Genomic DNA, 56904 nt, shown 5'->3' with positions numbered 1-56904 from the left:
GCAGGTCCCGTTCGATGCGCCGCAGCCGCAGGGCGGCGTCCTCGACGGCGGTCGCGCGGCTCGCCTCGAGGTCCCGCACCCGCTCGGACAGCACGCGTTCGCCGAGCAGCCCGACGACCAGCAGCCGGTCGAGCGCGACGAAGGCGTGCGTCACCCACGGAATCGCGATGAGCACCAGCAGCCCGGACGCCGACCAGGCCAGCGCGCCCGCCCAGTGGTCGGCTCGGATGCCGAAGGTCGGCAGCTGCCGTTCGCCGAGCGGGAACCAGAAGAGGCCGAAGCTGGTGGCGGCGAGGCCGTAGAGGGTCGCGCTCACAACGGTGGACAACCCGGCGAAGGTGAGGGGGAGGCGGAGCACGAGGTACCCGGCGGCGCGCCAGCCGGCGGCATCACCGACACGCGCCTTCACCCAGCTCCACAACCCGGGCTTGAGCTCGGGCCGCCCGGGGGCGGGCACGCTGACGCCGAGCAGGGCTTTCGCGAGCTTGCGGTGGGCAGCGCCGAGCCCGCGGGCGTAGAAGACGGCGCCGGCGAGGACGAGGAAGCCGAGGAGGACGGGGGTCAGCCAGAGGCCGACGGCCAGCACGGCGAGAAAGCTGAGCAGCGAGAACAACGTGAGCGGGCCGGCGAGGCACAGCCAGAGGTATTCGGCCCAGAAGTCGCGCGCGGCCACGGGGCCGAGGATGCGGCGGAGGGGGTGGGGGCTGGTCACGGGTTCAGTTTCGCCCGGCTGGGGCGGGCGGCCCATCCGGTTTTCCCCCGACCCGGCCCCGGGGGCGCCCCCCGTCTTCCACGCTACCGGCGGGCACCGACACTCCCGGCACCCGGACCGGCCGCATCGAACGGGTCATCCACAACCCGCAAGGCCTGTGGATGACCCGTCCCAGCCACCCCTCAAGGCGTGTCCGGGTCGTCCTCCCGGGCTCGCTGGGCCGCTTCCCGCATCTCGATGACGTCGGTGAGCCAGTCGCCCGTCTCCCTGGCGACGTCGCGGATCGCGCCCGTGATGATCGAGACGATGTTGCCGACGTGCGTTGCCGCTGATTCGGTGATCACCTGCAGGGTGTCCTTCTCGCGTTCGAACTGGCCCACCATGTCACCCTCACGCTGCTCGGAGCTGCCGGTCGGGCTCCACGGTAGTCGGCGAGGGGGACGAAGGCAGGGCCAGCTTCACGATCTTCTTCGCCACCGACCACAGCTGCCTGCGCAGCGGCCCCGTGTGGTACGGCAGGCCGTACTTCTCGCAGATCGCCCGCACCTCGCCCGCGATCTGCGGGTACCGGCGCGCCGGGATGTCCGGGAACAGGTGGTGCTCGATCTGGTGCGACAGGTTGCCGCTCAGGATGTGGAACAGGGGGCCGCCGGTGATGTTCGCCGAGCCCAGGATCTGGCGCAGGTACCACTGCCCGCGCGATTCCGACTCGGTCTCCTCTTCGGTGAAGCTTTCGACGTCCGCCGGGAAGTGGCCGCAGAAGATGATCGCGAACGCCCACAGGTTGCGGGTCAGGTTCGCCGTCGCGTTGCCGAGGAACGTCAGCGGCGCCAGCGGGCCGGTCAGCAGCGGGAACAGGACGTAGTCCTTGCCGATCTGCCGGGACGCCTTCCGCACGATGCGCCGCAGCACCGGCACGTTGTCCGCCCACGACCGGGTGCCCTTGACGACGTTCTCGACCTCGAGGTCGTGCAGCATCACGCCCCACTGGAAGAAGATCGCCAGCAGCGTCGCGTACACCGGGTTGCCCAGGTAGTACGGGTGCCAGTTCTGGGCGGTGTCCATCCGCAGGATGCCGTAGCCGACGTCGCGGTCCTTGTCGACGATGTTCGTGTACGTGTGGTGGATGTAGTTGTGCGAGTGCCGCCAGTTCTCCGCCGGCGCCACCGTGTCCCACTCGAACCGCTGCGAGCTCAGCGCCGGGTCGCGCGTCCAGTCGTACTGGCCGTGCATCACGTTGTGGCCGATCTCCATGTTGTCCAGGATCTTGGCCAGCGACAGCGCGCCGACGCCGGCCAGCCACGCCGGCGGGAAGAAGCCGGCGAACAGCAGCGCCCGCCCGGCGACCTCCAGGCCGCGCTGGGTCTTGATGACGTTGTGGATGTAGTCGACGTCCTCCTGGCCCAGGTCGTCGACGATCCGCTGCCGCAGCGCGTCGAGCTCGCGGCCGAACTCCTCGACCTGTTCCGGGGTCAGGCGGTCCTGCAGACCGGTCATGACAATCTCCTCTAAGCGTCGATCTCGACGTCCCCGACCGGGACGGAGATGCAGAGCTGGATTTCTTCGTCTTCGTCGCCGGACACCTCGCCGGTGCGGGCGTTGCGGACGCGCCCGGCCGTCTTGAGCTGGGTGCACGAGAAGCAGATGCCCATCCGGCAGCCGTGCTCCGGCGACAGCCCGGCCTCCTCGGCCTGCTCCAGCAACGGCTTGCCCGAGTTGGCGCACTCGCGGCCGCTGCGGCGGAACCGCACCCGGCCTTCCGCGGCCGCCGTGTCGAAGGTCAACGCCGGCGGCGTGAACTCCTCGGTGTGCACGCGTTCACCCAGCTCCTCGCGGACGGCGTCCATGAGCGGCTTCGGGCCGCAGACGAACGTCTCCGCGTCGCGGTACCACGGCGCGACCTGCGCCAGGTGCTCCGGCGAGAAGAACCCGTTGAGGTCGCCACCCTGCGAATGGGTGTAGGCGTGCACCACCCGCAGCCCGGGGTGCCGGGCGGCGAGCTCGGCCAGTTCCGTGCGGTACAGCGCGTCGGCCGGGCCGTTCGAGTACTGCACGAACACGATCTCGCCGGGGTGGCGCTCGTCGGCCAGGGTGCGCGCCATCGCCAGCACCGGCGTGATCCCGCTGCCGCCCGCGATCAGCAGGACGCGGTCCGGCCGCTCGGCGGGCAAGGTGAAGGCGCCGTCCGGAGTGGACAGATTGACGACCGCGCCGACGCCGATCGCGCGGTTCAGGTGCCCGGACACCAGGCCCTGCTCCTTGACCGTGAACTCCAGCTCGCCGTCGTACTGCGAACCGCACGGCGAATAGCAGCGCGTGCGCCGGACGCCGTCGATCTCCACCTGCAGGCGGACGTACTGGCCGGCGGTGAAGCCGGGCCACGCGCGGCTGGGCCGCACGGTGAGCGTGACGCTGTCGGGCGTCTGCTTGCGCACCGCCGTGACCAGCCCGCGGATCTCGCGGCGGACCAGCATCGGGTCCACGAGCTCCAGGTACCGGTCCATCCCGTGCGGCGTCAGCAGCGCCTCGGCCAGTGAGGCGAGACCGCGCACCCGCCGGGGGATGAGCGCCGTCATCGGGAACCTCCTCGATTACAGTGAACGGCTGTACACTGAATAGTGCACTGCAGGAGTGGACGCCCTGTCAACGCGAGACCCCGAGGATGTGACGTGAGCAACGCGGTGGACACCCGTACGCTGGAAGACGTGTCCGAACCACTGACGCCGGTGAGCCGCCAGGAGCGCAAACTGCGCACCCGCCAGGCGTTGCTGGACACCGCCCTCGAGCTGCTGGCCGATCGGCCCTTCGCCACGCTCTCCCTGCGCGAGGTCGCGAAGGGCGCCGGCATCGTCCCGACGGCCTTCTACCGGCACTTCGCCTCGATGGACGACCTGGGCGTCGCGCTCGTCGAAGAGGCGACGCGCACGCTGCGCGGGATGATCCGCTCCGCCCGCACGGATCCCGACACCTACCAGGGGATGATCAGCGCGTCGGTGACGACACTGCATCAATTCGTCCGGGCGCACGAGGACCATTTCCGGTTCCTGACCCGCGAGCGGTACGCCGGCGGCTCGCTCGCCGAGGCGATCGGCGTCGAACTGCGCCTGTTCTCCGGCGACCTCGCGATCGATCTCGCCCGGTTCCCGAAGCTGCGCGAGTGGAGCACCGAAGACCTGCACATGCTCGCCGACTTGATCGTTTCCGTGATGCTGACGACCATTGTCGAACTGCTGGAAGCCCGCCCAGGTCAGGACGCGAAGATCACCGGAACGGCGGAAAAACGGCTGCGTCTGGTGCTCCTCGGCGTGCCGCACTGGAAATCGGCCTGAACGTTTCACCCACGACGTTCGTATTTCCCGGCACAACCGGGAGACTTGCGACCCACGTCACTGGGGAGTGTCGGTCCGGCGTGGTACAACCCTCGGATCGTGCCTCGCCGATGAGGAGGTCGTGTGACGGACAGCGAACAGAGTCAGCAGCTCACCGTGGGTGTGGTGGCCGAGTCACGCCCCGGGGAGCGGCGGGTGGCCCTGGTGCCCAAACTGGTCGGGCGGCTCGTGCAGCGCGGGCTGCGCGTCGTCGTCGAGCCGGGCGCCGGCGCCGGTGCCCACCTGAGTGACGACGCGTACACCCAAGCGGGCGCCGAACTCGGCGACGCCTGGGGCGCGCCGATCGTCGTGAAGGTCAACCCGCCTTCGCCCGGGGAAGTCGCGAAACTGAGCCGGGGCGCCGTGCTCGTCGGCTTCCTCGATCCGCGCGGCAACCCGGAGGGGCTCGCCAAGCTCGAAGAGGCGGGCCTGCGCGCGTTCGCGATGGAGGCGATCCCGCGGATTTCCCGGGCCCAGGCGATGGACGCGCTGTCCTCGCAGGCGAGCATCGGCGGCTACCGCGCCGTGCTGCTCGCGGCGCAGAAGCTCCCGCGGTTCTTCCCGATGCTCACCACCGCGGCCGGCACCGTCCCGCCGGCGAAGGTGCTGGTGCTCGGCGCCGGCGTCGCCGGGCTGCAGGCGCTGGCCACGGCGAAGCGGCTCGGCGCGCAGACCACCGGCTACGACGTGCGGCCCGAGGTCGCCGAGCAGGTGAAGTCGCTGGGCGCGCAGTTCCTCGACCTCGGCATCGAAGCGGTCGGCGAAGGCGGGTACGCCCGCGAGCTGACGCCGGAGGAGCGCGAAGAACAACAGCGCCGGCTCACCGAAGCCATCACGAAGTTCGACGTCGTGATCACCACCGCGCTGGTCCCGGGCCGCAAGGCGCCGACGCTGGTCACCGCGGACGCCGTCAAGGGCATGCCGGCCGGGTCGGTCGTGGTCGACCTCGCGGGCGAGACCGGCGGCAACTGCGAGCTGACCAAGCCGGGCGAGGACATCGTGGAGCACGACGTCACCATCTCGTCCCCGCTGAACCTGCCCGCCGAAATGCCTTCGCACGCCAGCGAGCTGTACGCGCGCAACGTCGTCGAGCTGCTGGAGCTGCTCGTGACGAAGGAAGGCGCGCTGGAGCTGAACTTCGAAGACGAGATCGTCGCCGGTGCCTGCGTGGCCGGGCGCGAAGGGAGCCCGTCGTGAGTCCCCTGGTGCAGAACCTCGCGGTGCTCGTGCTCGCCGGGTTCGTCGGCTTCGCCGTCATCTCGAAGGTGCCCAACACCCTGCACACCCCGCTGATGTCCGGCACCAACGCCATCCACGGCATCGTGCTGCTGGGCGGGCTGGTCGTGCTCGGCCTCGGCGTCGACGGCGTGTTCAACAAGATCCTGCTGGTGATCGCCATCGCCTTCGGCACGATCAACGTCGTCGGCGGGTTCCTGGTCACCGACCGGATGCTGTCGATGTTCAAGGCCAAGAAGCCCGCGCCGGCCGATGAGGAGGAGACGAAGTGACCGACTTCATCGCGATCCTCTACATCATCGCGTTCGCCCTCTTCATCTACGGCCTGATGGGCCTCACCGGCCCGCGCACCGCCGTCCGCGGCAACTGGATCGCCGCCGTCGGCATGGGCATCGCCGTCGTCGCCACCTTGCTCACCCCCGGGATGGGCAACTGGGTGCTGATCGCGCTCGGCGTCGGGATCGGCGTCGTCGTCGGCGTCCCGTCGGCGCGCAGGGTCAAGATGACCGCGATGCCGCAGATGGTGGCGCTGTTCAACGGCGTCGGCGGTGGCGCGGTCGCGCTCATCGCGTGGGTCGAGTTCAACTCCACCGGCGGTTACGCGCACGAACCGGCGTACATCGCGATCGCGTCGCTGTTCGCCGCGATCATCGGCTCGATCTCCTTCTGGGGCTCGAACGTCGCCTTCGGCAAGCTCCAGGAGCTGATCAGCGGCCGCCCGATCACCCTCGGCAAGCTGCAGCAACCGGTCAACCTGCTGCTCCTGGCGATCGCGGTGGTCTGCGCGGTGCTCATCATCACCGGCGACGACAGCGAACTGCTGATCATCGGGCTGCTGGTCGCGGCGGGCATCCTCGGGCTCACCGTGGTGCTGCCGATCGGCGGCGCGGACATGCCGGTGGTGATCTCCCTGCTCAACGCGTTCACCGGCCTTTCGGCCGCGGCGATGGGCCTGGCGCTGGACAACACCGCGCTGATCGTGGCCGGCATGATCGTCGGCGCGTCCGGCTCGATCCTGACCAACCTGATGGCCAAGGCGATGAACCGGTCCATCCCGGCGATCGTCGCGGGCGGCTTCGGCGGCGGCCCGGCAGTGAGCGCGGGCAGCGGGACGAAGGAAGCGCGCCCGGTGCGTTCGACCAGCGCGGCCGACACCGCGATCCAGATGGCCTACGCCAGCAAGGTCGTGGTGGTGCCGGGCTACGGCATGGCCGTGGCCCAGGCGCAGCACACCGTCCGCGAGATGGCGAAGCTGCTGGAAAAGAAGGGCATCCAGGTCGCCTACGCGATCCACCCGGTGGCCGGCCGGATGCCGGGGCACATGAACGTGCTGCTCGCCGAGGCCGACGTGCCCTACGAGCAGCTCAAGGAGATGGACGAGATCAACTCCGAGTTCGCCCAGACCGACGTCGCGCTGGTGATCGGCGCGAACGACGTGACGAACCCGGCCGCGCAGACCGACCCGAGCTCGCCGATCTACGGGATGCCGATCCTCAAGGTCAACGAGAGCCGGTCCGTGATCGTCTTGAAACGCGGGATGAGCTCGGGCTTCGCCGGCATCGACAACGACCTGTTCTACGATCCGAAGACCAGCATGCTCTTCGGGGACGCCAAGTCGTCGGTGGGCGAGATCGTGGAGGAACTCAAGGCGCTATGACGACCGGGTCGGATGTGCGTGCGGCGTTCACGGATCCGGCCGAAAACCTCGCTTTCGACGAAGCGCTCCTCCGGGTTGCGCCCGGGTCACCCGTGCTGTGGCTCTGGCGCAACCCGGTTTGCGTCGTGGTGGGGCGCGGGCAGCGGATCGCGCGCGAGGTGCGCGTCGAGGAGTGCGTCCGTGACGGCGTCCCGGTGCTGCGGCGGGCCAGCGGCGGCGGCACGGTGTTCCACGACCCGGGCAACCTGAACGTGACGCTGGTCCTGCCCGGCCCGGCGGACCGGCCGCTGGAGGCGCTGGGCCAGGTGATGAGCGCCGCCGTCGACCAGCTCGGGCTGGTGCCGCGGATCGGCGACCGCGGGCTGTTCGTCGGCGACGCGAAGCTGTGCGGCTTCGCCGTGTTCCGCACGAAGACCGGCCTGCTGGCCCACTCGACGCTGTTGGTCGAGACCTCGGCCGGGCTCGTCGGCCGCTACCTGACCGGCGCGCCGGCGGACCCTCGGCCGCTCGACTCGCACCGCAGCCCGGTGGCGTCGCTGGCCGAGCACGGCCTGCGGCCCGGGTTCCCGGCGGTCGAGGCGGCGGTCCGCGCGGCGGCGTCGCAGCTGCTGGGGACGTTCGTGCCCCGGCCGCCGTCCGCGGCCGAGCTGGCGCGGCAGCGGGCGTTGCTGCACACCCGCTACCGCTACCCCTCCTGGCACGCCGACGGCGCCCAGCGCGCGGCCTGAGCCGTCTACAGTGGACTTACTCGGCCGCCGAGAACGTGACGGTCGGCACCTTCCGCGCGGCCGCCCGCGAAGTGGTCTTCGGCTCCGCGGCCTTCTTCGTGCGCGTGGTCTTCGCCGGTTCGGCCTTCGCTCTCACCGGCGCGGCCTTGGCCTGCGCGGTCTTCGCGACCTTGGCGGTTGCGGCCTTGGGCTTCGCGGCGGGCGGCGTCTTCTCGGCGCCGGGGACGATCCGCGGGCGGTTCTTGCGGCCGCCGGTGCGGCGCCCGGCGTCGGCGTAGCGCTGCAGGAGTTCGCGCAGCGCTTCGGCGTTGGCGGAGGAGAGGTCGATGTCGTAGCCGATGCCGTCCAGCCCGAACCCGACGGTCTCCGCCGCGGGCTCGCCGGTCAGATCATCCAGCACCTGCACAGCCGTGTTCCTGGCCACGACAAACCTCCCGTGCTTCGAACGTGTGATGTGTTCGCGTGCACCGGGCCGACGGCATCCGGTGCCGCCGAAAACTTGCAGCTTCCTGACGGAGGATAGCCGCTGGCTTGCGTGATCCCGCGTGGTGGTGTGCGCTGAACCCCATGGCTGGAGAGACTTTTGACGTAGTGGTGATCGGCGCGGGTCCGGTGGGGGAGGTGGCTGCCGAACGAGCGGCGCGCGGAGGCCTGAAGGTCGCCCTCGTCGAGCACGAACGCTTCGGCGGCGAGTGCTCCTACTGGGCCTGCATCCCGAGCAAGGCGTTGCTGCGGCCGGGAAATCTCCTCGCCGCGGCGAAGCGGGTACCCGGTGTGCCGGTCGGCGACCGGATCGACCCGGCGGCGGTGTTCGCCCGCCGTGACTGGTTCACCGGCAAGGGTGACGACTCGGGGCAGGTCGACTGGGCGCGCGGCGCGGGCATCGAGCCCATCCGCGGGCACGGCGAGATCACCGGCGAACGGGAGGTGACGGTCGGCGGCGACCGCGTGCTGACCGCGCGGCACGCGGTGATCGTCTGCACCGGCAGCGTGCCCAGCACCCCGCCGATCCCGGGGCTCGACACGATCCGGCCGTGGGGTTCGCGGGAAGCGACGTCGGCGTCTTCGGTGCCCGCGCGTCTTGGTGTCCTGGGCGGTGGCGTGGTCGGCGTCGAGATGGCGCAGGCGTTCGCTTCGCTGGGGTCGGAGGTCCACCTGGTGATCAGCGGCCCGCGGCCGCTGCCGCGCAACGCGTCGTTCGCGGGCGACCTCGTGCTGCAGGGGCTGCGGGACGCCGGTGTCGAGGTGCACACGGACTCGGGGGTTTCCTCGGTGGCCGGCGGCGACTCCGGGACGACGTTGACGCTGAAGGACGGCTCGACGCTCGTCGTCGACGAGTTCCTGGTGGCGACCGGCCGCCGCCCGGCGACCGCCGGGCTCGAACGGTTCGGCATCGAGCCCGGGCGGCCCCTGGAGGTCGACGACACGGGCCGCGTGTCCGCAGTGGACGGTGGCTGGCTGTTCGCGGCGGGTGACGTCACGGGCCGGGCCCCGCTCACCCACCAGGGCAAGTACGGCGCCCGCGCGGCGGGGGACACGGTGGCGGCGCTGGCCGCGGGCAAACCGGTGTCTTCCGAGGCGTGGAGCCCGTTCACGGCCACGGCCGACCACCACGCGGTGCCGCAGGTGGTGTTCACCGACCCGGAGGTGGCGGCGGTCGGCCTGGCGGACGCGCGGCCGGGGTCTGCCGACCGGGTCGTCGACATCGACATCGCGGTGGCCGGCTCGTCGCTGCACGCGGACGGGTACACGGGCAAGGCCCGGATGGTCGTCGACACCGAGCGGAACGTGCTCCTGGGTGTGACGTTCGTCGGCCAGGACGTCTCGGAGCTGCTGCATTCGGCGACGATCGCGATCGTTGGCGAGGTGCCCCTGGACCGGCTGTGGCACGCGGTGCCGTCGTTCCCGACGATCAGCGAGGTGTGGCTGCGGCTGCTGGAGGCGTACGGGCTCTGAGGGTCACTGCGCGGGCAGGTCGAGGGCGGCTTTCGCGGCCCTGACCAGGCCGGGATCGTCCGCAGTGGACGGTCCCGGCGCCCACACGGCCTGCACGACCCGCACGGAGCTGCCGTCGAGCTTGCTGGCGTAGGCGGCGTTCTCGAACCGCGGGGCGGGGGTGGCGCCCCACTGGCCGGTCTCGGAGGCGAGGTCGAGGACGCCCCCGCCCCCGGGCGTGTCGGCCACGGCCTTGAAGGCGGCGGCCTGCGCGGCATCCGGGAAGGCGACGATCCCGACGGTGACGGCCCCGGAGCGCCCGTCGATGGTGGCGGCGTAGCTGGCGCGTTGCACGCCTGAGCAGCTGGTTTGCTGAAGGCTGGCTTGGGCGTCGCCGAAGGCGTGCGAGGCACAGCCCTGATCCTTGGCGGCGGCGCGGAGGGCGAACTGAAGGCTCTGCGGCGGCTTCGGGGCGGCGCTGCGCGCGGTGGAGGGCGGCGGAGCGGAGCTGACGGGCGCGGCGGCGGTGCGCTCCCCGGTGGTGGCGACGACGATCGCGGCGACGGCGAGCAGGACGAGCACGGCAATGGCGCCCAGGGGAACCCACCGGACGGTCCTCGAGCTCGCGGCGGCGGGGACGGGGGCGGGTCGCGACCGGGGGTAGGGGGAGGGTTTGGCAGAGCCGGCCGACGGCAACGGGGGCTGCTGCGCGGCTTTGCCGGCGGGGCCGGGATCCGGCTCGGGGAATGCTGCCGCGGCCGCGGCAGCCTCGGCGGGGCCAGGGTCGGGCTCGGGTTGCCCGAGAGGTTCGGCGGCGGTCTTGGCCGGCTCGGCCTCGGCGGGCGGCGCGGGAGGTTCGGGGGTGGCCGGGCCGGGTTCGGTCGGTGATGCGGTGGTTCGGGGTGTGGTGTCGGGCGCGGTCTCGGCGGCGGAGGCTGCTGGTTCTTCGGGCGCCGGGGTGGCTGGGCTGGGTTCGGTCGGTGATGCGGTGGCTTGGGGCGAGGTGCCGGGCGAGGCTGCCGGTGCTTCGGGCGCGGGGGAGCCGCCGGCAGGTTCGGCGCCAGCAGCCCGCGGTGCCGAGGCTTCCGCCGCGGCCTCAGTGGGCGGCGCGGGAGATTCGGGCGTGGCTGAGCTGGGTTCGGTCGGTGATGCGGTGGCTTGGGGCGAATTGCCCGGCGCGGCCTCGCCGGGCGAGGCTGCCGGTGCTTCGGGCGCGGGGGAGCCGCTGGCAGGTTCGGCTTCAGCTGCCCGCGGTGCCGGGGCTTCCGGCTCGGCCTCGGCGGGCGGCGCGGGAGGTTCGTGCGTGGCCGGGCTGGGTTCGGTCCGAGATGCCGTGCCTTGGGGCGAGGCGCCGGGCGCTGCTGCCGGTGCTTCGGCCGCGGCGGATCCGCTGGCCGGTTCCGTTTCAGCCTGCGGCGCCGCGGAGGGTAGGGGCGCCGTGTATCCAGGGCCGGGGAAGACCGGAAGCGGTTCGTCCTCGGCCGGGGCCAGGACTTCGCCCTCAACGGCCGCAGCAGGCTCGGGGCTCTCCTCGGCAACAGGCTCGACCGCCGGCGTCTCGGTCCGCCAGTCACTCACCCCGCCCGAACCACCAGAGCCCGAAGCCCCAGCGGTGACCACCCCCGGCTCATCGTCCCAAAGGGACTCCGGCGGCGAGTCGTCCGTCAACCGGCTGAAGCCCTCGCCCAGCAGGACCTCGTCCGAAAACTCCGGGGCCGACGGCGCCAACCCGCGGATCAACGCCCGGACCTGGTCCACCGACCGGGGCCGGTGGGCCGTGGCCAGGGACACCGTGGCCGCCAGCATCGTCGTCGGGGTCGGGTGCAGGACGCGGACCGGGCCCGCCAGGTCCGCCGCCGGCTGGTCGACCGTCTCCACGTACGGTCCCACCGCGATGATCGTCCCCACCGGGGCCGTTCCGGGAACCAGCGCCGCGATGCGCCGCTCGCACGCCTGGGACAGGTCCAGGGCCTCCGTGGCCGGGTTGATCGCCTCGTCGTCGGTGACCAGGGGCCAGCCGTCCGCCTTCCACGGGGCTCCCAGCGGGGCCTCCAGCCGCAGGGCCGGGTCCGGCAGGTCCACGCCGATGACGATGATCACGCCGTGGGGCAGCAGGACCACCGCCTCGATCGGGCGCTCCGTCACCGAGCCGACACCGATCAACGCGATGCCGCCGATCATGGTGCTGCCGCGGCCCAGGGACGCCAGTGCCGCCCGGACGTCGTCGGCGACCCGGGACTGCTGCCGCTCCAGCCGCACCAGTCGCACCGAAAGCCCCTTTCCGCTCGTCGTTCCGGGTCAACACGCTAGCGCGCCCAGCGCAACGAACCGCGCGACACGGGGACGGCACGGCGCGGTGCCCTCCGAAAGTGGGGCGGCGGGTGACTTGTGGTGTTCATGTGGCCAAACGGCACGGTTGGGGTGCAGAATGTGCTACAACGCATCGGAGGCGGCATTCGGGAGCCGCGCTGAAGCCGTACCGCAGCTCGAGTCAGGGCGTAGGGGAAGACGTCCCTCGTCGAGCAAGCGGAGGTAGCAGTGAGCACCCGTGGCAGCACCCGAGGTGTGGTGTACGTCCACTCGTCGCCGTCTGCGGTGTGTCCGCACGTCGAGTGGGCCATTTCGGGCACCCTGGGTGCCCGCGTTGACCTGAAGTGGACGGCGCAGCCGGCCAGTCCGGGTCAGCTTCGCGCCGAGTGCGGCTGGCGCGCGCCCGCGGGCACCGGCGCCAAACTGGCGGCCGCGCTCAAGGCGTGGCCGATGATTCGGTTCGAGGTGACCGAAGAGCCCAGCGCGGGCGTCGACGGCGAACGGTTCTGCTTCGCGCCCGGCCTCGGCCTGTGGCACGGCCGGACCAGCGCCAACGGCGACATCGTGGTGGGCGAAGACCAGCTGCGCGCCCTCGTCAGCATGACGCGCGGCGGCGAGTCGCTCGCGCACAAGCTCGACGAACTCCTCGCCGCGAGCTGGGACGAGGCGCTCGAGCCCTTCCGCCACGCCGGCGACGGCGCTCCGGTGACCTGGCTGCACCAGGTCGGCTGAGCCCGGGACGGGGGCCGGTACGCTCTCCGGGGTGACCACCCCCGCCTCCGGCTCCCGCCAGCGCTGGCTGGTGCCCGTCGTGGTCGTCGTGCTGTCGGTGACCGTCGGCGGCGGTCTGCTCGCGCGCGAGCTCTACCGACGGCCCGACCAGCCCGTCGACGACACCTCCGTCGCGGTGCCGCCACCGTCCCCGGCCAGCAGCGGCGCTCCGGGCGCGGCCGGCGAAGTCGGGATGACCGACGACGCGCGGGCGCACCCGCAGGCCGACGCCGTCCGCCGGGTGCTGCAGAAGTACTTCGAAGCCATCAACACCCGGCAGTACCCGCTGTGGATCGACGTGGTCACCGACGAGCGGGCCGCTGCCCAGTCGCAGAGCGACTGGAAGAAGGGCGTCCGCACCACAAAGGACAGCGACGCTCTCGTCTACCGGATCGAGCGCTCGTCCGGGAACTCGCTGCGGGTCCTGGTCGGGTTCACCAGCCGGCAGGCCATCGAGGACGCTCCGGTGTTCTTCCGCGAGCCCTGCATCAAGTGGCGGCTGGTCATGCCGATGGTGGTCGGCGACGACAAGGCGCTGAGGGTCGCCGCCATCGACGGCGGGCCACCGCCCGAACACGAGAAGTGCTGAACGTGAGAAGGGGCCCGGCCGAAGCCGGGCCCCTTCTCACGTCAGGAAAGCTCAGACCGTGAACAGCAGCGCGGTGTTGTGGCCGCCGAAGCCGAACGAGTTGCTGATCGCCGCGGTCAGCTCGAGCTTGCGCGGCTCGCCCGCGACGACGTCCAGCTGCACCCGCGGGTCCAGGTCGGTCAGGTTCCGGGTGGCCGGCACGATGCCGTGGTAGAGCGACAGGATCGTGATGATCCCCTCGACCGCGCCCGCGCCGCCGACGAGGTGCCCGAGCGAGGCCTTCGGCGCCGTCACGACCGGGTGTTCCCCGATCGCGTTGCGGATCGCCGCCGCCTCGCCGATGTCACCGACCACAGTGGACGTCGCGTGCGCGTTCACGTGCCCGATGTCCGCGGCGGTCACCCCGGCCATCTTCATCGCCGCGCGCATGGCGGCGATCTGGCCGATCCCCTCGGGGTGGTTGCCCGTGATGTGGTAGGCGTCCGAGGTGATGCCGTGCCCGGCGATCGTCGCGTAGACGCGCGCCCCGCGGGCCTTCGCCTGGTCCGCGCGCTCCAGGATGACCACGCCGGCGCCCTCGCCGAGGACGAAGCCGTCGCGGCTGGAGTCGAACGGCCGCGACGCGCTCGCCGGGTCGTCGTTGCGCGTGGAGACCGTGCGGGCCTGGGCGAACCCGGCCAGCGTGATCGGGTGGATGCACGCTTCGGCGCCCCCCGCGATCACGACGTCGGCGCGCCCGGAGCGGATCATCTCCACCCCGCTGGCGATGCCCTCGGCGCCCGAAGCGCAGGCCGAGGCCGGGGAGTGCACCCCGGCCCGCGCCTTGAGGTCGATGCCCACGTGCGCGGCCGGGCCGTTCGGCATCAGCATCGGCACGGTCAGCGGCGACACCTTGCGGAGACCCTGCTGGTGCAACAGGTCGTTCTGGGTGAGCAGGGTGACGGGCCCGCCGACGCCGGTGCCGATCGACACGCCGAGGCGGTCGGGGTCCACGTCGGTGTGCTCGTCGGTCGGCTCGGTGTACCCGGCGTCGGCCCACGCCTGCCGGGCCGCGATCAGCGCGACCTGCTCGCAGCGGTCCATCCGGCGGGCCTGGACCCGCGGCAGGACATCGGTCGGCTCGACGGCCAGCTGACCGCCGATCTTGACCGGCAGCTGCAGCTCCTCGACCCAGTCGGCCTCGATCGCCCGGACCCCGCTCCGCCCGGCCAGCAGACCGTCCCAGGTGGACGTGACGTCCCCGCCGAGCGGTGTGGTGGCGCCGAGACCGGTGATCACGACGTCGATGTTGCTCATTTGAGTCTCCTCAAGGAGGGAAGAGGACTTACTTCGAGTTGGCCGACACGTAGTTCACGGCGTCGCCCACGGTCTTGAGGTTGGCGAGCTCGTCGTCCGGGATCTTGACGCCGAACTTGTCCTCGGCCTGCACGGCGATCTCGACCATCGACAGCGAGTCGATGTCCAGGTCGTCCACGAACGACTTCTCGGCGGTGACGTCGTCCTGAGCCACACCGGCCACCTCTTCGACGATCTCGGCGAGGCCGGCGAGGATCTCAGTGTTGTCAGCCATGGGGTAGTTCCCTTCTCGGTCTTTCTGGGGGTCTGTTTCCCTCGGGCGAATGCCCGCGGGGAGCGTAACGGTGATCAGGGGCAGAGGAACGCCTGCCCGGCGTAGGACAGGCCCGCGCCGAACCCGACCGCCAGCACCACGTCGCCGGACTTGGCCGTCCCGGCCTTGCGCATGTGGTCCAGCGCGAGGGGGATGGACGCCGACGAGGTGTTGCCGGAGAACCTGATGTCGTCGGCGACGACCATGTCGTCGCGGGCGCCGCCCGACCGCAGCTTCTTCGCGATCGCCTCGACGATCCGCAGGTTCGCCTGGTGCGGGATCAGCACGTCCACATCGGACGGCTTGAGCCCGGCGGCCTCGAGCGCCTGCATGGCGATCGGCGCGATCTTCGTGGTCGCCCACCGGAAGACCGACTGGCCCTCCTGGTAGATGTACTTCTCGTCGCGCATGTAGATCAGGTCGACCAGGTCACCCGCGCTGCCCCACGACACCGGGCCGATGCCCGGCTCGTCGGACGGGCCGACGACCGCGGCGCCCGCGCCGTCGGCGAAGATGATCGCGTTGGCCCGGTCGACCGGGTCGACCGAGTCGGTGAGCTTCTCCGCCCCGATGACCAGGACCTTCTTCGCCGAGCCGGCCCGGATCAGGTCGGAGGCGACGCCGAGGCCGTAGCAGAACCCGGCGCACGCGGCGTTGAGGTCGAACGCGCCGGGGCTCGGGATGCCGATCCGGGCCGCGACCTGGGCGGCGGCGTTCGGGATCAGCGTCGGCATGGTGCAGTTCGGCAGGATCACCGTGTCCACTTCGGACGGGTCCACCCCGGCGTCGGCCAGCGCGGCGGTGCCGGCGGCGACGGCCATGTCGGTGAGCAGCTCGTCCTTCTCGGCGAACCGGCGCTCGACGATCCCGACGCGGGTCTGGATCCACTCGTCGCTGGTTTCCATGGTCTGCGACAGGTCGTCGTTGGTGACGATCTTCGCGGGCTGGTAGCTGCCGACACCCAGCACGCGGCTGCCGCGGGAGCCGGTGGTCAGGCTCAGGGCGGGTCGGTCGGTCACGAGGCGTCCTCCTGGCGCAGCGCGGCCAGCTCGGCCGGCGTCTTCAGCGCGGTGATAGTGGTGACGACGCCCTTGAGCTGCCGCTTGACCAGGCCGGTCAGCGTGCCCGCGGGCGCCAGCTCGATCGTGCGGGTGACGCCGAGCGAGACCAGGCCGTCCATCGTCAGGTCCCAGCGGACCGGGCGGGTGACCTGGGAGACCAGCCGGGCCAGGTACTCGGCCCCGCTGGTGACGACGGCACCGTCCGCGTTGGACAGCAGCGGCCGGGTGGGGTCGGCCGGGCTCAGTTCGGCGGCGTGGGCGCGCATCGCCTCTTCGGCGGGCGCCATGTACCGCGTGTGGAACGCGCCGGCCACCTTGAGGGCGCGGATCTTCGTGCCTTCGAGGGGTTCGGCGACGATCTTCGCGATCGTGTCGGCGGCACCGGAGGCGACGATCTGCCCGGCACCGTTGCGGTTCGCGGCGGTCAGGCCCTGCTCTTCGAGCCACGCGACGACCTGCTCGGGGTCCCCGAGCATGACCGCGGCCATCGACGTCGGTTCCAGCGCGCACGCCTTCGCCATCTCGGCCCCGCGGACGGCGGCGAGCGCGACGGCGTCTTCGGGCTTCAGCACCCCGGCGATCGCGGCGGCCGCGAGCTCGCCGACGGAGTGGCCGGCGACCGGCGCGTCCGCGGGCACCGGCGCGGTGGCCTGGAGGTGCTCGAAGGTGAGCAGCGACAGCGCGACGATCAGCGGCTGCGCGATCGCGGTGTCCTGGATCTCCTCGGCTTCGGCCTCGGTCCCGAGGCGGAGCAGGTCGAGCCCCGCGCGCTCGGACCACTGCGCGACGCGCTCGCGCGCGCCGTCGAGGTCGAGCCAGGGCGTGAACATACCGGGGGCCTGGGACCCCTGACCGGGAGCGAGGACTGCTGCTGTCACCCTTCAAGACAACACGGCGAGGGGTGTTTCCCGGGATGCCGACGTTCACAGTGTCTGTGCGGCGTCTTTGTCGGAAACCTCCAAAGACGCGCCGCAGAAGCTCGCGCGTAACCCGGATGCCTTGTCGGGTTCAATCACCTTTCGCTGTTAAGTCCATCACGTGACGCCCGTCTCGCGAAGGGGTCACCAGAGGCCGCGAGCGCGAGCGAGCCGTCCCACCGTCAGGGCGATCCGCAGCACCAGGGCGTCCCGCGGGTCGGTCGGCTGGCAGCCCGTGAGTTCCGCCGCCTTCCGCAGCCGGTAGCGGACCGTGTTCGGGTGGACGAACAGCGTTTTCGCGCACGTCTCCAGCACGCCGCCGCTCTCCAGGTACGCCTCCACCGTGCGCTGCAGCGTCGGGCCGGCCTCTTCCAACGGCCGCGCGATCGTGTCCACCAGCAGGCGCTCGGCCTCCGCGTCCCCCGACAGCGCGCGCTCGGGCAGCAGGTCCGCCGAGCGCACCGGCCGGGGCGCGGCCGGCCAGCCGACCACCGCCCGCAGGCCCGACAACGCCTCCGTCGCGCTGTGGTGGGCCTCCGCCAGCGTCGGCACCGTCGGGCCGGCGACCACCGGGCCCTCGGCGAACGCCACCGACATCCGGCCGAGGATCTCCCGCTCCTTGACCCCGCCGTCGGTCGGCCCGCCGACCACGACGACCAGCCGGGAGCCCTGCACCGACAGCAGCACCGGGCGGCCGACGCGGGCCGCGCGGCTGCGGACCTCGAACACCACCGTCGGCGGGTCCTCCGAAGGCGGGTTGCCGACCAGCACCGTGGCGGCCGCGGACGGCTCCCAGCCCAGCGCCGTGGCGCGCGAAAGCACCGATTCCTCGGCGTCGCCGCGGACGATGCCGTCGACGACCAGCGCCTCCAGCCGGGCGTCCCACGCCCCGCGCGCCTCCGCCGCGGCGGCGTAGGAATTCGCCGCCGCGAAAGCGATTTCCCGGCCGTAGCGCAGGATGCCCTCGATCAAAGCGGCGCGTTCGGCCTCGTTCGCCGCGAAATCCGGCAGCTGCTCCTCGAACACCTCGATGGCCAGCCGCACCATGCCGACCGCCTGCCGCAGGCTGATCCACCGCGACAGCTCGGCCGGCGCGTCCCGGAACGCCTCGGTCGTGAGCTTCAGGGCCTCCTTGGAGTCCCGCAGCCAGCCGACGAAGCCCGCGGCCCCCGCCTGCGTGATCAGCAGGACGCTCGCGCGCTGGTCGGCGGGCAGCCGGGCGAACCACGGCAGCCGCCGCTCCATCACCGCGATGCTCGCGCTCGCCAGGTCGCCGGACGCGCGTTCCAGCCGCCGGAGCGTCTTCGCGGACAGTCCGTGGTGCTTCGGCACCGGGCGCGGGGCGGGGGTTCCATCCATGGCGACGCGATCCTACGTGCCCGCAACTTTCGTAGCCCCCGGCGGCAACGCGCGAGGCTAGGCGGGGCGTGTACGCACTGCCTAGGATCGTGGCCACATCACCGAACGGGGGAACCGGAATGACCGGTTTGGAAATAGACGGGGTATCCAAACGCTACGGCGACGTCGTCGCCCTGCGGGAAATGACGTTCGACGTCCGGCCGGGGGAGCTGTTCGGCTTCGTCGGCAGCAACGGCGCCGGCAAGACCACGACCATGCGGATCGCCCTCGGCGTGCTGTCCGCCGACGCCGGCGAAGTCCGCTACGACGGCGTGCCGGTGACGCACGAAACGCGCCGCCACATCGGCTACATGCCCGAAGAACGCGGGCTCTACCCGAAGATGAAGGTGGCCGAGCAGCTGACGTACCTGGCGCGGCTGCACGGCATGCCCGCGGCCGACGCGCGGGCGTCGGCGGAGAAGTGGACCGAACGGCTCGGGGTCGCCGGCCGCCGCGACGACGAGGTCCAGAAGCTGTCGCTGGGCAACCAGCAGCGCGTCCAGCTGGCCGCGGCGCTGGTGCACGAGCCGCGGATCCTGGTGCTCGACGAGCCGTTCTCCGGCCTCGACCCGGTCGCGGTCGACGTCATGAGCGAGGTGCTGAAGGAGAAGGCGGCCGAAGGGGTGCCGGTCGTGTTCTCCAGCCACCAGCTGGATCTGGTGGAACGGCTGTGCGACCGCGTCGGCATCGTCCGCAGTGGACAGATGGTCGCCAAGGGCACGGTCGGCGAGCTGCGCGCCGGCGGGGCGGTGCGGCTGCGGGTCGACGTCCCCGAAGCCGGGGACGGGTGGGCCGACGGCCTGCCCGGGGTGAAGGTGCTCGGCCGGACGGGGCCGGTGACCGAACTCGAACTGGGCGAGGGCGCCGACGACCAGGCGGTGCTCAAGGCGGCGCTCGCGACCGGGCCGGTCCGCGAGTTCGCCCGCGAGCAGCCGTCGCTGACCGAACTGTTCCGCTCCGTCGTGACCCACCAGGAGGTTCCCGCATGAGCACCCCGGTCCCGGACGTCCGGATGAGCCCGGCGGCGGCCGTCGGCCTGGTGGCGTCCCGCGAGATCAGCACCCGGGTGAAGTCGAAGGCCTTCCGCGTCAGCACCGTGATCATGCTGCTGCTGATCGTGGTGGGCATCGTGCTGATCAAGCTGATCGCCGGCGGCGGTGGCGCCGACTCGACTGTCGGCTTCACCCCGGCCACGGCGCCGCTGTCGGCGCCGCTGAAGGCCGGCGGTCAGGCGGTCGACGAGAAGATCGACCTCGTCCAGGTCGCCGACGAAGCCGCCGGGCGCGCCAAGCTGGCCGACGGCTCGATCGACGCGCTGCTCACCGGAGACGGCAAGAGCGTGCACGTCCAGGTGAAGAAGGACCTCGACGGCAAGCTCGCGAACGTCCTGCAGCTGCTGTCCCAGCAGGTGGCGGTGAACCAGCAGATCGTGGCGCTGGGCGGGGATCCGGCCCGGTTCCAGGCCGCGATCGCGTCCGCGAAGTTCGTCGAGGACCCGCCGCTGGAGCAGCCGTACGACTACAACGGCCAGCAGCTCGTGCTGGGCATCGTCGCCGGCATCCTGATCTACCTGTCGCTGATGATCAACGGCCAGACCGTCGCGCAGGGCGTCGTCGAGGAGAAGACGTCACGGGTGGTCGAGCTGCTGCTGTCGACGATCAAGCCGTGGCAGCTGATGGCCGGGAAGGTGCTCGGCATCGGCGTGGTCGGGCTGATCCAGATGCTCGTGATCGGCGTCGGCGGGGTCGTCGCCGGGCTGGCCACCGGCGTGCTCACCATTTCGGTTTCGGCGGCCGTGGGCACCGTCGTCTGGCTGATCGTGTGGTACCTGCTCGGGTTCTTCATGTACTCGATCGTGTTCGCCGCGCTCGGGGCGCTGGTTTCGCGCCAGGAAGACGTCGGCGGCGCGACGATGCCGGCGCTGATGTTCGTGATCGCCGGGTACGTGATCGGTATTTCGGTGCTGCCGTCGGATCCGGGCAACACGTTCGTCGAGGTGCTTTCGGTGATTCCGGTGTTCTCGCCGACGCTGATGCCGATGCGGCTGGCGATGGGCGGGGTGCCCGTTTGGGAAGCGGTGGTGTCGGTGGGGCTGGTGGTGCTGCTGATTCCGGCGTTGATCTGGCTGGCCGCGCGGATCTACCGGAATGCGGTCATGCGCACCGGGGCGAAAGTCAAACTCCGCGACGCCCTGCGTGCCGCCTGACGTTCCCCCGCTGTTCAGGCGGGTTTTCCGCCGGTAATGCTCGAGGCCGCCCGGCGCTTGCGGTTTACGCTGCGCCGGACGGCCTCGTCTCCCCGGTCCCCACCGGTAGAACCAGTATGGCCACGGGTGATCTTCGCGCGCCAGTCGTCTCACTCGATCGTGGGGCGCACGAGTTGCCGCCCCCGGGTACTTGATCGACGATCCGGTGCAAATCCGTGGAGGGAGTCGGTATGGGCCAGCAACTGAAGGACGGGCTCGGGCAGGCGTGGGCGATGGTGGCCACGTTCGTCCCGAAACTCGTGGGATTCCTGATCATCCTGCTGATCGGCTGGTTGATCGCGAAAGCCGTCTCGAAAGGGCTGGCGCTCGTGCTGGGGAAAGCCGGATTCGGGAAACTGGTCGAGCGGGCCGGGCTGAGCGGAAAGGTCGGCCAGCAGAAGATCGACGCGACCGGGATCCTGGTCAAATTGGTCTACTACTTCATTCTGCTGATCGCGCTGCAGCTGGCGTTCGGCGTGTTCGGGCCGACCAACCCGGTGAGCCAGCTGCTCAACGACATCATCGCGTTCCTGCCCCGGATCGTGGTGGCGCTGGTGCTCGTGGTGGTGGCCGCGGCGATCGCGAAGGTCGTGCGTGACGTCGTGGCGTCGGCGCTGTCCGGCCGGGGTGCGGCGCGCCCGCTGTCGCTGGGCGCCTACTGGCTGATCATGGCGTTCGGCATCATCGCGGCGCTCGGCCAGGTGAACATCGCGACGGCGATCACCGGCCCGGTCCTGATCGCGGTGCTGGCCACGATCGGCGGCGTGATCGTGGTCGGCTTCGGCGGCGGCCTGATCAAGCCGGCCCAGGACCGCTGGCGCGGCTGGCTGGCGAACATGGAGCACCAGCTGGAGACCCCGGCCCAGCGCACGGGCGAGATGGGCACGGGCCCGTCGACCCGGCGCGCGGCGGTCGGCGTGGACAGCACCCCGACGTCGCCGGTCGGTACCCCGCGCCCGCAGGGCTGAGGCGGCGGGGGACGGCGCGGGCCCGGCGGACGAGGAAGCCGCCGGGCCCGCGCCGTCCCACCGTCCGGGATGTCTCGCCCCTCACACTCCCTGGGGAATTCCCCCTCTCCGGAGCATGTTGGGAGCGGTAGGACGAAAGGGGCGTGACGTGGACTTCCTGCTGCACCACGGGATCACCGTGCTCGGCCAGTGGATTTCGATCGCGGAGCTCGCCGGGCAGGTGTTCGCGCTCGCCGTCGTGTTCCTCGCGCAGCGTCGCACCCTGTGGACGTGGCCCGTGCAGGTCGGGGCCACCGTGCTGCTGTTCGCCGTCTACGTCTCCGCGCACCTGGGCGGGCTCGCCGCGCGGCAGGTCGCCATCCTCGCCATCTCCGTCTACGGCTGGTGGGCCTGGACGCGCCGGCAGGACCCGGTGTTCGGCGTCGTCGTCCGCAAGGGCCGGCTCGCCGAGCGGCTCGCGATGGTCGGTGCCTTCGTCGTCGGCACCACCGTGATGGCCCTGGTCCTCGACGCCCTCCACGCCTCCTGGGCACCGTGGCCGGACGCCGCCATCTTCGTCGGCACCCTCGTCGCCTTCGGGGCGCAGGGGCTCGGGCTGGTCGAGTTCTGGCTGGTCTGGCTGGCCGTCGACGCGATCGGCGTCCCGCTGCAGATTTCCTCCGGGCTCTACTTCTCGGCCGCCATCTACATCGTGTTCGCCGGGCTCGTCGTGCACGGCTGGTGGAGCTGGAACCGCTCCGCCAAGCGCGTCGAGGCGCGGGTCATGGCAGCATCCAGCTGAGCACCGGCGTGCTCTGACCCCACACGATCAGGCACATCACCAGCAGCAGCCCGACACTCCACGGCAGCACCTTCCGCAGCAGCTTGCCCTCCTCGCCGGGCAGGTTCGCCGCCACGCAGGCGATCGTGAGGTTCTGCGGCGAGACCATCTTGCCCAGGACGCCGCCGGAGCTGTTCGCCGCCGCCAGCAGGTCCGCCGGCAGGCCCGTCTGGTGCGCCGCCGTCACCTGCAGGGCGCCGAACAGCGCGTTCGCCGAGGTGTCGGACCCCGAAACGGCGACACCGAACCAGCCCAGCACCGGCGAGAGGAACGCCAGCCCGGCGCCCGCGGCGGCGATGAACGTGCCGATCGTCGACGTCTGGCCGGACAGGTTCATCACGTAGGCCAGCGCGAGCACGCCGGTCACGGTGAGGATCGCGAACCGCAGCTCCTTGACCGTCGCCAGCCACTCCCGCGCGGTGTCGCCCGCCGAGACGGCCAGCAGCACCGCCGTGATGACGCCGGCCAGCAGCACCAGTGTCCCGCCGGTGTTGAGGAACGGCAGCGAGAACGTGTTGCCGGACACCGGTTTCCCGTTCGGCCCGGCGACGTTCAGGCCGGGCCAGTGGAACTTCCAGGTCGCCTTGTCCAGCAGCTTCTTGACCTGGGGCAGCACGGCGATCGAGAAGATCACGATGATGAGCAGGTACGGCAGGTAGGCCTTCACGACGTCGTTGCGTGAATCCTCCGGCGGCACCTCCGCGGCCGCCGTCCCGCCGGTCCCGATCCGGACGGCTTCGGGCACCGGGCGCCGGGTCTGAGGGAGGGCCACCAGGGCGGCCGCGCCGGCGAGCGCCGCGCCGATGTCGGCCAGCTGCGGCGACACGAAGTTCGAGGCGAGGAACTGCACGACCCCGAACGCGACCCCGCAGACCAGCGCGGGCAGCCAGGTGTCCTTGAGCCCGCGTTTCCCGTCGACGATGATCACCAGCAGCAGCGGCACGACCAGCGCGAGCAGCGGCGTCTGCCGCCCGACGATCGACGAGACCTCCTGCAGCGGCAGGCCGGTGACCTGGGCGAGGGTGACGACCGGGGTGCCCATCGCGCCGAACGCGACCGGTGCGGTGTTGGCGACCAGCGCGACGACGGCCGCCTTGACCGGGTGGAACCCGACGGCCACCAGCATCACGGCGCTGATCGCGACCGGCGCCCCGAACCCGGCGAGGGCCTCCATGAGCGCGCCGAAGCAGAAGGCGATGATCAGCGCCTGGATGCGCGGGTCGTCGGAGATCCGGCCGAACGAGCGGCGCAGGACGTCGAAGTGCCCGGTCCGCACGGTGAGCCGGTAGATCCACAGCGCGTTGACGACGATCCACATGATCGGCCACAGCCCGAACGCGGCGCCTTCCAGTGCCCCGGAGACGGCCTGCACGACCGGCATCCCGTACGCGGCGACGCCGACGACGAGCGCGACGAGCAGCCCGATCAACGCGGCCTGGTGCGCCCGCATGCGGACGGCCCCGAGCAGCACGAGGACGGTGGCGAGCGGCAGCACGGCGACCAGCGCGGACAGGCCGAGTGAGCCGAGGGGAGTGAGATCCTGGACGAACACGGGCGACCTCCGTTTTCCACGATGCGAAAACGGCCTTTCGGCGGGTGTCCGAGATCTTCGTCACAAACCAGGCGGTCCGTCAAGAAGTTGAGACCGGTTGGCCCAACAGGTCAGGGCTTCACGGCTTGGGCAGCACGGCGAGCGCGGTCTCGGCGATCGCGCGGATTTCGGCCGGCTCGACGCCGCCCTTGCCGAGGGCTTCGAGGCCGCGCAGGACGGCCAGGACGAGGCCGCCCAGGTGGGCGGCGTCGGGGCCGGGGTCGATGTCGCCCGCGCGTTGCGCGCCCGCGATGCACGCCGTCAGGTGCTCCTGCAGGTCGTGGAACAACTGCCGGCTGCGGGTCGCGACCGCCTCGTCGTGCTCCGCGCATTCGGCCGTGCTCTTCGCGATCAGGCAGCCGCGGCGCGCCCGGTCGGCGACGACCGACTCGGCGATCGCGCGGACATGGTCGCCCAGTCGCCGGTAGGCGGTCTCGTCGGGCCCCTCGAGCTGCCGGCGCGTGCCGTCGGCCGCTTCGCCGCAGTAGTGGTCGAACACGCGCAGGAACAGCGCGTGCTTGTCGCCGAAGGCGCCGTAGAGGCTGCCTTTGCCGAGGCCGGTCGCCGCGGCGATGTCGTCGACCTTCGTGCCCGCGTAGCCGGTCTCCCAGAACTGGTCGCGGGCCGTGTGCAGCACCGCCGCCTCGTCGAAGCTCCGGGGTCTCGCCATGCCCTCAGGCTACCCATTCTTGACTATCTCGTCCAGAACGGCGTACGTTCTGGACGAGATAGTCAAGAACTCGGAGGAGCATCGTGAACCTGGAGAACAAGACCGCCGTCGTGACCGGCGGGGGCACCGGCATCGGGCTCGCCATCGCGAAGCGTTTCGCGGCCGAAGGCGCGCACGTGTTCATCACCGGCCGCCGCAAGGAGGTCCTCGACGACGCCGTCGCCGAGATCGGCGGCAATGTGACGGCGGTCCGGGCGGACTCGGCGAACCTGGCCGACCTCGACGAGCTCTACCGCGCGGTGGCCGAACGCGGCCGCGGGCTGGACGTCGTCGTGGCCAACTCGGGCGGCGGGAGCTTCGCCCCGCTCGGGGAGATCACCGAGGAGCAGTTCGACACGACGTTCGGCACCAACGTCAAGGGCGTCGTCTTCGCCGTCCAGAAGGCGCTGCCGCTGCTGAACGCGAACGCGTCGATCATCCTGACCGGCTCGACCACGTCGACGCGGCCCGGCGCGGCCTTCAGCGTCTACGCGGCGACGAAGGCGGCGGTGCGCAACTTCGCCCGCAGCTGGGCCCTCGACCTCGCCGGGACCGGCACCCGGGTCAACGTCCTGAGCCCGGGCCCGACTCGCACCCCGGGCCTGCTGGGCCTGGTGGACGAGGACGGGCAGCAGGAGCTGGTCGACGCCCTGGTGGCGCAGGTCCCGCTGGGCCGGCTCGGGGACCCGTCGGAAATCGCGGCCGCGGCGTTGTTCCTGGCCACCGGCGAGTCGAGCTTCGTCAACGGCGTCGAGTTCTTCGTCGACGGCGGCCAGGCACAGGTCTAACGCAGGGTCGCGTGTGAGGGCTTGAGGTCGGCGAGGGTGCGGACGCCGAGCAGCTGCATCGTGCGGACCAGCTCCGTCCGCAGGATGTCCACGCAGCGCTGGACGCCGCGCTCGCCGCCGGCCATCAGGCCGTACAGGAACGCGCGGCCGACCAGGACCGCGTCCGCGCCGCGGGCGATCGCCGCCACGATGTCCCCGCCGGACAGGATGCCCGTGTCGATCCAGACCTCCGCGCCGCCCTGGACCTCGTCGAGCACCGCCGGCAGCAGCTCCAGGGGGGTCGGCGCCCGGTCGAGCTGGCGGCCGCCGTGGTTGGAGATCAGGACCGCGTCCGCGCCGTGCTTCACGACGTCGCGGGCGTCGTCGACGTTCTGCACGCCCTTGACCACCAGCTTCCCCGGCCAGGTCTGCCGGACCCAGTCGAGGTCGTCGAAGTTCAGCGTCGGGTCGAAGAGCTTGTTCAGCAGCTCGGCGACCGTGCCGCCGAAGTGGTTGAGCGAGGCGAACTCGAGCGGCTCGGTGGTGAGCAGGTTGAACCACCACGCCGGGTGTGTCGCGCCGTCGAGGAACGTCTTGAGCGTCAGCGCGGGCGGGATGGTCAAGCCGTTGCGGACGTCCCGCAGGCGGGCGCCGCCGACCGGCGTGTCCACGGTCAGCATGAGTGTGTCGTAGCCCGCGGCCCACGCACGATTCATCAGATCTTCACCGGCGCCGTGGTCGCGCCAGACGTAGAGCTGGAACCACTTGCGCGCGTCCGGCGCGGCTTCGGCGAGGTCCTCGATCGACGTCGTCGCCATCGTCGACAGCCCGACCGGAATGCCGTTGCGCTCGGCGACGCGGGCCACCGCGCGCTCGCCCTCGTGCTGCATCATCCGGGTGAACCCGGTGGGGGCGAAGGCGAACGGCAGTGCCGAGGTCTTCCCGAGGATCTCGCGTGTGGTGTCCACATCGGACACCCCGCGCAGCACGTTCGGGTGGAACTCGATCCGGCGGTACGCCTGCCGGGCGCGGCGCAGGCTGTCTTCGAGCTCGGCCGCGCCGTCGGTGTAGTCGAACGCCGCCCGCGGGGTGCGCTTCCGCGCGATCATCCGCAGGTCGGCGATGGTGTGCGCGTTCGCCAGCCGCCGGTCCGTCGGGTTCAGCACGATCGGCTTCGGCCGCAGGATCTGCTGTAGCTCACTCGGCTTCGGCAGTCGTCGCTTCGTCACCTTGACCCACTCCTCACGTGCACGGGCCCGGCAGACATCAGATGTCTGCCGGGCCCGAACCTAGCACTCGATCACGCGTTCCCGGAATCCGACGTCTGCGGCCCGGCGGCCGAGATGTCGTCGAGCCGGTACTTCCCGGCCGCCTCCAGGACCTTCGCCTGGTCGACCTCGCCGCGCTTGGCCAGGATCGACAGGGCCCCGACGGTGATGGACTCGGCGTCGACCAGGAACTTCCGGCGCGCCGCCGGCCGGGTGTCGGAGAAGCCGAAGCCGTCGGTGCCCAGCGTCAGCATGTCGGTCGGGACGTACGGGCGGATCAGGTCCGGCACCGCGCGCATCCAGTCCGACACCGCCACGACCGGCCCGTTCGTCCCGGAAAGCGCCTCGGTGACGTACGGCACGCGCGGCTCGCTGCCCGGGTAGAGCAGGTTGTCGTGGTCGATCTCGACGGCTTCGCGCCGCAGCTCGGTCCACGACGTCGCCGACCACACCGCGGCCCGCACGCCCCACTCCTCGGCCAGCAGCTTCTGCGCCTTGAGCGCGTCCGGCATCGTGACGCCCGAGACCAGGATCTGCACCTCGGGACCGTCGCCCTCGGGGGCGTCGGCGTACTTGTAGAGGCCCTTGAGCAGGCCGTCGACGTCGAGGTTCTCCGGCTCGGCGGGCTGCTGGTACGGCTCGTTGTAGATCGTCATGTAGTAGAAGACGTTCTCGCCGTTGCCGTCCGGGCCGGCCTCGCCGTACATCCGGCGGAGGCCGTCCTTGACGATGTGCGCGATCTCGAACGACCACGCCGGGTCGTAGGCCACCGCGGCCGGGTTGGTCGCCGCCAGCAGCAGCGAGTGCCCGTCCGCGTGCTGCAGGCCCTCACCCGTCAGGGTGGTCCGGCCGGCGGTGGCGCCGAGGACGAACCCGCGGGCCATCTGGTCGGCGGCCGCGTACAGGCCGTCACCGGTCCGCTGGAACCCGAACATCGAGTAGAAGATGTAGATCGGGATCATCGGCTCGCCGTGCGTCGCGTACGACGTGCCGACGGCGGTGAACGACGCGGTCGAGCCCGCCTCGTTGATGCCCTCGTGCAGCAGCTGGCCCTTCTCGGACTCCTTGTAGGCCAGCATCAGGCTCGCGTCGACCGAGGTGTACGTCTGGCCGTGCGGGTTGTAGATCTTGGCCGTCGGGAACATCGAGTCGAGGCCGAAGGTGCGGGCCTCGTCCGGGATGATCGGGACGACCCGCTTGCCGATCTCGGAGTCCTTCGCCAGCTCGCGGACCAGCCGGACGAACGCCATCGTGGTGGCGACCTCCTGCTTGCCGGAGCCCTTCCGGATGCCCTCGTAGACCTTGTCGCCGGGCAGCACCAGGGCCTTGGCGGCCTTGGGACGGCGTTCCGGCAGGAAGCCGCCGAGCGCCTTGCGGCGGCCGATCATGTACTCGATCTCGGGCGAGTTCGCGCCCGGGTGGTAGTACGGCGGCAGCTTCGGGTCGCGCTCGAGCTCCTCGTCGCTGATCGGGATCCGCTGCGAGTCGCGGAACAGCTTCAGGTCGTCGAGGGTGAGCTTCTTCATCTGGTGGGTGGCGTTGCGGCCCTCGAACGCCGGGCCCAGGCCGTAGCCCTTGATGGTGTGGGCCAGGATCACCGTCGGCTGGCCGTGGTGCTCCAGCGCCGCCTTGTAGGCCGCGTACACCTTGCGGTAGTCGTGGCCGCCGCGCTTGAGGTTCCAGATGTCGGCGTCGGACAGGTCCTTGACCAGGTCCTTCGTCCGCGGGTCGCGGCCGAAGAAGTGCTCGCGGACGAAGGCGCCGTCGTTGGCCTTGTACGTCTGGTAGTCACCGTCCGGGGTGACGTTCATCAGGTTGACCAGGGCGCCGTCGCGGTCGGCGTGCAGCAGCGAGTCCCACTCGCGGCCCCAGATGACCTTGATGACGTTCCAGCCGGCGCCGCGGAAGTACGACTCCAGCTCCTGGATGATCTTGCCGTTGCCGCGCACCGGGCCGTCGAGCCGCTGCAGGTTGCAGTTGATCACGAAGGTCAGGTTGTCGAGACCTTCGCCGGCGGCGACGTGGATCAGGCCGCGGGACTCGGCCTCGTCCATCTCGCCGTCGCCGAGGAACGCCCAGACGTGCTGGTCGTTCGTGTCCTTGATGCCGCGGTCGCGCAGGTAGCGGTTGAACCGGGCCTGGTAGATGGCGTTCATCGGGCCGAGGCCCATGGACACCGTCGGGTTCTCCCAGAAGTCCGGCATCAGCCGCGGGTGCGGGTACGACGGCAGGCCGCCGCCCTCACCCGCGTGGCTGAATTCCTGGCGGAAGCCGTCGAGCTGCGACTCCGACAGCCGGCCCTCGAGGAACGCGCGGGCGTAGATGCCCGGGGAGGCGTGGCCCTGGATGTAGATCTGGTCGCCGCCGCCGGAGTGGTCCTTGCCGCGGAAGAAGTGGTTGAAGCCCACCTCGTACAGCGCGGCGGAGGAGGCGTAGGTCGAGATGTGCCCGCCGACGCCGACCCCCGGGCGCTGCGCGCGGTGCACCATGATGGCCGCGTTCCAGCGGATCCAGGCGCGGTAGCGGCGCTCGATGTCCTCGTCGCCGGGGAACCAGGGCTCGTTCTCGGTGGGGATGGTGTTGACGTAGTCCGTCGAGGTCAGCGCCGGGACGCCGACGTTCCGCTCCCGGGCGCGCTCGAGGATGCGCAGCATCAGGTACCGGGCCCGCTGCTGCCCGCCCCTCGCGAGGGCCTCGTCGAAGGAGTCCAGCCACTCGGCGGTCTCCTCCGGGTCGATGTCGGGCAGGTGCGCCGCCAGTCCGTCACGGATGACGCGTACGCGTGCCGGGGTCTCCTTGCCGGAGGCGCCGTCGTTCTGCGGGGCCAAGGGGTCTCCTTGCGAAAGGTTGTAGCCGGTGGTGCTCGTCCGCGGGGGTGTACGACTCTCCATCGTCGTCTTCCGTCCCGGCTTCCGCACCGCTACTTGGCGGTAACATCGTCCGGCCCGGTCGAGCCACTCCCAGCGCGCGGTGTATCGCGCGCGCGTTTACTTCTCCCCCACCCTAGGGGACGGCACCCGAAGGGGTGGCAGAGCGGGGGCGCGAGGTACCCGAAACGCCGTCGCGGACGGCCGGTCGCGGGCCGTATCCTGCGACACGAGTTGTCAAAGATCCGGTGTGGACGGTTGCGCGCGGAGCCTCACCAGTGTTCGCTATCGGCAACCGGGTCGCCGAGTGTGGCGCCGCCATACCCTCGACGAGGGTGGGGGATGCCACACTCCGTCGTAGTTGGAGGAGTGAAAGCAGTGGTCGCCGCGGGAGACGCTGATCAGAGCAGCGTCGCCGAGAGGCTCGGCATCAAGCCCGAGATGGTGGTCCAGGAGATCGGCTGGGACGAGGACGTCGATGATGACGTCCGCGCGGCGATCGAGGAGCAGATCGGCGGGGACATCCTCGACGAGGACGCCGACGAGGTCATCGACGTGGTGCTGCTGTGGTGGCGCGAAGACGACGGCGACCTGGGCGACGCGCTCATCGACGCCAGGGGCCCCCTGGAGGAGACCGGCGTGATCTGGGTCCTCACCCCCAAGACGGGACAGCCGGGGCACGTCGAGCCGAGCGAAATCGCCGAAGCGGTGCCTGCCGTCGGCCTGGCCCAGACCGCCAACATCAGTGTCGGCCCGAACTGGATCGGCACCCGCCTGGTGTCGCCGAAGTCGAAGTCGAAGCAGCGCTGAGCCGGTCCCGCCGGACGGACACGATAGGGTTGTCGTCGCAGGCACGTGTCCGTTCGGGAGAGGAAACGCTGGTATGACCGTCGAGGTCGGTTCTGAGGCCCCTGACTTCACGCTCAACGACTACAACAAGCAGCCGGTCCAGCTGTCGTCGTTCCGCGGTGACAAGCCGGTGCTGCTGGTCTTCTACCCGTTCGCGTTCAGCGGCATCTGCACGGGCGAGCTGTGCCAGCTCCGCGACGAGTTCGCGGACTACGACGGCAAGGGCGTCCAGGTCCTGGGCGTCTCGGTCGACACGCCGTTCTCGCTGAAGGCGTGGGCCGAGAAGGAGGGCTACCAGTTCCCGCTGCTGTCGGACTTCTGGCCGCACGGCGAGGTGGCTCGCGCTTACGGCGTCTTCAACGAGGACGCCGGCCTGGCGGTCCGCGGCACGTTCCTGATCGACACCGCCGGTGTGGTCCGGTTCGCCGAGGTCAACGCCCCGGGCGAGGCCCGCGACCAGCAGGGCTGGAAGAAGGCCGTGGCCGAACTGACGGCTTGAGTTCCCCGCGGCGGCGGTCCCTTGGCGGGCCGCCGCCGCGCGGGCGCATAGCTCAGCGGAAGAGCACTCGGCTTACACCCGAGCGGTCGCAGGTTCGAACCCTGCTGCGCCCACCATGACCATCGTCGTGCCTTATCACCAGGATGAGCGGTTGCCCGACAGCAGCATCCCGCTGCCCGGGCCGGCCGTCGTCGAGATCGTCGAAACGGTCTTGCCCGCCGGGGACGTCTGGACGCGCCTGGTGGCGTTGTTCGACGTCGTCGCGGACCGGGTGGCTGCCCGGCTCGGGACTCCGGAGGCTGACGCCCCGGTGGTGGTGTCCGGGGACTGCCTCGTCGCCGGCGCCACGATCGCGGGTGCGCAACGGGCGGGCCTCGACCCGTCGGTGGTCTGGTTCGACGCGCACGGCGATGTGCACACCCTGCGCAGCTCGACCTCGGGCTACCTCGGTGGCCTGGCGCTGCGGCTCGTGCTCGGCGCGCACGAGGAACTGTTCGCCGCGCCCTTGGGGCTTCGTCCCCTGGCGGAACACCAGGCGGTGCTGGTCGATGCGCGCGATCTCGACCCCGCCGAGGCCGGCTACCTCGCCGGCAGCGACGTCCGGCGCCACGGGGTCGAGGACCTCCAGGCCGCGCTGGTGCCCGGCGGGCCGCTCGTGCTGCACATCGACGTGGACGTGATCGACCCCGCCGAACTGCCGGGGACCCGCTTCCCCGCCCCGGACGGGCCCACGCAGGCAGCCGTGCTCGACGCCGTGCGCCGCGTGCTGGACACGGGCCGGGTCGTCGCCGTCGACATCGCGTGTCCCTGGCACCCCGCCCGTGACGAGCAGGACACCGCCACCCGTGCCCGCCTGCTCGCCGAACTCCTCACCGCGGCCCGGAACGGGCTCTGAGAGCCACGGCGTAATTCATTGGCCCGCCCGGCGCCGGGATCACTAACGTCCGCCCGGTGGTCCACGAAGATCCCCGTGCCTACCTGCTCGGCCTCGAAGGCCTGGCGCTGCTGCGGGCGTTCACCGGCGAGTTCGGCCGCGATTTCGTGGCGGCGCGGATCGCGGAGATCCGCCGGGTGCTCGCCGACGAGGCGCTGGCGGACGCGGCCGTGGACGTCGACCGGGTCGACACCGTCACCGGCTACCGGCTGTGGTCGGCGACCTACGACCGGCCCAACTCGGCCTTCGACGTCGACGAGCCCGTGGTCCACGACATCGTGGGCGCGCTGCCCGCCGGGGTGGCGCTCGATGCCGCGTGCGGGACCGGCCGCTACGCCGCATTCCTCGCCGGACGCGGCCACCGGGTCATCGGGGTGGACGGCTCGCCCGACATGCTCGCCCGGGCACGCACGCGAGTGCCGGGTGGCGACTTCCTGCTCGGTGACCTGCACCGGCTCCCGGTCGCCGACGCCGGGGCCGACCTGGTCGTGTGCGGCCTGGCGCTGACCCACGTCCCGGCGCTCGAGCCGGTGCTGGCGGAGTTCGCCAGGGTGCTGCGGCCCGGCGGGCACCTGGTGCTCGCCGACATCCACCCCGACCGGGTGGCGCAGGGCGCGGTTCCGCCCGTGCGCGGTGCCGACGGCCGGCCGGGGCGGCTGAGTGGCCATCGCCACCCGATCGGGGACTACCTGCGGGCCGCGCTCGCCGTGGGACTGCACGTGCGTCGTTGCGAGGAACCGCTCTTGCCGGACGGCGGCCCGCCTGCCGCGGCGGATCCGGCAGGCACGTTCGGGCCGCCCGGACCGTGGGAGCTGTGGCCGTGGAGCCTGGCCGCCCTGGTGCCCGAAGCGGCCCGGGCCGTCGCCTCGCCGGCGCTGGTGATCTGGCACTTCCAGGCGGGCGAGCTCACTCCGCCATGACCGGCTCGGCGGCGACGGCCTGGCTGCGGCGCATCGACGTCACCAGCAGTGCCAGCCCCGCGAACAGCACCGCCGCGATCACGCCCGTCACGTTCAGCGCGTCCGTGAACGCCGCCTTCGCCTGCCCGGCCACCGCCACCCGGGTCACGTCGACGGCCAACGTCGTGCCCGCCGGGAACACCCCGTGGTACACCGCCGTCGCGGTCAGGCCGATCAACGCCATGCCCAGCGAGCCGCCCAGGTAGTTGCCCGTGTCCGCCATCGAGGCCGCCGAACCCGCGCGCTCCGGGGGCACCGATCCCACCACCAGGCCGATGCCCAGCGCGAACAGCGGTCCCGTGCCCAGCGTCAGCACCGTGATGGCGACGACGACCGGGACGAGCCCGTCGGTGAGCGCCAGCAGGAGACCGCCCGCCGCCGAGACCAGCAAGCCGCCCGCGATCGCCGTGGCCGGGGTCAGCCACCGGGTCAGGGACGGCGCCGTCATCGTGCCCGCCGCCACGCCGAGGCCCATCGGGGCGAACAGCAGCGCCGAGACCAGCGGCGAGTAGCCCAGGACGCTCTGCAGGTACTGCGTCACCAGCAGCCCGACGCCGGCCATCGCGACCCCGGCGAACACCAGCGCGACCAGCACCGCGGTGAACGGGCGGCTCCGGAACAGCCGCAGGTCCAGCAGCGGTGACGCCGTCGTCAGCTGACGGCGGGCGAAGACGATGCCGAGCAGCGTCCCGGTGGCGATCGCCGCGGCCGGCAGGGCCGGCGTGCCGGTGGCCAGCTGCTTGAGGCCGAACACGACCAGCAGCACCGCGGCCAGTGAGAGCGCGACGCCGGGCAGGTCGAGCCGCCCGGACGCCGGGGCGCGGAACTCCGGCAGCAGGAACGGTCCCGCCGCGAGCAGCACGACCACGGCCGGGACGGCCACCAGGAACACCGATCCCCACGCGAAGTGCTGGAGCAGGAAGCCGGCGAACACCGGGCCCGCCGCGCCGCCCGCGAACTGGCAGGTGGCCCAGATCGAGATCGCCTTCCCCCGCTGCCTGCCGTCGGGGAACATGTTCGTGATCAGGGCGAGCGTCGACGGCATCAGCGTCGCCCCGGCGACCCCGAGCGCCCCGCGCACCACGATGAGCATCTCCGGGCTGGTCGAGAACGCGGCGACGATCGAGAGGACCCCGAAGGCCGCGCTGCCGGCGAGCAGCAGCCGCCGCCGGCCGATCCGGTCGCCGAGCGTCCCCATGGTGATGACGAACCCGGCGACGACGAAGCCGTAGCTGTCGGTGATCCACAGCTGTTCGGTCGCGCTCGCCCCCAGATCCGCGCTGAGCTGCGGCAACGCGAGGAACAACGACGTCATGTCCATCGCGACGAGCAGGGTGGGCAGCGCGAGCACCGCCAGGCCCAGCCACTCCCGCCGTCCGGCCGGCTTCTCCATGTCCGCTCCTTCTCCGTGGTCCGTTTGCCAGGGGGTCGGAGCCGCCGCGGGGGACCGGACACGGGTGCAGAAGGTTTCTTCGCGGGTTTCGGAGCGCCGCCGTCGTGTCCCGGTGAGCGGGAACCTTTGTCACGATCCGCACGAGGTACCGCCGAATTCTTGTGCGATAACCAAAAAACCTCACACGGAAGTAACGGGTGATCGATTCCGGCCGACAGGAAGTTCGGCAAGTGACCAACTCACCTGAGGGGGATTCCGTGAAGAGGTTTTTGACCAGAGCCGCCGCCGCGGTGGCGGTGCCCGTGCTCGCCGTGCTCGTGGGGGCCGTGCCGGCGCAGGCGCAGACCGTCGCTTCCGGCTCGCTGTCGTTCAGCGGTGACGCCGGGGACTACATCACCGGGGGAGGGTCCTACGCCTACTCGACGGGGGCGAAGGACCGGCTCACCGTCAGCGCGTCGGAAGACCACAACCACATTTCCGTGAGCGTCAGCGGCTTCAACAGCGACTGGTGGGACCTCGACCTGGCCGCACCCAGCGGCACGGGCCTGGCCGCCGGCACCTACGACGGGGCGACCCGGTGGCCGTTCCAGGGGGCCAACGCGCCGGGGCTGAGCCTCGACGGGAACGGCCGCGGCTGCAACACCCTGACCGGCACCTTCGCCGTGCAGAACGTCGTCTTCGGGCCGCACGGCTACGTCCAGACGCTCGACGCCACCTTCGAACAGCACTGCGAGGGCTTCACGGCGGCCGCGCGCGGTGAGGTGCACATCGCGAACCCGCCGGCGCCGGCGGAGCTCGCGATCGGGCTCAAGGTGGCCACCGACGGCACCGCGAGCACGCTCAACGGCAACGCGTACCTGCACGGGACCGTCGAGTGCACCGCGGCCGCCCCGGTCACCCTGAGCGGCACCGCGACGCAGGTCAAGCACAACGTCGTCATCCGCGGCAACTACTCGGTGCAGGTCGCCTGCGCGCCGGGGGCGCCGGTGCCGTGGAAGGCGACCGTGGTGCCGGCCGGCACCACGCCGTTCCAGAAGGGCAAGGCGGAGGTCGTCACCCAGGCGACCGCGCTGGACCCGAACTACAACACCAACGTCTCGGTCGACGACACCACCGTCGTCACCCTGGCGAAGGGCTGATCCACCGCCGTGGGGCTGCCCGGTTCAGGGCGGCCCCACGGCGTTCACGCCGCGTGCCAGGTGTGCGCGGCGAAGGCTTCGTCGACCGGCGCGCCGGTGAGCCGGTTCGCGTACGTCGACAGCGTGTACGTTCCGATGCCCAGCACCACCTCCAGGGCGTTCCTGGCCGTGTAACCAGCGTCGGTGAACGCCGTCAGCGCGTCCGCCGGGACGTCGCCCGTGGTGTCCATGACCGCGTGGACGAAGACGCGCAACGCCTCCAGCCGCGGCTCCGGCAGCGCCGACTCCGCCCGCAGCGCCGCGATCAGCTCCGGCGAAGCGGACAGGCCGTGCAGCGTGGCCGTGTGCATCGCCACGCACAGGTGACAGCGGTTGCGCGCGGCCACCGTCATGACGAGCACCTCGCGGTCCAGCGCCGGCAGGGTCGTGGTCTCGAAGAGGGCGCTGAGCTTCAGGAACCCGTTCAGCAGCTCCGGTGACGTCGCCAGCCGGGCGACGGCGGCCGGGACGCGGCCGAACTTCTTCGCGGTGGCCGCCATCGCGGGGCGGGCGGCGGTGGGTGCAGACTCCGGGGTGTGATCGGGGAACAAGACGTCTCCAGACGTAGGATCGACAATGTGGTTGTCGAAACCGTAAACCTGGTTGTCGATTATGGCAAGGGGTCATGAGCGACACGCCCGGCTACGAGCTGCCCTTCCTGCTCTTCGGCGGCTTCCGCACGCTCATCGACCGCCTGCACGCCGAGCTCGCGCGCCAGGGCCACCCCGACGTGCGGCCGTCGTACGGGTTCGCGATGCAGGCCGTCGGGGTCCAGGGCGCGACGGCGTCGGAGATCGGCCGCCGCCTCGGCGTCTCCAAGCAGGCGGCGGGCAAGACGGTCGAACGCCTGGAGGCGCTCGGGTACGCCGAGCGCGCCGACGATCCGGCCGACGCCCGCCGCAAGATCGTCCGGCTCACCGCGCACGGCGTCGACGCGCTCGCGAAGTCGGCGGAGATCTTCGACGAGCTGCGCGCGGAGTGGGCGCGCACGGTCGGCCGCGAACGGATCAGCGCCCTCGAAGCCGACCTGCGCAAGGTCGTCGGCCCCGCCGCGTACCGCCTCGACGCGGCCGGCTGGTTTTCGAGCTAGAAGCCGCAGCCCGGGTCCGGCGCGTCCTCCGACAGCGGGCTGCCCGCCGGGAGCACGTACAGGACTTCGAGCACCAGCGGCGTCGACCCGAGGTTGCGGCCGATGTGCACCTGGTCCGGTTTCTCGGTGAACGCGCGCCCGGTGCCGAAGACGCCGTCGACGCTGCAGTCGGCCAGGTTGTGCGTCAGCGTCCCGGCTTTCACGTACGCGTAGAGCGTGCCGTCGTGGAAGTGCCAGCCGGTGTAGCCGCCGGGCTGGATGGTGACCTCCCGCAGCGTGTAGTCGGTGTGGCCGATGGTCTTCTGGGCCAGGATCGTGCCGGTGACGCCGCTGCCGGGCGTCGCGGACGCGGTGGCGGGCAGCAGGACCGCGGCCAGCGCGGCGGTGGCGAGCACGGTGAACGTCTTGCGCAAGGGGGAATCCTCCTCAGGCCTGGCGCAGGGTGCGCCGCACCATCTTGCCCGATTCCGTGCGCGGCAGGCGATCGGTGAAGTCGAACCGCTTCGGCGTCTTGAACCCGGCCAGCGCGGCCCGGCAGTGCTCGGCCAGCCGCGCGGCCAGGTCGTCGCCCGCGGGCACCCCGGCGACCGGTTCGACGACGGCGACGACCCGCTGCCCCCATTCCTCGTCGGGTTCGCCGATCACCGCCACGTCGGCGACGTCCGGGTGGCTGAGCAGCCGCGCCTCGATTTCGGCCGGGTAGACGTTGACGCCGCCGGAGAGGATCAGGTCGGTCCGGCGGTCGAGCAGGAACACGCGGCCTTCGGCGTCGCGGTACCCGAAATCGCCGACCGTGAGGTACTCCCCGGACCGGGCGGCCGCGGTCTTCTCCGGGTCGCCGAGGTAGTCGAGCGCGGTGTGCGCGGAGCTGAAGTAGATCGTGCCCGGCTCGCCATCCGGTACCTCGGTGCCATCGTCGTCGAGGATCTTCAGCCGCACGCCGGGCAGCGGGCGGCCCACGGTGCCCGGCGCCGCCAGCCACTCCGCCGCCGTGACGCCGCAGATCAGCCCTTCCGACGCGCCGTAGTACTCGTGCACGACCGGGCCGAGCCAGCCGATCATCCGCTCCTTCACCTCGGGCGGGCAGGGCGCCGCGCCGTGGATGACGCTGGTGAGGCTCGACGTGTCGTACCGCGCGCGGACGTCTGCGGGCAGCCGCAGCATCCGGTGGAACATGGTCGGCACGAGGTGGGTGCTCGTGACGCGGTGCCGTTCGACCAGGCGCAGCGTCTCCTCGGCGTCGAAGCGGTCCATCAGCACTGCGCTGTGCCCCAGGTGCATCGCGTTGACGGCGAACGAGCCGGGCGCGGCGTGGTAGAGCGGGCACGCCACCAGGTGGACGCCCGGGCCCGGCACGACGCCGAACATCGCCAGCAGGTTGCGGTGAATCGGGTGCAGGGACGGCGGATTCCCGCTGAGGGCGCGCCGGACGCCCTTGGGCCGCCCGGTCGTGCCCGACGTGTAGAGCATCGTCTGGCCCGCGGTCCGCGGCTGCGGCGGGGTCGACGGCTCGTCTTCGCCCCAGGACACGTAGTCGCCCCACCCTTCGGCGGCGCCGACGGAGAACCGGGGCACGTCGAATGCGCACCCCCGCGCGATTTCCGCGTCCGCGACGACGACCCGCGCGCCGCTGTTCGCCACCACGTAGGCGATTTCCGCCGGCGAGGACCGGTAGTTGACCGGCGTGAAGTACATCCCCGCCTGCAGCGTCGCGAACAGCAGCTCGAAGTAGGGCAGTCCATTGTGGACGACAGCGACGACGCCGTCGCCCGGCCCGAGCCCCAGCCGGTGCAGGGCGTGCGTCAGCCGGTTGGCCCGCGCGGCCAGCTCGCCGAAGGTCGCCGCCGTGCCGTCCGGCGCGAGCACCGCGAGGCGCCCCGGGTCCTGCTCGGCGACGTCGAAGAAGGTGCTCACGCGTCGCACGCTACCGGGTAGCGTGCGACGCATGGACGCGGACGTTTTCGGGCAGGTCCTCGGTGCGGTGCGGGAGTTCGTGCGCAAGGAGGTCGTGCCGCGCGAGGCGGAGATCGACGAGCGCGACGAGATCCCCGCCGGGATCCGGGACAAGGCCGCCGGGCTCGGCCTGTTCGGCTGGGCGCTGCCGGAGGAGTACGGCGGGCTCGGCCTGGCGATGGCCGAAGACGTCCGGCTGGCGATCGAGCTCGGCTGGACCACGCCCGCCTTCCGGTCGCTGTTCGGCACCAACAACGGCATCGCCGGCCAGGCGATCGTGCACTACGGGACGCCGGAGCAGCGCACCCGCTGGCTGCCGCGGCTGGCGGCCGGTGAGGCGATCGCGTCGTTCGCGCTCACCGAAGCCGAGGCCGGTTCGGACCCGGGCGGCCTGACCAGCCGCGCGGTCCGCGACGGCGACCACTACCGGCTTTCGGGCACCAAGCGGTTCATCACGAACGCGCCGCTCGCCGACGTCTTCGTCGCCTTCGCGCGCACCGATCCGGAAAGCCGCGGCAGCCGCGGTATTTCCGCCTTCCTCGTCCCGGCGGCCGCGCCCGGCGTCACCGTCGGCCCGCACGACGCCAAGATGGGCCAGGCCGGCGCGTGGACGTCGGAGGTGGTCTTCGACGACGTCGAGCTGCCCGGAGACGCGCTGATCGGCGAGGAGGGCCAGGGCTTCGGCATCGCGATGGCGTCGCTGGCCCGCGGCCGCCTGCACATCGCCGCCCTGTGCGTCGGCCTGGCCGAGCGGGCGCTCGCCGAGGCCGTCGAGTACGCGCGGACGGCCCGCCAGGGTGGCCGCGTGATCGGCGAACACCAGCTGGTCCAGGCCCTGCTGGCGGAGTCGCACGCCGAGCTCGCGGCCGGCCGGGCGATGGTGCACGAAGCCGCGGCGAAGTACGACTCGGGCGAGGACCGCAAGCTGGGGCCCTCGTCGGCGAAGCTGTTCTGCACCGAGATGCTCGGGCGGGTCGCGGACCGCGCGGTGCAGGTCCACGGCGGGACGGGGTACGTCCGCGGGGTGCCGGTCGAGCGCATCTACCGCGACGCGCGGCTGTTCCGGATCTACGAAGGCACCAGCGAAATCCAGAAGCTGGTCATCGCGCGGCAGCTGCTCAAGGACTGAACTTGCGCTGGAGCGCGCTCCAGGTCATAGCGTCGGGGGCATGACCACCGCACAGCACAAGATCGGCTCGGGTTTCGGCGCCACCACCACGGCGGCGGAGGTCCTGGCCGGCGTCGACCTGACCGGCAAGCTCGCGATCGTCACCGGCGGCTACTCCGGCATCGGCCTGGAGACCACCCGAGCGCTGACGGCCGCGGGCGCCCACGTCGTCGTCCCGGCCCGCCGCCGCGCGACGGCCGAACAAGCGTTGCAGGGCCTCGGAAACGTCGAGATCGACCAGCTCGACCTCGGCGACCTCGAGAACGTCCGCGCCTTCGCCGAGCGGTTCGTGGCTTCGGGCCGCGGCATCGACATCCTCATCGGCAGCGCGGGCATCATGGCGGTACCGGAAACCCGCGTCGGACCGGGCTGGGAGGCGCAGTTCGCGACCAACCACCTCGGGCACTTCGCACTGGTGAACCGCCTCTGGCCGGCCTTCACCCCCGGCGCCCGCGTGGTTTCGGTGTCCTCGCGCGGCCACCACTACGGCCCGGTGCGCTTCGACGACCTGAACTTCGAGCGGGGCTACGACAAGTGGCTCGCCTACGGCCAGGCCAAAACGGCGAACGTGCTCTTCGCGGTGGAGCTCGACCGGCTCGCCCGCGACCGGGGCGTCCGCGCGTTCGCCCTGCACCCGGGCCGGATCCTCACCGAGCTGGTGCGTCACCTGGACCGGCAGGAGCTCGTCGACGCCGGCATGGTCGACGAGTCCGGCCGAGTCACCGGAGGCGCGAAGACGCCGGAGCAGGGCGCCGCCACCCAGGTCTGGGCGGCGACGTCCCCGCAGCTCGACGGCCTCGGCGGCGTGTACCTCGAGGACTGCGACATCGCCGGGCCCGCCCCGGCCGACGGCACCCGAACGGGCGTGAAGGACTACGCGGTCGACCCCGCGCTCGCCCGGCGGCTCTGGACGGTGTCCGCCGAGTTGACCGGCGTGAACGCTTTCTAGAGCTTCTCGACCTGCCGCACCAGCAGCTCGATCTCGTCCTCGGTGTTGTAGTAGTGCACCGACGCCCGGACCAGGTCCGGCAGGCCGCGCGCGGTGAAGTCGTACTGCGCCGAGGTGCGGGTCGACAGCGACGTGTTGATGTTCGCCTCGGCGAGCCGGGCCTTGACCTCCGCGGCCGGGGTGCCGTCGACGGTGAAGGTGACGATGCCGCACTTCCGCGCCCCGTTGTCGTGGACGCGCGCGCCCGCTTCACTCAACCGGCTTCGCAGCGTCGCAGCCAGCGAAGCGACGCGCGACTCGATCGCCGGCAGGCCCCACTCGAGCGCGTAGTCGATGGCCGCGCCGAGGCCGAGGACCGCGGCGAAGTCGCGTTCCCACACCTCGAAGCGCTTGGCCGTCGGGTCGACGGCGTACTCCGTCGGCGACTCCCAGCTCGCCGAGTGCAGGTCGAGCATCGCCGGCTCCAGCCGCTCGCGCAGCCGCGGGTGCACGTAGAGGAACCCGGTGCCGCGCGGGCCGCGCAGGTACTTGCGGCCGGTCCCCGACAGCGCGTCGCACCTGAGACGGGTGACGTCGAGGTCGAGCTGGCCCGCGGACTGGCACGCGTCGAGCAGGAACGGGATACCGGCCGCCTCGGCGACCGCGCCGATCTCCTCGGCCGGGTTCACCAGCCCGCCCTGGGTGGGCACGTGGCTGACGGCGATCAGCTTGACGTCGTCGTCGATGCGCCGCCGCAGCTCTTCGACGTCCAGCTGTCCGGACTCGTCGTCGCCGACCACCTCGACGACCGCGCCGGTGCGCCGCGCGACCTGCAGGAACGCGATGGCGTTGCTGGCGTACTCCGCGCGGGAGGTCAGGATCCGGTCCCCGCGGCCGAACGGCAGCGCGTAGAACACCGCCTGCCAGGAGCGCGTCGCGTTGTCGGTGAGCGCGATGTCGTCGGTCCCGGCGCCGAGCAGCCGGGCCACGGAGGCGTACACCGCGTCGAAGCGCTCCGCGGACTCGGCGACGGCTTCGTACCCGCCGATCAGCGCTTCGCGGCGGAGGTACCCGACGACGGTGTCGGTCACGACGGCCGGAGGCAGCGCCGAGCCCGCGTTGTTGAAGTGGACCACCTCGGCGCAGCCCGGGGTCTCGCGGCGCGCGCGTTCGACGTCGAAGCTCATACCAACTGAATACAGTAGATAGCTATTGTATGCAATACTGCGTCCCATGGCCCGGACCCCGTTGCGCAGCGACCTCCTGGAGCAGATCACCGGCCGCGTCCTGGACGGGCGCCTCCCGGCCGGCACGCGCGTGAACGAGGTCCACCTGGCAAAGGAGCTCGGCGTCAGCCGGACGCCGCTGCGGGAGGCGCTGATCGGGCTCGCCGACCGCGGCCTGCTGGTTTCCGCGCCCGGCCGGGGTTTCCTGGTGCCGCCGTTCGACCCGGGCGAGGCGCGCCGGCTCTACCCGCTGGTGGCCGAACTCGAAGCCCTCGCGCTGCGCTGGACGTCCCCGCTGGAGCTGGCCGGCCTGCCGGACGCGCTCGACGCCGTCTCCGACGAGATGACCCGGGCTCTCGCGGACGGCGGCGATCTGTCCGGTTTGGACGATCGCTGGCACGCGCTGCTGCTGTCCCGCTGCCCGAACCCGCACCTGCTGCGGCTGATCGAGCAGACGAAGCCGCTGCTCAAGCGGTACGAGTCGGCCTACTTCGCCCGCGACGGCCACGCGGGGGAGAGCATCGGCGAACACCGCCGGATCGCCGCGGCCCTGCGCGAGGGCGACCTGGCCACCGCGTCCTCGGTGCTCGTGGCGAACTGGGTCAAGGCGCTGGCGTACCTGGGGAAGGACCGAAGATGATCATCGCGCACCTGAGCGACCTGCACCTCGACGGCGGGGCCCGCGCGGAAGACCGCGTCGCGGCGGTGCTGGGCTACCTCGCCGGCCTGGCGAAACCGGTGGACGCCGTCGTCGTCACCGGCGACATCGCCGACCACGGCGAGCCCGGGGAATACGCGCGGGCGGCCGCGCTGCTCGAGTACCCGGCGCCGGTGCTGGTGTGCCCGGGCAACCACGACGTCCGCGCGGCGTTCCGCACGGGCCTGCTCGGCTCGCCCCCGTCCGACGGCCCGATCGACCACGCGCAGGAGGTCGGCGGCGTGCTGTTCGCGTTGTGCGACTCGACGATCCCGGGCCGCGGCGCCGGTTTCCTCGCCGACGAGACCCTGGCGTGGCTCGACGGCGTCCTCGCCGGCGGCGACGGCCCGGCGTTCGTCGCCTTCCACCACCCGCCGGTCGAGGTCGGCGTCCCGCTGGTGGACGCGATCCGCCAGACCGGCGCGGAGCGGCTGGCCGCCGTCCTGGCCCGGCACCCGAGGGTGAAGGCGCTGCTGGCCGGCCACGTGCACACGGGAGCGTCGACGACGTTCGCGGGCCTCCCGTTGCGCATCGCCCCCGGCGTCGTTTCGGGCTCCCTGCTGCCGGCCGAGCCGGGCGGCGACCACGGCTGGGCCGAGGGCGGCCCGCTGGAGTACGACCGCCCGCCGGCCCTGCTGCTGCACGTCCTCCACGACGACGGCCGGGTCACCAGCCACCACCGGACGGTCAGCCGCCGAACACCGGCAGCGTGATCCGTGACGGCCGCCCGGCGTCGTGGAAGATCTCGAAGCGGTTCGCCTTCCCGTCCACCGCCTTCGTGACCGGCTCGTCCGTGCCGTGGTTGCGGGCGAACCGGGGGAACGCCCCGCCCGCCACCTGCACGCGCAGCCGGTGCCCCCGGCGGAAGCGGTAGGCCGTCGGGTCGAGCGTCACCTCCGCCGTGACCACGCCGTCCGCGTCGGCCGCCGGCACACCCGGGCGCAGCCGAAGGATCCCGTCCGTCACGTTCCGGGACACGCCGCCGGAATCGACGTCGCACAGCCGGACGTACACGTCCGCGTGCCCCAGTTCGGTGCGGACGTGCACGGTCGCCGACACCTCGCCGATGACGTCGACGTCCGACGGCAGCGGCTCGCCGGTGAACACCAGCACGTCCGGGCGGGCCTCGACCTCCTGGTTGTCGCGCTGCTTCCACTCGCCGGTCAGCAGCGGGCCGCCGACGGCCGGCGTCGGGTCCGCCGGGTCGTAGGTGAACGGGGTCGGCAGCGCCTCCGCCGCCACCGGTTCGCCGAGCCCGCCGATCGGCCGCAGGTGCGCGTGGGTCGCCGTCGAGGGCGGCGGCCAGGACTCGAAGTCCAGCCACGTCCCCGCGCCCTGCAGGAACAGCCGGACCGGGGCCCGCTGCAGCTGGGTGCGGTCGCCGAGCAGGTGCGCGCGCAGGAAGCCGAGCTGGTCGCGGATCATCGGGCCCATGCTCGCGGGCTCGCCGTGCGCCCACGGCCCGATCGTGATCCGCGGCGCCTTGCCCGCCTCGGCGAGGATCCGGAAGTCCCGCAGCTGCCCGCGGACGAACAGGTCGTACCAGCCGGTGACCATCGACACCGGGACGTCGAGCTTCGCCACCTCGGCGCTGTGGTCGGACATCGACCAGTAGCCGTCTTCGGGGACGAAGTGCTCGGTGACGTCCTGGAGGAACCGCACCGGTTTCCCGATCGCGGCCACGTCGGCGCGGCTGATCGGCAGCACGGACATCGCCCGGCGGGTCTTGCGCGTCTGCAGCGGGTTCGGCAGCGCGGCGAAGCGTTCCTCCTGCCGGCCGATCATCGCCGACCACGACACCATGTTGTCCGCCGCGAGCACGCCGCCCGGGTAGAACGTCGAGACGAACTCCGACGCCGTCACGCCGAGGCCCATCGCGGCGAGCGGCGGGTCGAGGTACGGCCCGACCGCCCACTGCGTGTGCCCCAGGTAGCTGGCGCCGGCCATGCCGATGCTCCCGTCGCACCACGGCTGGGCGCGCAGCCACCCGGCCGTCGCCACGCCGTCCTCGCGTTCGAGGTGGAACGGCCGGAACTCGCCGCCGGAGCCGAACGAGCCCCGGGTGCTCTGGATGACCGTCTGCAGCCCGTGCCGGGCGAACGTCTCGCCGAACAGCTTCGACAGCATTCCCTTGCGCCCGTACGGCGTGCGGATCAGCACCACCGGCGCCGACGTCGTCCCGGCCGGGGCGTACCGGTCGGCGAGCAGCGTGACGCCGTCGGGCATCGGGACGGCTAGGTCTCGCGTCACGACCGGCTTGGGGCCTTCGGCGCGGGGGAGCCCGAGCAGCTTGTCGACAAGTCGGTCCAGCACGGGCGCCCGCCTTCCGAAGTGGAGTGGATCCTTCCGGATCCGACCGTACCTCAGTTCGCGCGCGCGAGGGTTTCCGGACGCAGCAGCTTCGCCAGCTCTTCGGCCGGGATCAGGCCCTTCTCGACGACGAGCTCGGCGACGCCGCGCCCGGTCGCGAGAGCCTCCTTCGCGATCTCCGTCGCGGCCGCGTACCCGATGCTCGGGTTCAGCGCCGTCACCAGCCCGATGGAGTTCTCGACGTAGCCGCGCATCACGTCGGCGTTCGCCGTGATGCCTTCGACGCACTTCGAGGCCAGCGTCCGGCAGGCCGCGCCCAGGTGCGTGATGCTCTCCGACAGGGAGTGCAGGATGATCGGCTCGAACGCGTTGAGCTGCAGCTGTCCCGCCTCGGCGGCCATCGTCACGGTGACGTCGTTGCCGATCACCTCGAACGCGACCTGGTTGACCACCTCGGGAATGACCGGGTTGATCTTGCCCGGCATGATCGACGACCCGGCCTGGACCGGCGGAAGGTTGATCTCGTTCAGCCCGGCGCGCGGGCCCGAGGACAGCAGCCGCAGGTCGTTGCAGCTCTTGGACAGCTTGACCGCGATCCGCTTGAGGACGCCGGACAGGTGCACGAACGCGCCGCAGTCCTGCGTCGCCTCCACCAGGTCCGCGGCGGTGACGACCGGCAGCCCGGTGATCTCGCGCAGGTGCCGGCACGCGGCTTCGGCGTAGCCCGGCGCGGCGTTGAGGCCGGTGCCGATCGCGGTCGCGCCGAGGTTGATCTCGTGCAGCAGCGCGACGGCTTCGGTCAGCCGCTGCCGGTCCTCGCCGAGCATCACCGCGTAGGTGCCGAACTCCTGGCCGAGCGTCATCGGCACGGCGTCCTGCAGCTGCGTGCGGCCCATCTTCAGCACGTCGTGGAACTCGACGGCCTTGGCCGCGAACGCCTTCTCCAGCACGACCATCGACTCGGCCAGCTCGCGCACGGCGATGATCGTCGCCACGTTGACCGCGGTCGGGTACGCGTCGTTCGTCGACTGCCCGAGGTTGACGTGCTCGTTGGGGTGCACGACGTGGTAGTCGCCCTTGGCGTGCCCGAGCAGTTCGAGGGCGCGGTTCGCGATCACCTCGTTGGCGTTCATGTTGGTCGACGTCCCGGCGCCGCCCTGGATGACGTCGACGACGAACTCGCCGTGCAGCGCGCCTTCGCGGATCTCCCGGCAGGCCGCGCCGATCGCGTCCGCGATGTCCGGCTCGAGCAGGCCCAACTCGGCGTTGGCGCGGGCCGCGGCCTCCTTCACCGAGGCCAGCGCCTCGACCAGGTGCGGGTAGGCGGCGATCGTCGTGCCGGTGATGGGGAAGTTTTCGCGCGCGCGGGCGGTGTGCACGCCCCAGTACGCGTCGGCGGGGACGTCCTTGTCGCCCAGCAGGTCGTGTTCGCGGCGGGTGGTCATGCGGTGCTCCCCACAGTCAGGTTTCCGGCGAAACGCAGGTTTTCGGGGCCCGGCGGGACGTCGGCGCCGCACAGCCCGAGCAGCGCGGCCAGCACCGGGTAGCGCGCCCGGTCGCCGCCGTCGGCGATCTTGAAGGCGATCGCGGTGCCGTCCGGGAGCGCGGCGACCTGGACGGCTTCGAAGCCGTCCTTGGCGATCAGCCCGGGCACCGCGCGCATCACGGCGGTGACGTCGCGGCGGCTGCCGCCGACCAGCTCGGGGTGCCGCCGGATGCCGTCGGCGACCAGGTGGTCCGGTGTGCCGGGTGCGGCGGTGGCGATCTTCGACACGGCCGTCGCGAGCCCGCGCAACGTCGTCGCGAACAGCGGCGCGCCACAGCCGTCGACGGCCACCCGGGCGATGGGCCGGCCGGTCAGGTCTTCGACGGTGGCGGCGATCGCGCGCTGCAGCGGGTGGGCCGGGTCGAGGTAGCCCTCGGTGGCCCAGCCGTTCACCGCGCAGGTCGCGAGCATCGCCGCGTGCTTGCCGGAGCAGTTGTGCCCGAGCCGGGACGGCGCCCGGCCCTCGGCCAGCCAGCGGTCGCGCTCGACGGGGTCGAACGGGAAGTCCGCCGGGTTCCCGAGCAGGTCGGGGGAGCGTCCGCCGAGCACGTCGAGCGCGGCCTCCAGATGCATCGGCTCGCCGGAGTGGCTGGCCGCGGCGATCGCGAACCCGGCGGGGGACAGGCGCAGGCCGAGCCGCGCCATCGCGGTGGCCTGCAGCGGCTTCGCCGTCGACCGCGGGTACATCGGCGAGTCGGTGTCCCCGGCGGCGAACAGCGTCGAGCCGTCCGGGGCGAGGACCACGGCCGAGCCGTGGTGGACACCCTCGACCATCCCGTCGCGGACCAGCTCGACCAGCGGCTCGGGGCTCACACGCCCTCCTCGTCGAACGCGCGCATGTCGATCCGCTTGCGCACCGCGAACCAGCCCGCCACCAGGGCGGCGAGGATCGCGGGCAGCGCCAGGAGGGTGATCCGGCCGGTCTCGTCGAAGCCCATCAGCACGACGACGGCGGCGAGGAACACCAGCGTGACGATCTCGGTGTAGGGCGAGAACGGCAGCCGGAAGGACGGCCGTTCGACGCCGTCGCGCTTGGCCCGGCGCACGAACAGCAGGTGGCAGAGCACGATGATGGCCCAGGTGGCGAGGATGCCGATCGCGGCGAAGTTCAGCACGATGTCGAAGGTCTCCTTCGGCACCAGGTAGTTCAGCCCGACGCCGAGCACGCAGACGGCCGCGGTGAGCAGGATCCCGCCGTAGGGCACGTGGTTGCGGTTCATCACGCCGGTGAACTTCGGCGCCGAGCCCGCCATCGCCATCGACCGCAGGATCCGGCCGGTCGAGTACAGGCCGGAGTTCAGGCTGGACAACGCCGCGGTGAGCACGACCAGGTTCATCACGCTGTCCGCCGCGGGCACGCCCAGGTGCGAGAGCACGGTGACGAAGGGGCTCTGGTCCTTCGTGTAGGAGCTCCACGGCAGCAGCATCGCCAGCAGCACGACCGAGCCGACGTAGAACACCAGGATGCGCCACATGATGGAGTTGATCGCCTTCGGCATGATCTTCTCCGGGTTCTCGGTCTCGCCCGCGGCGACGCCGACCAGCTCGACCGAGGCGTAGGCGAACACCACGCCCTGCACGATCAGCACCATCGGCAGCAGGCCGCCGGGGAAGATCCCGCCGTGGTCGGCGATCAGCTGCGGGCCGCCCGCGACGCCGTCGACCGGCGTCTGCGTCACCAGCAGGAAGATGCCGATCACCATGAACAGCACCAGCGCGGCGACCTTGACGATGGCGAACCAGAACTCCATCTCGCCGAACAGCTTCACCGAGACGAGGTTGAGCGTCAGGACCACGGCCAGCGCGACCAGCGCGAGCACCCACTGCGGGACCGGCGAGAAGAACGACCAGAAGTGCGCGTACAGCGCGATCGCCGTGATGTCGGCGATGCCGGTGGTCGACCAGTTGAGGAAGTGCATCCAGCCGGCCACGTACGCGCCCTTCTCGCCCATGAACTCGCGGGCGTAGGAGACGAAGGCGCCGCTGGAGGGCCGGTACAGGATCAGCTCGCCGAGCGCGCGGACGACGAAGAAGGCGAAGAGCCCGCAGACGGCGTAGACGATGGCCAGCGCGGGCCCGGCCTGGGCGAGCCGGCCGCCGGCGCCGAGGAACAGGCCGGTGCCGATCGCCCCGCCGATGGCGATCATGTTCACGTGCCGGGGCTTGAGGGCCTTGCGGTAGCCGGCGTCACCCGCGTCAGTGGTGGTGCCGGTCGTGGCCGGGAGGGTCTGTTCGGTCACTGTTCCCCGTTCACGATGCTGGTCAGGGTGGCTTCGACGTGCGTCAGGTGCGCCGTCATGGCCGCGACGGCCTGCGCTTCGGAACCGCTTTCGATCGCGGTGACGATGTCCCGGTGCTCGGTGTTCGACTGCCGGCGCCGGTCGCCGAGCTGGTTGAGGAAGGCGGACTGGCGGGCGAGCGCGTCGCGGATCTCCTCGATCACCTTCCCGAAGACCGGGTTGCCCGAGGCCTGGGCGATGGTGATGTGGAAGAGCGAGTCGAGGGCGACCCAGGCGGTGTTGTCGGTCTCGGCGTCCATCCGGTCGAGCAGGTGGGAGAGGAGGTCGAGGTCGTCCTGGCTGCGCCGCACGGCCGCGTACCCGGCGACCGGGATCTCGACGTGCCGGCGCACCTCGATGAGGTCCCGGGCCGAGTAGGGCCCGAAGGTGGGGTTGTCGGCCGGGCCGGTGGCGGTGACGAAGGTGCCCTTGCCGGTCTTCGACTCGGTCATGCCGAGCGCCTGGAGGCCGCGGAGGGCTTCCCGGATGACCGATCTGCTGACCTCGAACTCCCTGCTCAGGGCGGCTTCGGAGGGAAGCTTGCTGCCGACGGCGTGCTCGCCGCGCTCGATCGCGGCACGCAGGTGGGCCAGCACGGCTTCCATGGCGCTCACCCGGCGGGGACCACCTTGTCCGGCTGTCTGGCTGTCAGACAGGTTCATGGCGGGAATGCTCGGTGGCGGTGCCTCCGCTGTCAACGCGAGTCCCAGCCTCTGTGGCTCACCTCACGCGCCGACCGGCGCCCGCGCGTGACCGCCCGGCAGCGGCGCGTGTCGTGATCGTTTCCGCCCGAAGAGGGGAGCGTGTCACAGCGGCGGAACACCACTCGCGAGGAGCAGAATCGACCCGGCGAGCACGTGTCGGGACCGTCGGTGCCACGGGCTATGGTGAGGGACCCCGGCGCGCCGGTCCGATCCACCTAGGGGAGGTTTTCGCTGGTGTCGAACGATTCCTTCGTCCACCTGCACGTCCACACCGAGTACTCGATGCTCGACGGTGCGGCGAAGATCGCTCCCCTCTTCGCGGAGGCGGCGCGCCTCGGCATGCCCGCGGTCGGCATGACCGACCACGGCAACATGTACGGCGGCGACGAGTTCTACCAGCAGTCCAAGAAGGCCGGCATCAAGCCGATCATCGGCATCGAGGCCTACATCGCGCCGGAGAGCCGGTTCCACAAGAAGCCCGTCTTCTGGGGTCAGGCCAACCAGCGCGGCTCGGACGAGTTCGGTGAGGGCGGCGACGTCTCCGGTGGCGGTGCGTACACGCACATGACCATGCTCGCCTCGAACGCGACCGGGCTGCGGAACCTCTTCAAGCTGTCCTCGCTGGCCAGCATGCAGGGCTACTACCGCAAGCCCCGGATGGACCGCGAGCTGATCGCCGAGAACCACTCGGGGATCATCGCGACCACCGGCTGCCCGTCCGGCGAGGTGCAGACCCGGCTGCGGCTGGGCCAGAAGGAGGCGGCGATCCAGGCCGCCTCCGACTACAAGGACATCTTCGGCGCCGACAACTTCTTCCTCGAGCTGATGGACCACGGCCTGCCGATCGAGCGCTCGGTCCGCGAGGGCCTGCTCGAGATCGGCCGCCTGCTCGACCTCAAGCCGCTGGCCACCAACGACTCGCACTACGTCACCAAGGACCAGGCCGACACGCACTCGGCGCTGCTGTGCGTCCAGGCGGGCAAGACGCTCAACGACCCGACCCGGTTCAAGTTCGACGGCGACGGCTACTACCTCAAGTCCGCCGCCGAGATGCGCGAGTACTGGGACAAGGAGGTCCCCGGCGCGGCCGACACGACGCTGATGATCGCCGAGCGCGTCGAGTCCTACGAAGAGGTCTACTCGCACAAGGACCGGCTGCCGTTCTTCGAGGTCCCGGAGGGCTACGACCAGGGCGGCTGGCTCCGCGAAGAGGTCCAGCGCGGCCTCAAGTGGCGCTTCCCCGACGGCGTGCCGGACCCGTACTACAACGAGCGCATCGAGATCGAGCTCGACGTCATCATCGGGAAGGGCTTCCCGGCCTACTTCCTCATCGTCGCCGACCTCATCAGCTACGCCCGCCGCGTCGGCATCCGGGTCGGCCCCGGCCGTGGTTCGGCCGCCGGTTCGCTGGTCGCGTACGTCCTCGGTATCACCAACCTGGACCCGATCCCGCAGAAGCTGCTGTTCGAGCGGTTCCTCAACCCCGAGCGCGTCTCGATGCCGGATATCGACATCGACTTCGACGACCGCCGGCGCGGCGAGATGATCCGGTACGCCACCGAGAAGTACGGCGCGGACAAGGTCGCCCAGGTCATCACCTTCGGCACCATCAAGACCAAAGCGGCGATCAAGGACTCCGCCCGCGTCCACTTCGGCCAGCCGGGGTACGCGATCGCGGACAAGATCTCCAAGGCACTGCCGCCGCCGATCATGGCGAAGGACATCCCGCTCTCGGGCATCGTCGACTCGAAGCACGAGCGCTACGGCGAGGCCGCCGAGGTCCGTGCGCTCGTCGAGACCGACGAAGAGTGCAAGACGATCTTCGAGACCGCCCGCGGCCTCGAGGGCCTGATCCGCAACGCCGGCGTGCACGCCTGCGCGGTCATCATGTCGAGTGACCCGCTGACCGACGCCATCCCGCTCTGGCAGCGTGACGACGGCTCGATCATCACCGGCTGGGACTACCCGTCGTGCGAGGCCATCGGCCTGCTCAAGATGGACTTCCTCGGCCTGCGCAACCTCACCGTCATCGGTGACGCGATCGACAACATCAAGGCCAACCGCGGGGTCGACGTCGACCTCGACACCCTGGGCGTCGACGACCCCGAGACGTACAAGCTGCTGGCCCGCGGCGACACGCTCGGCGTGTTCCAGCTGGACGGCGGCCCCATGCGCGACCTGCTGCGCCGCATGGAGCCCACGGTGTTCGACGACATCGTCGCGGTCGGCGCGCTGTACCGCCCCGGCCCGATGGGCATGAACGCGCACAACGACTACGCCGACCGGAAGAACAACCGGCAGAAGGTCAAGCCGATCCACCCGGAGCTCGACGAGCCCCTGAAGGAGATCCTGGCCGACACCTACGGCCTGATCGTGTACCAAGAGCAGATCATGCACATCGGCCAGAAGGTGGCCGGGTACACGATGGGCCGCGCGGACGTGCTGCGCCGCGCGATGGGCAAGAAGAAGAAGGAAGTCCTCGACAAGGAGTACGAGGGCTTCGAAGAGGGCATGCGCTCCAGCGAGCTCGTCCCGGGCGGGTTCTCCAAGGAGGCGATCAAGGCCCTCTGGGACACGATCCTCCCGTTCGCCGGGTACGCGTTCAACAAGAGCCACGCGGCCGCGTACGGCCTGATCTCGTACTGGACCGCGTACCTCAAGGCCAACTTCACGGCCGAGTACATGGCGGCCCTGCTCACCTCGGTGGGGGACAACAAGGACAAGTCGGCGGTCTACCTGTCCGAGTGCCGCCGGCTCGGCATCAAGGTGCTCCCGCCGGACGTCAACGAGTCGGCCATGCGCTTCGCGGCCGTCGGGGACGACATCCGCTTCGGGCTGGGTGCGGTCCGCAACGTGGGCGCGAACGTCGTCGAGTCGATCATCAAGACCCGCGAGGAGAAGGGCAAGTACGCGTCCTTCACCGACTTCCTCGACAAGTCCGAGCTGGTGGCCTGCAACAAGCGGGTGATCGAGTCCCTGATCAAGGCGGGCGCGTTCGACTCCCTCGGCCACACGCGGCTGTCGATGATCCAGGTCCACGAGGACGCGGTGGAAGCGGTGGTCCCGCTCAAGCGCCAGGAGGCCATGGGCCAGTTCGACCTGTTCGGCTTCGGCGGCGACGAGGGCGAGGCAGCGCCGTCGTCGTCCCCGCTGGCGCACCTGAAGTTCGGCGAGGAGGAGTACCCGCGCAAGCAGCTGCTGGCGTACGAGCGCGAGATGCTCGGCCTGTACGTCTCGGCGCACCCGCTGGACGGCGCCGAGCGGATCCTGCGCAAGCACGCACCGAAGCCGATCGCGGGCATCCTCGCCGACCCGCCGAAGGAAGGCGAGATCGTGGTCTCGGGGTTGATCACGTCGCTGGAGCGCCGGGTCAACAAGAAGGGCGAGCCCTGGGCGATCTGCACGGTGGAGGACATGGACGCCTCCCTTGAGGTGCTGTTCTTCCCGAAGGCGTACGCGCTCTTCGCGGGCGAGTTGATCGAGGACAACGCGGTCCTGGTGAAGGGCCGGGTCAACTGGCGCGAAGACAAGATGTCGGTCTTCGGCGGCGGCCTGGCCACCCTCGACCTCTCGGAGGTCGGCACCGGCAACGGCGACGACGAGCCACCCCTGGTCCTGCTCGCGGCGGCCGAGAAGATCGACCAGTCGGTGGTGAGCGAGCTGCGGTCCACGCTGCTGGCGCACAAGGGGGAGACCCCGGTACACCTCAAACTGGTGGGCAAGAACCAGACGGTCTTCGCGTTGTACGACTACCCGGTAAAGGTCAGCTCAATGCTGATCGGCGAGCTGAAGGGCATCAGGGGCATCACGGCCTCCACGTAGCAGCGGAACGCGGGCCGAGGGCCTCCGCGCGTGACCAGGTGGAGGCGTTCGGTGGGAGCGAGTCCGTACCCCGCACTCGGCCCGCGGCTGCAAAGCTGCGCATCTCAGGCCGCCACCGCAGCCCGCCCCAGCGAATCCGCACCCGCACAGCGCGCGCACATCCCCCCTATCGTGTTTGCTGAGTGGGGTATCCCCGCCCGGTGAACACGCGTGAGGTCAGCTCTTCGATGTCGTACGAACCCGACCCCCGGCGCTGGAAAGCGCTTGCCGTCTCGCTAACGGCCGGGTTCATGGGCCTGCTCGACGTCAGCATCGTCAACGTCGCCCTCCCGTCGATGCAGTCCGGCCTGCACGCGAGCAGCAGCGGCATCCGCTGGGTCGTCTCCGGCTACGCCCTGGCGTTCGGCCTGGTCCTGGTCACCGGCGGCCGTCTCGGGGACGCGTTCGGCCGCCGGAACATGTTCCTCGGCGCCCTCGCCGCGTTCGTCCTCACCAGCGCACTGGCCGGCGCGGCCCCGAACGAGACGACCCTCGTACTCGCCCGCCTCGCCCAGGGGCTGGCCGCGGGCATGCTCACCCCGCAGAACACCGGCCTGATCCAGGACCTCTTCCGCGGCGCCGAGCGCGGCCGCGCGTTCGGCATGTTCGGCGCGGTCGTCGGGATCTCGACGGCGGTCGGCCCGATCCTCGGCGGCGCGATCATCGCGGTCTTCGGCGCCCAGGACGGCTGGCGCTGGGTGTTCTACGTCAACGTCCCGATCGGCGTCCTCGCGTTCGCCCTCGCGCTGCGGCTGCTGCCGCGCAGCGAGAAGAAGCAGCTCAGGATCCGCTCGGAGATCGACTTCGTCGGCATCGCGCTGCTCGGCGTCGCCGTGCTCGGCGTGCTGCTGCCGGTCATCGATTCGGACAGCGGCGGCCTCGAGGACCTGTGGTGGCTGTTCATCGTCGCCGTCGTGTTCGGCTTCGCGTTCGTGCGCTGGGAACGCTCGGTGGTCCGGCGCGGCCGGTCGCCGCTGCTGGACACCCGCCTGTTCACCGACACGCCCGGGTACGCGGCCGGCGCGGCGGTCGGGGCGCTCTACTTCTGCGGTTTCGCCGGGATCTGGCTGGTCTTCGCGGTGTTCTTCCAGCAGGGCCTGGGCTACTCGCCTTTGCAGTCTGGCCTGTCGGTGACGCCGTTCGCGCTCGGCTCGGCGGTGTCCGCGGCCGTCGCCGGGCGCCTGGTGCCGCGCTTCGGCCGCCGGCTGACCGTCACCGGGCTGGCCATGGTCGCCGTCGGGCTGCTGGCCGTCGCCCTGCTCGCCGAGGTGGTCCCGCCGTCGGCGTCGGGCTGGGCCTTCGCGCTGCCGCTGGTGTTCGCGGGCGTGGGTGGCGGGATGGTGATTTCGCCGAACACGACGTTGACGCTGGAGTGCGTGCCGGTCCGGATGGCCGGGGTCGCGGGCGGCGCGCTGCAGACCGGGCAGCGGATCGGCACGGCGATCGGCACCGCGGTGCTCGCGTCGGTCTTCGGCCTGGTCGTGGGCCGGGGCTACCCCCTGGCGCTGACTGTCGCGCTCGGTTGCGCGGCCCTCCTGACGTGTGGCGCGCTCGCGCTGGCGATCGCCGAACTGCGGGCCCGGCGCCACCGGGCAGCCGAGGACGACCGCGAAGCGCGCGAAGCCGAAACTTCCGCAGCCGATGTCCACGGGACCTGAGAAACTACTGTCCGCAGATTTACGATGCTCCATCCGGGTGACGGGCGCAGAAAGACACTGGTGCTACGGAGAGCAACCGGGTAGATCTTATGGAGCCTTCACTGCGCGGCTACGGCTACCGACAGTGGCAATCAGTCGGCCACCCGGGGATGGGGTGACCGGCTTGAGCGATCGAGGCGTCCGGAGTTCGAGGGAATGGACACACTCGGTCACCTTCCGTCCAGTGGGTGTCGGCGTCCGCGGGGGACCGTCCGGCGCTCGCGGAAGGGCTGCCCATCGGTGGCCGCCGGCGCGTGACGGCGGCGGGTGGGCCCGGGTGAGGGGGAACCAGGCCCGCCCGCCTTCTTCACCCGTGTCGCGCGCACCCCGCCCGCGCTGATCGTGCTGGGATGATCGCGTCCGTCCGAGGCCGACACGGGGAGTCCCGATGACCGAGCAGCCGTCGGGGATCCGCGTCTGGTACCGGCCGATGCGCTCCCGCGACCGCGACGAGCACCACCGCGTGGCGACGCCGCTGGAACTGCTCTTCGACCTGTGTTTCGTGGTCGCCGTCGGCCAGGCCGCGGCCGCACTGCACCACGCGCTGGCCGAGGGGCACGTCGCCCACGGCGTGACGTCGTTCGCCATGGTGTTCTTCGCGATCTGGTGGGGCTGGCTGAACTTCAGCTGGTTCGCCTCGGCCTTCGACACCGACGACGTCCCGTACCGGCTGGCCACGCTCGTGCAGATCGCCGGCGGCCTCACCGTGGCGGCGGCGGTGTCGAGTGCGTTCGAGGGCGACTTCCGGCTGATGGTCGCCGGGTACGTCCTGATGCGGCTCGCGCTGGTGTTCCAGTGGCTGCGGGCCGCGCGGTCGGACCCGGGCTGCCGCCCCTCGGCGCTGCGGTACGCGATCGGCATCTCGGCGGTCCAGGTGCTGTGGGTCGCCTACCAGTGGCTGCCGCACGGGGTGCGGGTGATCGCCTTCGTCGTCTTCGCGGTGCTGGAAATGGCCGTTCCGGTCTGGGCCGAGAGCCGGGGCGGCACGACGTGGCACCCGCACCACATCGCCGAGCGGTACGGCCTGTTCACCCTGATCGTGCTCGGCGAGGTGATCCTCAGCGCGACGAACGCGGTCAAGGAGGGCACCGCCGAAATCGGGCACCTCGGTGCCCTGATCTCACTGGCCGCGGCCGCGCTGGTCCTGGTGTTCTCGATGTGGTGGCTGTACTTCGACCGGCCGGGCCACGCGCGGCTCGTCCGCCACCCGACCATGTTCACGTCGATGAGCTGGGGCTACGGCCACTATTTCATCTTCGCGTCCGCGGCGGCCGTCGGCGCCGGCCTCGAGGTGGCGGTCGCCTACGACACGGGGACGCTGCACCTCGGCGGGGTGGCGGCGGCCCTGCCGACCACGGTGCCGGTCGCGGTCTTCCTGCTGAGCGTGTGGCTGCTGCACATCGGCCCGACCAACGAGTGCCGTCCGATCGCCGTCGGTTTCCCGGTGACGGCGGCGCTCGTCCTGGCGGCTTCGTTCACGCCGGCGCCGATCCACGTGGCCGCCGGCCTCGCCGCCGCGTTGGTCGTGCTGACGGTCGTCGCGACCCACGGGGAGCGCTCGCCTGCCTGAGCGGGCATCGGTGCAGGTCAGAGGCCTGGCGCGAAAAAGGGACCCCCCTGTGCGAGGGGGTTTCGGGGGCATGTAAAGTTCTCCAAGTCGCCAGGGAAACCGAGCGGCCGCCGGGAACACGAACCAAGCTCCCACGATCGTGGTAGAGTGGGTGGTCCCGAACCAGGGTGGTATCCCTGGAACAAAGCTTGAAACAAAAGCCGAAGACCAAGGCGCTTAGCGGCGCGGCGGTCCGAAGTGTGTTGCTTGAGAACTCAACAGTGTGCTAGTGAACTAAGCCAGTAGAGCTTATATGAAACCCCCTCGTCGGGGTTTCCTTTGAGATGCAAGAAATTGCCTCGATTGAATTCGAAGACATTGTTGGAGAGTTTGATCCTGGCTCAGGACGAACGCTGGCGGCGTGCTTAACACATGCAAGTCGAACGCTGAACCGGTTTCGGCCGGGGATGAGTGGCGAACGGGTGAGTAACACGTGGGTAATCTGCCCTGCACTCTGGGATAAGCCTTGGAAACGAGGTCTAATACCGGATATCACAA

Annotated in this window: 51 protein-coding genes, 1 tRNA gene and 1 rRNA gene (1 of these 53 only partly in view); 28 read left to right on the top strand and 25 right to left on the bottom strand. The window is 71.2% G+C overall.

Going from position 1 to position 56904, the window contains the following annotated elements; all coding sequences use genetic code 11:
• The 4 genes from AB0J55_RS21385 to AB0J55_RS21370 all read right to left on the bottom strand — a co-directional run.
• Nucleotides 1–748: the 5' portion of a sensor domain-containing protein gene (locus AB0J55_RS21385; protein ID WP_364250934.1), read on the bottom strand. The gene continues 542 nt to the left of window position 1, outside the view; the window shows 748 of its 1290 coding nt (coding positions 1–748); the start codon lies at nt 746–748; its stop codon lies off the left edge, out of view.
• A gap of 146 nt (nt 749–894) precedes the next feature.
• Nucleotides 895–1095: a hypothetical protein gene (locus tag AB0J55_RS21380; RefSeq protein ID WP_004560346.1), complete on the bottom strand. Its 201-nt coding sequence runs from the start codon at nt 1093–1095 to the stop codon at nt 895–897.
• Between the two features lie 7 nt (nt 1096–1102).
• A complete protein-coding gene (locus tag AB0J55_RS21375) occupies nt 1103–2209 on the bottom strand; it encodes an acyl-CoA desaturase (protein WP_364250930.1) in 1107 nt (368 codons plus the stop codon).
• A gap of 11 nt (nt 2210–2220) precedes the next feature.
• A complete protein-coding gene (locus AB0J55_RS21370) occupies nt 2221–3288 on the bottom strand; it encodes an FAD-binding oxidoreductase (protein ID WP_364250927.1) in 1068 nt (355 codons plus the stop codon).
• A 93-nt stretch (nt 3289–3381) separates the two neighbouring features.
• Here AB0J55_RS21370 and AB0J55_RS21365 point away from each other — a divergent pair, with 93 nt between their 5' ends.
• The 5 genes from AB0J55_RS21365 (at nt 3382) to AB0J55_RS21345 (ending at nt 7701) form a co-directional block, all read left to right on the top strand.
• The gene (locus AB0J55_RS21365; protein ID WP_364250924.1) at nt 3382–4041 is read left to right on the top strand and encodes a TetR family transcriptional regulator; all 660 of its coding nucleotides are present in this window, start codon (nt 3382–3384) and stop codon (nt 4039–4041) included.
• A 123-nt stretch (nt 4042–4164) separates the two neighbouring features.
• Nucleotides 4165–5277, top strand: a complete 1113-nt coding sequence (locus AB0J55_RS21360; RefSeq protein ID WP_364250921.1) for a Re/Si-specific NAD(P)(+) transhydrogenase subunit alpha — start codon at nt 4165–4167, stop codon at nt 5275–5277.
• Between the two features lie 5 nt (nt 5278–5282).
• On the top strand, nt 5283–5588 hold the full coding sequence (locus AB0J55_RS21355; protein ID WP_033261827.1) for an NAD(P) transhydrogenase subunit alpha: 306 nt from the start codon (nt 5283–5285) through the stop codon (nt 5586–5588).
• On the top strand, nt 5585–6973 hold the full coding sequence (locus AB0J55_RS21350; RefSeq protein ID WP_364250918.1) for an NAD(P)(+) transhydrogenase (Re/Si-specific) subunit beta: 1389 nt from the start codon (nt 5585–5587) through the stop codon (nt 6971–6973). The genes AB0J55_RS21355 and AB0J55_RS21350 overlap by 4 nt, the downstream gene beginning before the upstream one ends.
• Entirely contained in the window at nt 6970–7701 is a 732-nt protein-coding gene (locus tag AB0J55_RS21345; RefSeq protein ID WP_364250916.1) for a lipoate--protein ligase family protein, read from the top strand. The genes AB0J55_RS21350 and AB0J55_RS21345 overlap by 4 nt, the downstream gene beginning before the upstream one ends.
• 16 nt (nt 7702–7717) lie before the next feature.
• On the opposite strand, the gene AB0J55_RS21340 is transcribed toward AB0J55_RS21345, so the two are convergent.
• Nucleotides 7718–8125 (bottom strand): histone-like nucleoid-structuring protein Lsr2, encoded by a 408-nt coding sequence (locus tag AB0J55_RS21340; protein ID WP_364250913.1) that lies wholly within the window; start codon nt 8123–8125, stop codon nt 7718–7720.
• 143 nt (nt 8126–8268) lie between these two features.
• Here AB0J55_RS21340 and AB0J55_RS21335 point away from each other — a divergent pair, with 143 nt between their 5' ends.
• Complete coding sequence (locus AB0J55_RS21335) at nt 8269–9657, top strand: NAD(P)/FAD-dependent oxidoreductase (RefSeq protein WP_364250910.1); 1389 nt, start codon at nt 8269–8271, stop codon at nt 9655–9657.
• 3 nt (nt 9658–9660) lie between these two features.
• On the opposite strand, the gene AB0J55_RS21330 is transcribed toward AB0J55_RS21335, so the two are convergent.
• A complete protein-coding gene (locus tag AB0J55_RS21330) occupies nt 9661–11904 on the bottom strand; it encodes a hypothetical protein (protein ID WP_364250907.1) in 2244 nt (747 codons plus the stop codon).
• Nucleotides 11905–12174: 270 nt separating this feature from the next.
• On the opposite strand from AB0J55_RS21330, the gene AB0J55_RS21325 reads away from it, so the two are divergent.
• Both AB0J55_RS21325 and AB0J55_RS21320 read left to right on the top strand, forming a co-directional pair.
• On the top strand, nt 12175–12678 hold the full coding sequence (locus AB0J55_RS21325; RefSeq protein WP_026469134.1) for a DUF3145 domain-containing protein: 504 nt from the start codon (nt 12175–12177) through the stop codon (nt 12676–12678).
• A gap of 31 nt (nt 12679–12709) precedes the next feature.
• Nucleotides 12710–13306, top strand: coding sequence for a hypothetical protein (locus tag AB0J55_RS21320; RefSeq protein ID WP_364250904.1), 597 nt, complete (start codon nt 12710–12712; stop codon nt 13304–13306).
• 51 nt (nt 13307–13357) lie between these two features.
• Here AB0J55_RS21320 and AB0J55_RS21315 read toward each other — a convergent pair whose 3' ends face one another.
• The 5 genes from AB0J55_RS21315 to AB0J55_RS21295 all read right to left on the bottom strand — a co-directional run bounded on the left by AB0J55_RS21315 (nt 13358) and on the right by AB0J55_RS21295 (nt 18252).
• The gene (locus AB0J55_RS21315; protein WP_364250901.1) at nt 13358–14602 is read right to left on the bottom strand and encodes a beta-ketoacyl-[acyl-carrier-protein] synthase family protein; all 1245 of its coding nucleotides are present in this window, start codon (nt 14600–14602) and stop codon (nt 13358–13360) included.
• Between the two features lie 28 nt (nt 14603–14630).
• Complete coding sequence (locus AB0J55_RS21310) at nt 14631–14876, bottom strand: acyl carrier protein (RefSeq protein WP_037820481.1); 246 nt, start codon at nt 14874–14876, stop codon at nt 14631–14633.
• 74 nt (nt 14877–14950) lie between these two features.
• Nucleotides 14951–15934: a beta-ketoacyl-ACP synthase III gene (locus AB0J55_RS21305; protein WP_364250898.1), complete on the bottom strand. Its 984-nt coding sequence runs from the start codon at nt 15932–15934 to the stop codon at nt 14951–14953.
• On the bottom strand, nt 15931–16854 hold the full coding sequence (locus tag AB0J55_RS21300; protein ID WP_364250895.1) for an ACP S-malonyltransferase: 924 nt from the start codon (nt 16852–16854) through the stop codon (nt 15931–15933). Before AB0J55_RS21300 ends, AB0J55_RS21305 begins: the two co-directional genes overlap by 4 nt.
• A gap of 183 nt (nt 16855–17037) precedes the next feature.
• A complete protein-coding gene (locus AB0J55_RS21295) occupies nt 17038–18252 on the bottom strand; it encodes a helix-turn-helix domain-containing protein (RefSeq protein ID WP_364250892.1) in 1215 nt (404 codons plus the stop codon).
• 119 nt (nt 18253–18371) lie between these two features.
• On the opposite strand from AB0J55_RS21295, the gene AB0J55_RS21290 reads away from it, so the two are divergent.
• The 4 genes from AB0J55_RS21290 (at nt 18372) to AB0J55_RS21275 (ending at nt 22285) form a co-directional block, all read left to right on the top strand.
• The gene (locus tag AB0J55_RS21290) at nt 18372–19280 is read left to right on the top strand and encodes an ATP-binding cassette domain-containing protein (protein WP_364250889.1); all 909 of its coding nucleotides are present in this window, start codon (nt 18372–18374) and stop codon (nt 19278–19280) included.
• Nucleotides 19277–20497, top strand: coding sequence for an ABC transporter permease (locus AB0J55_RS21285; RefSeq protein WP_364250887.1), 1221 nt, complete (start codon nt 19277–19279; stop codon nt 20495–20497). Before AB0J55_RS21290 ends, AB0J55_RS21285 begins: the two co-directional genes overlap by 4 nt.
• Nucleotides 20498–20727: 230 nt before the next feature.
• Nucleotides 20728–21504, top strand: coding sequence for a hypothetical protein (locus AB0J55_RS21280; RefSeq protein WP_364250885.1), 777 nt, complete (start codon nt 20728–20730; stop codon nt 21502–21504).
• 148 nt (nt 21505–21652) lie between these two features.
• Complete coding sequence (locus tag AB0J55_RS21275; protein ID WP_364250882.1) at nt 21653–22285, top strand: nicotinamide mononucleotide transporter family protein; 633 nt, start codon at nt 21653–21655, stop codon at nt 22283–22285.
• Here the strand turns inward: AB0J55_RS21275 and AB0J55_RS21270 are convergent.
• Together AB0J55_RS21270 and AB0J55_RS21265 are read right to left on the bottom strand one after the other, a co-directional pair.
• Nucleotides 22266–23876, bottom strand: coding sequence for an L-lactate permease (locus tag AB0J55_RS21270; protein ID WP_364250879.1), 1611 nt, complete (start codon nt 23874–23876; stop codon nt 22266–22268). The genes AB0J55_RS21275 and AB0J55_RS21270 overlap by 20 nt on opposite strands.
• 118 nt (nt 23877–23994) lie before the next feature.
• On the bottom strand, nt 23995–24585 hold the full coding sequence (locus AB0J55_RS21265; RefSeq protein WP_364250876.1) for a TetR/AcrR family transcriptional regulator: 591 nt from the start codon (nt 24583–24585) through the stop codon (nt 23995–23997).
• Nucleotides 24586–24668: 83 nt separating this feature from the next.
• Here AB0J55_RS21265 and AB0J55_RS21260 point away from each other — a divergent pair, with 83 nt between their 5' ends.
• The gene (locus AB0J55_RS21260) at nt 24669–25412 is read left to right on the top strand and encodes an SDR family oxidoreductase (protein WP_364250873.1); all 744 of its coding nucleotides are present in this window, start codon (nt 24669–24671) and stop codon (nt 25410–25412) included.
• Here the strand turns inward: AB0J55_RS21260 and AB0J55_RS21255 are convergent.
• Complete coding sequence (locus AB0J55_RS21255; protein ID WP_364250870.1) at nt 25409–26620, bottom strand: alpha-hydroxy acid oxidase; 1212 nt, start codon at nt 26618–26620, stop codon at nt 25409–25411. The genes AB0J55_RS21260 and AB0J55_RS21255 overlap by 4 nt on opposite strands.
• A gap of 71 nt (nt 26621–26691) precedes the next feature.
• Nucleotides 26692–29487 carry a pyruvate dehydrogenase (acetyl-transferring), homodimeric type gene (aceE, locus tag AB0J55_RS21250; RefSeq protein ID WP_364250867.1) on the bottom strand — a complete coding sequence of 932 codons (2796 nt, stop codon included), beginning with the start codon at nt 29485–29487 and terminating at the stop codon, nt 26692–26694.
• A gap of 417 nt (nt 29488–29904) precedes the next feature.
• Here aceE and AB0J55_RS21245 point away from each other — a divergent pair, with 417 nt between their 5' ends.
• From AB0J55_RS21245 to AB0J55_RS21225, 5 genes are all read left to right on the top strand, one after another.
• Nucleotides 29905–30336: a DUF3052 domain-containing protein gene (locus AB0J55_RS21245; RefSeq protein ID WP_003084504.1), complete on the top strand. Its 432-nt coding sequence runs from the start codon at nt 29905–29907 to the stop codon at nt 30334–30336.
• 73 nt (nt 30337–30409) lie between these two features.
• Entirely contained in the window at nt 30410–30874 is a 465-nt protein-coding gene (locus AB0J55_RS21240) for a peroxiredoxin (protein ID WP_364250864.1), read from the top strand.
• A 41-nt stretch (nt 30875–30915) separates the two neighbouring features.
• A tRNA-Val gene (locus AB0J55_RS21235) sits at nt 30916–30990 on the top strand.
• A 35-nt stretch (nt 30991–31025) separates the two neighbouring features.
• The gene (locus AB0J55_RS21230) at nt 31026–31769 is read left to right on the top strand and encodes an arginase family protein (RefSeq protein ID WP_364250861.1); all 744 of its coding nucleotides are present in this window, start codon (nt 31026–31028) and stop codon (nt 31767–31769) included.
• Between the two features lie 56 nt (nt 31770–31825).
• Nucleotides 31826–32728 (top strand): class I SAM-dependent methyltransferase, encoded by a 903-nt coding sequence (locus AB0J55_RS21225; RefSeq protein WP_364250858.1) that lies wholly within the window; start codon nt 31826–31828, stop codon nt 32726–32728.
• On the opposite strand, the gene AB0J55_RS21220 is transcribed toward AB0J55_RS21225, so the two are convergent.
• Nucleotides 32715–34160, bottom strand: coding sequence for an MFS transporter (locus AB0J55_RS21220; protein ID WP_364250855.1), 1446 nt, complete (start codon nt 34158–34160; stop codon nt 32715–32717). The two genes, AB0J55_RS21225 and AB0J55_RS21220, sit on opposite strands and share 14 nt — an antisense overlap.
• Nucleotides 34161–34417: 257 nt before the next feature.
• On the opposite strand from AB0J55_RS21220, the gene AB0J55_RS21215 reads away from it, so the two are divergent.
• On the top strand, nt 34418–35299 hold the full coding sequence (locus AB0J55_RS21215; protein WP_364250852.1) for a hypothetical protein: 882 nt from the start codon (nt 34418–34420) through the stop codon (nt 35297–35299).
• A 44-nt stretch (nt 35300–35343) separates the two neighbouring features.
• On the opposite strand, the gene AB0J55_RS21210 is transcribed toward AB0J55_RS21215, so the two are convergent.
• Nucleotides 35344–35838 (bottom strand): carboxymuconolactone decarboxylase family protein, encoded by a 495-nt coding sequence (locus tag AB0J55_RS21210; RefSeq protein ID WP_364251923.1) that lies wholly within the window; start codon nt 35836–35838, stop codon nt 35344–35346.
• Nucleotides 35839–35963: 125 nt separating this feature from the next.
• Between AB0J55_RS21210 and AB0J55_RS21205 the strand changes: the two genes are divergently transcribed.
• On the top strand, nt 35964–36428 hold the full coding sequence (locus AB0J55_RS21205; RefSeq protein WP_364250849.1) for a MarR family winged helix-turn-helix transcriptional regulator: 465 nt from the start codon (nt 35964–35966) through the stop codon (nt 36426–36428).
• Here the strand turns inward: AB0J55_RS21205 and AB0J55_RS21200 are convergent.
• Both AB0J55_RS21200 and AB0J55_RS21195 read right to left on the bottom strand, forming a co-directional pair.
• Nucleotides 36425–36841: a cupin domain-containing protein gene (locus AB0J55_RS21200; protein WP_364250846.1), complete on the bottom strand. Its 417-nt coding sequence runs from the start codon at nt 36839–36841 to the stop codon at nt 36425–36427. The genes AB0J55_RS21205 and AB0J55_RS21200 overlap by 4 nt on opposite strands.
• Before the next feature lie 13 nt (nt 36842–36854).
• Nucleotides 36855–38342 carry an AMP-binding protein gene (locus AB0J55_RS21195; protein ID WP_364250843.1) on the bottom strand — a complete coding sequence of 496 codons (1488 nt, stop codon included), beginning with the start codon at nt 38340–38342 and terminating at the stop codon, nt 36855–36857.
• Between the two features lie 31 nt (nt 38343–38373).
• Between AB0J55_RS21195 and AB0J55_RS21190 the strand changes: the two genes are divergently transcribed.
• Nucleotides 38374–39510, top strand: coding sequence for an acyl-CoA dehydrogenase family protein (locus AB0J55_RS21190; protein WP_364250840.1), 1137 nt, complete (start codon nt 38374–38376; stop codon nt 39508–39510).
• A gap of 40 nt (nt 39511–39550) precedes the next feature.
• The gene (locus tag AB0J55_RS21185; protein WP_364250837.1) at nt 39551–40498 is read left to right on the top strand and encodes an SDR family NAD(P)-dependent oxidoreductase; all 948 of its coding nucleotides are present in this window, start codon (nt 39551–39553) and stop codon (nt 40496–40498) included.
• Here the strand turns inward: AB0J55_RS21185 and AB0J55_RS21180 are convergent.
• On the bottom strand, nt 40495–41664 hold the full coding sequence (locus AB0J55_RS21180) for an aminotransferase class V-fold PLP-dependent enzyme (protein ID WP_364250834.1): 1170 nt from the start codon (nt 41662–41664) through the stop codon (nt 40495–40497). The two genes, AB0J55_RS21185 and AB0J55_RS21180, sit on opposite strands and share 4 nt — an antisense overlap.
• Before the next feature lie 46 nt (nt 41665–41710).
• Here AB0J55_RS21180 and AB0J55_RS21175 point away from each other — a divergent pair, with 46 nt between their 5' ends.
• Together AB0J55_RS21175 and AB0J55_RS21170 are read left to right on the top strand one after the other, a co-directional pair.
• On the top strand, nt 41711–42343 hold the full coding sequence (locus tag AB0J55_RS21175; protein ID WP_364250831.1) for a GntR family transcriptional regulator: 633 nt from the start codon (nt 41711–41713) through the stop codon (nt 42341–42343).
• Nucleotides 42340–43113, top strand: a complete 774-nt coding sequence (locus AB0J55_RS21170) for a metallophosphoesterase (RefSeq protein ID WP_364250828.1) — start codon at nt 42340–42342, stop codon at nt 43111–43113. The genes AB0J55_RS21175 and AB0J55_RS21170 overlap by 4 nt, the downstream gene beginning before the upstream one ends.
• Here the strand turns inward: AB0J55_RS21170 and AB0J55_RS21165 are convergent.
• The 5 genes from AB0J55_RS21165 to AB0J55_RS21145 are packed head-to-tail and all read right to left on the bottom strand — an operon-like array spanning nt 43088 to nt 49140.
• Nucleotides 43088–44713, bottom strand: coding sequence for a CocE/NonD family hydrolase (locus AB0J55_RS21165; protein WP_364250825.1), 1626 nt, complete (start codon nt 44711–44713; stop codon nt 43088–43090). The genes AB0J55_RS21170 and AB0J55_RS21165 overlap by 26 nt on opposite strands.
• Nucleotides 44714–44763: 50 nt before the next feature.
• A complete protein-coding gene (gene aspA, locus AB0J55_RS21160) occupies nt 44764–46155 on the bottom strand; it encodes an aspartate ammonia-lyase (RefSeq protein ID WP_364250822.1) in 1392 nt (463 codons plus the stop codon).
• Nucleotides 46152–47069: an asparaginase gene (locus tag AB0J55_RS21155; RefSeq protein ID WP_364250819.1), complete on the bottom strand. Its 918-nt coding sequence runs from the start codon at nt 47067–47069 to the stop codon at nt 46152–46154. Before AB0J55_RS21155 ends, aspA begins: the two co-directional genes overlap by 4 nt.
• Nucleotides 47066–48496: an amino acid permease gene (locus AB0J55_RS21150; protein WP_364250816.1), complete on the bottom strand. Its 1431-nt coding sequence runs from the start codon at nt 48494–48496 to the stop codon at nt 47066–47068. Before AB0J55_RS21150 ends, AB0J55_RS21155 begins: the two co-directional genes overlap by 4 nt.
• Nucleotides 48493–49140, bottom strand: coding sequence for a FadR/GntR family transcriptional regulator (locus tag AB0J55_RS21145; RefSeq protein ID WP_364251921.1), 648 nt, complete (start codon nt 49138–49140; stop codon nt 48493–48495). Before AB0J55_RS21145 ends, AB0J55_RS21150 begins: the two co-directional genes overlap by 4 nt.
• Nucleotides 49141–49473: 333 nt before the next feature.
• Between AB0J55_RS21145 and dnaE the strand changes: the two genes are divergently transcribed.
• The 4 genes from dnaE to AB0J55_RS21125 all read left to right on the top strand — a co-directional run.
• Nucleotides 49474–53061, top strand: coding sequence for a DNA polymerase III subunit alpha (gene dnaE / locus AB0J55_RS21140; RefSeq protein WP_364250813.1), 3588 nt, complete (start codon nt 49474–49476; stop codon nt 53059–53061).
• 227 nt (nt 53062–53288) lie between these two features.
• The gene (locus tag AB0J55_RS21135; protein WP_364251918.1) at nt 53289–54758 is read left to right on the top strand and encodes an MFS transporter; all 1470 of its coding nucleotides are present in this window, start codon (nt 53289–53291) and stop codon (nt 54756–54758) included.
• A 427-nt stretch (nt 54759–55185) separates the two neighbouring features.
• Complete coding sequence (locus tag AB0J55_RS21130; RefSeq protein WP_364250810.1) at nt 55186–56367, top strand: low temperature requirement protein A; 1182 nt, start codon at nt 55186–55188, stop codon at nt 56365–56367.
• A 357-nt stretch (nt 56368–56724) separates the two neighbouring features.
• Nucleotides 56725–56904, top strand: a 16S ribosomal RNA gene (locus AB0J55_RS21125); the annotation flags it as partial.

It is taken from the genome of Amycolatopsis sp. NPDC049688, assembly GCF_040674975.1.
Classification (GTDB): domain Bacteria; phylum Actinomycetota; class Actinomycetes; order Mycobacteriales; family Pseudonocardiaceae; genus Amycolatopsis.
Note: the sequence above shows the minus strand (reverse complement) of the source record. Positions and strands in the feature narration are given on the sequence as shown.

Excerpts from the sequence above, each read along its gene's own strand:
- AB0J55_RS21375 (WP_364250930.1), bottom strand. The coding sequence starts at position 2,209 with ATGACCGGTCTGCAGGACCGCCTGACCCCGGAACAGGTCGAGGAGTTC.
- AB0J55_RS21210 (WP_364251923.1), bottom strand. The coding sequence starts at position 35,838 with ATGGCGGCCACCGCGAAGAAGTTCGGCCGCGTCCCGGCCGCCGTCGCC.
- AB0J55_RS21335 (WP_364250910.1), top strand. The coding sequence starts at position 8,269 with ATGGCTGGAGAGACTTTTGACGTAGTGGTGATCGGCGCGGGTCCGGTG.
- AB0J55_RS21170 (WP_364250828.1), top strand. The coding sequence starts at position 42,340 with ATGATCATCGCGCACCTGAGCGACCTGCACCTCGACGGCGGGGCCCGC.
- AB0J55_RS21205 (WP_364250849.1), top strand. The coding sequence starts at position 35,964 with ATGAGCGACACGCCCGGCTACGAGCTGCCCTTCCTGCTCTTCGGCGGC.
- AB0J55_RS21370 (WP_364250927.1), bottom strand. The coding sequence starts at position 3,288 with ATGACGGCGCTCATCCCCCGGCGGGTGCGCGGTCTCGCCTCACTGGCC.
- AB0J55_RS21190 (WP_364250840.1), top strand. The coding sequence starts at position 38,374 with ATGGACGCGGACGTTTTCGGGCAGGTCCTCGGTGCGGTGCGGGAGTTC.
- AB0J55_RS21285 (WP_364250887.1), top strand. The coding sequence starts at position 19,277 with ATGAGCACCCCGGTCCCGGACGTCCGGATGAGCCCGGCGGCGGCCGTC.
- AB0J55_RS21265 (WP_364250876.1), bottom strand. The coding sequence starts at position 24,585 with ATGGCGAGACCCCGGAGCTTCGACGAGGCGGCGGTGCTGCACACGGCC.
- AB0J55_RS21240 (WP_364250864.1), top strand. The coding sequence starts at position 30,410 with ATGACCGTCGAGGTCGGTTCTGAGGCCCCTGACTTCACGCTCAACGAC.
- AB0J55_RS21380 (WP_004560346.1), bottom strand. The coding sequence starts at position 1,095 with ATGGTGGGCCAGTTCGAACGCGAGAAGGACACCCTGCAGGTGATCACC.
- AB0J55_RS21130 (WP_364250810.1), top strand. The coding sequence starts at position 55,186 with ATGACCGAGCAGCCGTCGGGGATCCGCGTCTGGTACCGGCCGATGCGC.
- AB0J55_RS21280 (WP_364250885.1), top strand. The coding sequence starts at position 20,728 with ATGGGCCAGCAACTGAAGGACGGGCTCGGGCAGGCGTGGGCGATGGTG.
- AB0J55_RS21220 (WP_364250855.1), bottom strand. The coding sequence starts at position 34,160 with ATGGAGAAGCCGGCCGGACGGCGGGAGTGGCTGGGCCTGGCGGTGCTC.
- AB0J55_RS21310 (WP_037820481.1), bottom strand. The coding sequence starts at position 14,876 with ATGGCTGACAACACTGAGATCCTCGCCGGCCTCGCCGAGATCGTCGAA.
- AB0J55_RS21315 (WP_364250901.1), bottom strand. The coding sequence starts at position 14,602 with ATGAGCAACATCGACGTCGTGATCACCGGTCTCGGCGCCACCACACCG.
- AB0J55_RS21345 (WP_364250916.1), top strand. The coding sequence starts at position 6,970 with ATGACGACCGGGTCGGATGTGCGTGCGGCGTTCACGGATCCGGCCGAA.
- AB0J55_RS21290 (WP_364250889.1), top strand. The coding sequence starts at position 18,372 with ATGACCGGTTTGGAAATAGACGGGGTATCCAAACGCTACGGCGACGTC.
- AB0J55_RS21180 (WP_364250834.1), bottom strand. The coding sequence starts at position 41,664 with ATGAGCTTCGACGTCGAACGCGCGCGCCGCGAGACCCCGGGCTGCGCC.
- AB0J55_RS21135 (WP_364251918.1), top strand. The coding sequence starts at position 53,289 with ATGTCGTACGAACCCGACCCCCGGCGCTGGAAAGCGCTTGCCGTCTCG.
- aspA (WP_364250822.1), bottom strand. The coding sequence starts at position 46,155 with ATGACCACCCGCCGCGAACACGACCTGCTGGGCGACAAGGACGTCCCC.
- AB0J55_RS21145 (WP_364251921.1), bottom strand. The coding sequence starts at position 49,140 with ATGGAAGCCGTGCTGGCCCACCTGCGTGCCGCGATCGAGCGCGGCGAG.
- AB0J55_RS21175 (WP_364250831.1), top strand. The coding sequence starts at position 41,711 with ATGGCCCGGACCCCGTTGCGCAGCGACCTCCTGGAGCAGATCACCGGC.
- AB0J55_RS21185 (WP_364250837.1), top strand. The coding sequence starts at position 39,551 with ATGACCACCGCACAGCACAAGATCGGCTCGGGTTTCGGCGCCACCACC.
- AB0J55_RS21295 (WP_364250892.1), bottom strand. The coding sequence starts at position 18,252 with ATGGATGGAACCCCCGCCCCGCGCCCGGTGCCGAAGCACCACGGACTG.